Source organism: Psychrobacillus sp. (genome assembly GCF_032154225.1).
In the GTDB taxonomy this organism is placed as follows: Bacteria; Bacillota; Bacilli; order Bacillales_A; family Planococcaceae; genus Psychrobacillus.
On sequence record NZ_JALDYF010000003.1, the window covers coordinates 115,343 to 173,013 of the forward strand.

Annotated in this window: 63 protein-coding genes (1 of these 63 cut by a window edge); 22 read left to right on the top strand and 41 right to left on the bottom strand. The window is 36.7% G+C overall.

The window, feature by feature from the left end:
- The 3 genes in view from RUH95_RS06255 to RUH95_RS06265 are tightly spaced (at most 24 nt apart) and all read left to right on the top strand, a layout consistent with a single transcriptional unit that may run on beyond the window.
- Positions 1–343 carry the end of an MBL fold metallo-hydrolase gene (locus RUH95_RS06255; protein ID WP_313891981.1) on the top strand. 785 nt of this gene lie to the left of the window's left edge, so 343 of the gene's 1,128 nt are visible here — the last part of the coding sequence; its start codon lies off the left edge, out of view; the stop codon is at positions 341–343.
- Positions 344–367: 24 nt separating this feature from the next.
- Positions 368–595 carry a sulfurtransferase TusA family protein gene (locus tag RUH95_RS06260; RefSeq protein WP_313891982.1) on the top strand — a complete coding sequence of 76 codons (228 nt, stop codon included), beginning with the start codon at positions 368–370 and terminating at the stop codon, positions 593–595.
- 21 nt (positions 596–616) lie between these two features.
- A complete protein-coding gene (locus RUH95_RS06265; protein WP_313891983.1) occupies positions 617–1,393 on the top strand; it encodes a sulfite exporter TauE/SafE family protein in 777 nt (258 codons plus the stop codon).
- Between the two features lie 50 nt (positions 1,394–1,443).
- Here RUH95_RS06265 and RUH95_RS06270 read toward each other — a convergent pair whose 3' ends face one another.
- From RUH95_RS06270 to RUH95_RS06300, 7 genes are all read right to left on the bottom strand, one after another.
- Complete coding sequence (locus RUH95_RS06270) at positions 1,444–2,475, bottom strand: beta-carotene 15,15'-monooxygenase (protein WP_313891984.1); 1,032 nt, start codon at positions 2,473–2,475, stop codon at positions 1,444–1,446.
- Between the two features lie 201 nt (positions 2,476–2,676).
- Positions 2,677–3,843: an MFS transporter gene (locus tag RUH95_RS06275; protein WP_313891985.1), complete on the bottom strand. Its 1,167-nt coding sequence runs from the start codon at positions 3,841–3,843 to the stop codon at positions 2,677–2,679.
- 119 nt (positions 3,844–3,962) lie between these two features.
- Positions 3,963–4,340, bottom strand: a complete 378-nt coding sequence (locus RUH95_RS06280) for a YobA family protein (protein WP_313891986.1) — start codon at positions 4,338–4,340, stop codon at positions 3,963–3,965.
- 12 nt (positions 4,341–4,352) lie between these two features.
- Complete coding sequence (locus tag RUH95_RS06285) at positions 4,353–4,826, bottom strand: hypothetical protein (RefSeq protein WP_313891987.1); 474 nt, start codon at positions 4,824–4,826, stop codon at positions 4,353–4,355.
- A gap of 140 nt (positions 4,827–4,966) precedes the next feature.
- Entirely contained in the window at positions 4,967–5,920 is a 954-nt protein-coding gene (locus tag RUH95_RS06290) for a dipeptidase (protein ID WP_313891988.1), read from the bottom strand.
- Between the two features lie 58 nt (positions 5,921–5,978).
- The gene (locus tag RUH95_RS06295; protein ID WP_313891989.1) at positions 5,979–6,962 is read right to left on the bottom strand and encodes a diaminopimelate dehydrogenase; all 984 of its coding nucleotides are present in this window, start codon (positions 6,960–6,962) and stop codon (positions 5,979–5,981) included.
- Positions 6,963–7,093: 131 nt separating this feature from the next.
- Positions 7,094–7,594, bottom strand: a complete 501-nt coding sequence (locus RUH95_RS06300; RefSeq protein WP_313891990.1) for a DinB family protein — start codon at positions 7,592–7,594, stop codon at positions 7,094–7,096.
- 137 nt (positions 7,595–7,731) lie between these two features.
- Between RUH95_RS06300 and RUH95_RS06305 the strand changes: the two genes are divergently transcribed.
- Positions 7,732–8,106 carry a nucleotide excision repair endonuclease gene (locus RUH95_RS06305; protein WP_313891991.1) on the top strand — a complete coding sequence of 125 codons (375 nt, stop codon included), beginning with the start codon at positions 7,732–7,734 and terminating at the stop codon, positions 8,104–8,106.
- A gap of 49 nt (positions 8,107–8,155) precedes the next feature.
- Here RUH95_RS06305 and RUH95_RS06310 read toward each other — a convergent pair whose 3' ends face one another.
- From RUH95_RS06310 to RUH95_RS06325, 4 genes are all read right to left on the bottom strand, one after another.
- The gene (locus RUH95_RS06310; protein ID WP_313891992.1) at positions 8,156–9,148 is read right to left on the bottom strand and encodes an NAD(P)/FAD-dependent oxidoreductase; all 993 of its coding nucleotides are present in this window, start codon (positions 9,146–9,148) and stop codon (positions 8,156–8,158) included.
- Between the two features lie 75 nt (positions 9,149–9,223).
- Positions 9,224–9,613 (bottom strand): thiol-disulfide oxidoreductase DCC family protein, encoded by a 390-nt coding sequence (locus RUH95_RS06315; protein ID WP_313891993.1) that lies wholly within the window; start codon positions 9,611–9,613, stop codon positions 9,224–9,226.
- A gap of 40 nt (positions 9,614–9,653) precedes the next feature.
- The gene (locus RUH95_RS06320; protein WP_313891994.1) at positions 9,654–10,139 is read right to left on the bottom strand and encodes a TraR/DksA C4-type zinc finger protein; all 486 of its coding nucleotides are present in this window, start codon (positions 10,137–10,139) and stop codon (positions 9,654–9,656) included.
- A 38-nt stretch (positions 10,140–10,177) separates the two neighbouring features.
- On the bottom strand, positions 10,178–10,636 hold the full coding sequence (locus RUH95_RS06325; protein WP_313891995.1) for a DinB family protein: 459 nt from the start codon (positions 10,634–10,636) through the stop codon (positions 10,178–10,180).
- 98 nt (positions 10,637–10,734) lie between these two features.
- On the opposite strand from RUH95_RS06325, the gene RUH95_RS06330 reads away from it, so the two are divergent.
- The 3 genes from RUH95_RS06330 to RUH95_RS06340 all read left to right on the top strand — a co-directional run bounded on the left by RUH95_RS06330 (position 10,735) and on the right by RUH95_RS06340 (position 12,739).
- Positions 10,735–11,316, top strand: coding sequence for a histidine phosphatase family protein (locus RUH95_RS06330; protein WP_313891996.1), 582 nt, complete (start codon positions 10,735–10,737; stop codon positions 11,314–11,316).
- A 51-nt stretch (positions 11,317–11,367) separates the two neighbouring features.
- A complete protein-coding gene (locus RUH95_RS06335; RefSeq protein ID WP_313891997.1) occupies positions 11,368–11,994 on the top strand; it encodes a YfbR-like 5'-deoxynucleotidase in 627 nt (208 codons plus the stop codon).
- Between the two features lie 100 nt (positions 11,995–12,094).
- Positions 12,095–12,739, top strand: coding sequence for a GntR family transcriptional regulator (locus RUH95_RS06340; protein ID WP_313891998.1), 645 nt, complete (start codon positions 12,095–12,097; stop codon positions 12,737–12,739).
- Between the two features lie 465 nt (positions 12,740–13,204).
- Here RUH95_RS06340 and RUH95_RS06345 read toward each other — a convergent pair whose 3' ends face one another.
- From RUH95_RS06345 to RUH95_RS06385, 9 genes are all read right to left on the bottom strand, one after another.
- Positions 13,205–13,351 carry a hypothetical protein gene (locus RUH95_RS06345; protein ID WP_313891999.1) on the bottom strand — a complete coding sequence of 49 codons (147 nt, stop codon included), beginning with the start codon at positions 13,349–13,351 and terminating at the stop codon, positions 13,205–13,207.
- Positions 13,352–13,473: 122 nt separating this feature from the next.
- Positions 13,474–14,814 carry a branched-chain amino acid transport system II carrier protein gene (brnQ, locus tag RUH95_RS06350; RefSeq protein ID WP_313892000.1) on the bottom strand — a complete coding sequence of 447 codons (1,341 nt, stop codon included), beginning with the start codon at positions 14,812–14,814 and terminating at the stop codon, positions 13,474–13,476.
- Between the two features lie 300 nt (positions 14,815–15,114).
- On the bottom strand, positions 15,115–15,474 hold the full coding sequence (locus tag RUH95_RS06355; RefSeq protein ID WP_313892001.1) for a Na+/H+ antiporter subunit G: 360 nt from the start codon (positions 15,472–15,474) through the stop codon (positions 15,115–15,117).
- Positions 15,452–15,736 (bottom strand): Na(+)/H(+) antiporter subunit F1, encoded by a 285-nt coding sequence (locus tag RUH95_RS06360; protein ID WP_313892002.1) that lies wholly within the window; start codon positions 15,734–15,736, stop codon positions 15,452–15,454. Before RUH95_RS06360 ends, RUH95_RS06355 begins: the two co-directional genes overlap by 23 nt.
- On the bottom strand, positions 15,736–16,218 hold the full coding sequence (locus RUH95_RS06365; RefSeq protein ID WP_313892003.1) for a Na+/H+ antiporter subunit E: 483 nt from the start codon (positions 16,216–16,218) through the stop codon (positions 15,736–15,738). Before RUH95_RS06365 ends, RUH95_RS06360 begins: the two co-directional genes overlap by 1 nt.
- An 18-nt stretch (positions 16,219–16,236) precedes the next feature.
- Positions 16,237–17,721, bottom strand: a complete 1,485-nt coding sequence (locus tag RUH95_RS06370) for a Na+/H+ antiporter subunit D (protein WP_313892202.1) — start codon at positions 17,719–17,721, stop codon at positions 16,237–16,239.
- Positions 17,714–18,052 carry a Na(+)/H(+) antiporter subunit C gene (locus tag RUH95_RS06375; protein ID WP_313892004.1) on the bottom strand — a complete coding sequence of 113 codons (339 nt, stop codon included), beginning with the start codon at positions 18,050–18,052 and terminating at the stop codon, positions 17,714–17,716. Before RUH95_RS06375 ends, RUH95_RS06370 begins: the two co-directional genes overlap by 8 nt.
- A gap of 3 nt (positions 18,053–18,055) precedes the next feature.
- The gene (locus RUH95_RS06380) at positions 18,056–18,478 is read right to left on the bottom strand and encodes a Na(+)/H(+) antiporter subunit B (RefSeq protein ID WP_313892005.1); all 423 of its coding nucleotides are present in this window, start codon (positions 18,476–18,478) and stop codon (positions 18,056–18,058) included.
- Entirely contained in the window at positions 18,465–20,876 is a 2,412-nt protein-coding gene (locus RUH95_RS06385; RefSeq protein ID WP_313892006.1) for a Na+/H+ antiporter subunit A, read from the bottom strand. Before RUH95_RS06385 ends, RUH95_RS06380 begins: the two co-directional genes overlap by 14 nt.
- A 369-nt stretch (positions 20,877–21,245) precedes the next feature.
- Here RUH95_RS06385 and RUH95_RS06390 point away from each other — a divergent pair, with 369 nt between their 5' ends.
- Positions 21,246–21,926, top strand: a complete 681-nt coding sequence (locus RUH95_RS06390; RefSeq protein ID WP_313892007.1) for a universal stress protein — start codon at positions 21,246–21,248, stop codon at positions 21,924–21,926.
- A gap of 54 nt (positions 21,927–21,980) precedes the next feature.
- On the opposite strand, the gene RUH95_RS06395 is transcribed toward RUH95_RS06390, so the two are convergent.
- Positions 21,981–23,195: an MFS transporter gene (locus RUH95_RS06395; protein WP_313892008.1), complete on the bottom strand. Its 1,215-nt coding sequence runs from the start codon at positions 23,193–23,195 to the stop codon at positions 21,981–21,983.
- A gap of 150 nt (positions 23,196–23,345) precedes the next feature.
- On the opposite strand from RUH95_RS06395, the gene RUH95_RS06400 reads away from it, so the two are divergent.
- Entirely contained in the window at positions 23,346–24,053 is a 708-nt protein-coding gene (locus RUH95_RS06400; protein ID WP_397469482.1) for a YetF domain-containing protein, read from the top strand.
- A gap of 32 nt (positions 24,054–24,085) precedes the next feature.
- Here the strand turns inward: RUH95_RS06400 and RUH95_RS06405 are convergent, their stop codons facing one another.
- Positions 24,086–24,832: an alpha/beta fold hydrolase gene (locus RUH95_RS06405; RefSeq protein ID WP_313892009.1), complete on the bottom strand. Its 747-nt coding sequence runs from the start codon at positions 24,830–24,832 to the stop codon at positions 24,086–24,088.
- Between the two features lie 12 nt (positions 24,833–24,844).
- Positions 24,845–26,494, bottom strand: coding sequence for a beta-N-acetylhexosaminidase (nagZ, locus tag RUH95_RS06410; RefSeq protein WP_313892010.1), 1,650 nt, complete (start codon positions 26,492–26,494; stop codon positions 24,845–24,847).
- Positions 26,495–26,637: 143 nt separating this feature from the next.
- On the opposite strand from nagZ, the gene RUH95_RS06415 reads away from it, so the two are divergent.
- Positions 26,638–27,561 carry a DsbA family protein gene (locus tag RUH95_RS06415; protein WP_397469485.1) on the top strand — a complete coding sequence of 308 codons (924 nt, stop codon included), beginning with the start codon at positions 26,638–26,640 and terminating at the stop codon, positions 27,559–27,561.
- A 45-nt stretch (positions 27,562–27,606) separates the two neighbouring features.
- On the opposite strand, the gene RUH95_RS06420 is transcribed toward RUH95_RS06415, so the two are convergent.
- Together RUH95_RS06420 and RUH95_RS06425 are read right to left on the bottom strand one after the other, a co-directional pair.
- Entirely contained in the window at positions 27,607–28,107 is a 501-nt protein-coding gene (locus RUH95_RS06420; RefSeq protein WP_313892012.1) for a cupin domain-containing protein, read from the bottom strand.
- An 11-nt stretch (positions 28,108–28,118) separates the two neighbouring features.
- Positions 28,119–28,694, bottom strand: a complete 576-nt coding sequence (locus RUH95_RS06425; protein ID WP_313892013.1) for a histidine phosphatase family protein — start codon at positions 28,692–28,694, stop codon at positions 28,119–28,121.
- A 121-nt stretch (positions 28,695–28,815) separates the two neighbouring features.
- Between RUH95_RS06425 and RUH95_RS06430 the strand changes: the two genes are divergently transcribed.
- Positions 28,816–29,574, top strand: coding sequence for a MerR family transcriptional regulator (locus tag RUH95_RS06430; RefSeq protein WP_313892014.1), 759 nt, complete (start codon positions 28,816–28,818; stop codon positions 29,572–29,574).
- Between the two features lie 35 nt (positions 29,575–29,609).
- Here RUH95_RS06430 and RUH95_RS06435 read toward each other — a convergent pair whose 3' ends face one another.
- From RUH95_RS06435 to RUH95_RS06445, 3 genes are all read right to left on the bottom strand, one after another.
- Complete coding sequence (locus tag RUH95_RS06435; RefSeq protein WP_313892015.1) at positions 29,610–31,277, bottom strand: MutS-related protein; 1,668 nt, start codon at positions 31,275–31,277, stop codon at positions 29,610–29,612.
- A gap of 119 nt (positions 31,278–31,396) precedes the next feature.
- Positions 31,397–31,807, bottom strand: coding sequence for an NUDIX hydrolase (locus RUH95_RS06440; RefSeq protein ID WP_313892016.1), 411 nt, complete (start codon positions 31,805–31,807; stop codon positions 31,397–31,399).
- Between the two features lie 181 nt (positions 31,808–31,988).
- Positions 31,989–32,318 carry an MGMT family protein gene (locus tag RUH95_RS06445; protein WP_313892017.1) on the bottom strand — a complete coding sequence of 110 codons (330 nt, stop codon included), beginning with the start codon at positions 32,316–32,318 and terminating at the stop codon, positions 31,989–31,991.
- A 138-nt stretch (positions 32,319–32,456) separates the two neighbouring features.
- Here RUH95_RS06445 and RUH95_RS06450 point away from each other — a divergent pair, with 138 nt between their 5' ends.
- Together RUH95_RS06450 and RUH95_RS06455 are read left to right on the top strand one after the other, a co-directional pair.
- Positions 32,457–32,780, top strand: a complete 324-nt coding sequence (locus RUH95_RS06450; RefSeq protein WP_313892018.1) for a PadR family transcriptional regulator — start codon at positions 32,457–32,459, stop codon at positions 32,778–32,780.
- The gene (locus RUH95_RS06455; protein WP_313892019.1) at positions 32,773–33,819 is read left to right on the top strand and encodes a DUF4097 family beta strand repeat-containing protein; all 1,047 of its coding nucleotides are present in this window, start codon (positions 32,773–32,775) and stop codon (positions 33,817–33,819) included. The genes RUH95_RS06450 and RUH95_RS06455 overlap by 8 nt, the downstream gene beginning before the upstream one ends.
- 106 nt (positions 33,820–33,925) lie before the next feature.
- On the opposite strand, the gene RUH95_RS06460 is transcribed toward RUH95_RS06455, so the two are convergent.
- The 3 genes from RUH95_RS06460 to RUH95_RS06470 form a co-directional block, all read right to left on the bottom strand.
- Positions 33,926–34,699 (bottom strand): DUF2935 domain-containing protein, encoded by a 774-nt coding sequence (locus RUH95_RS06460; RefSeq protein WP_313892020.1) that lies wholly within the window; start codon positions 34,697–34,699, stop codon positions 33,926–33,928.
- A 116-nt stretch (positions 34,700–34,815) separates the two neighbouring features.
- Complete coding sequence (dnaN, locus tag RUH95_RS06465; RefSeq protein ID WP_313892021.1) at positions 34,816–35,952, bottom strand: DNA polymerase III subunit beta; 1,137 nt, start codon at positions 35,950–35,952, stop codon at positions 34,816–34,818.
- A gap of 180 nt (positions 35,953–36,132) precedes the next feature.
- Complete coding sequence (locus tag RUH95_RS06470; protein ID WP_313892022.1) at positions 36,133–36,984, bottom strand: GNAT family N-acetyltransferase; 852 nt, start codon at positions 36,982–36,984, stop codon at positions 36,133–36,135.
- 69 nt (positions 36,985–37,053) lie between these two features.
- Here RUH95_RS06470 and aroD point away from each other — a divergent pair, with 69 nt between their 5' ends.
- On the top strand, positions 37,054–37,806 hold the full coding sequence (gene aroD, locus RUH95_RS06475; RefSeq protein WP_313892023.1) for a type I 3-dehydroquinate dehydratase: 753 nt from the start codon (positions 37,054–37,056) through the stop codon (positions 37,804–37,806).
- Between the two features lie 95 nt (positions 37,807–37,901).
- Here aroD and RUH95_RS06480 read toward each other — a convergent pair whose 3' ends face one another.
- Positions 37,902–38,348, bottom strand: coding sequence for a GNAT family N-acetyltransferase (locus RUH95_RS06480; RefSeq protein ID WP_313892024.1), 447 nt, complete (start codon positions 38,346–38,348; stop codon positions 37,902–37,904).
- 61 nt (positions 38,349–38,409) lie between these two features.
- Between RUH95_RS06480 and RUH95_RS06485 the strand changes: the two genes are divergently transcribed.
- Entirely contained in the window at positions 38,410–39,324 is a 915-nt protein-coding gene (locus RUH95_RS06485) for a DNA-3-methyladenine glycosylase family protein (RefSeq protein ID WP_313892025.1), read from the top strand.
- 87 nt (positions 39,325–39,411) lie between these two features.
- Here the strand turns inward: RUH95_RS06485 and RUH95_RS06490 are convergent, their stop codons facing one another.
- From RUH95_RS06490 to RUH95_RS06500, 3 genes are all read right to left on the bottom strand, one after another.
- Positions 39,412–40,437 (bottom strand): DUF4179 domain-containing protein, encoded by a 1,026-nt coding sequence (locus RUH95_RS06490; protein WP_313892026.1) that lies wholly within the window; start codon positions 40,435–40,437, stop codon positions 39,412–39,414.
- Positions 40,434–40,964, bottom strand: coding sequence for a sigma-70 family RNA polymerase sigma factor (locus RUH95_RS06495; protein ID WP_313892027.1), 531 nt, complete (start codon positions 40,962–40,964; stop codon positions 40,434–40,436). The genes RUH95_RS06490 and RUH95_RS06495 overlap by 4 nt, the downstream gene beginning before the upstream one ends.
- Positions 40,965–41,322: 358 nt before the next feature.
- Complete coding sequence (locus tag RUH95_RS06500; protein ID WP_313892028.1) at positions 41,323–42,732, bottom strand: stalk domain-containing protein; 1,410 nt, start codon at positions 42,730–42,732, stop codon at positions 41,323–41,325.
- 138 nt (positions 42,733–42,870) lie between these two features.
- Between RUH95_RS06500 and RUH95_RS06505 the strand changes: the two genes are divergently transcribed.
- The 7 genes from RUH95_RS06505 (at position 42,871) to abc-f (ending at position 54,011) form a co-directional block, all read left to right on the top strand.
- Entirely contained in the window at positions 42,871–43,770 is a 900-nt protein-coding gene (locus RUH95_RS06505; RefSeq protein WP_313892029.1) for an ABC transporter ATP-binding protein, read from the top strand.
- Positions 43,763–45,001, top strand: a complete 1,239-nt coding sequence (locus RUH95_RS06510) for an ABC transporter permease (protein WP_313892030.1) — start codon at positions 43,763–43,765, stop codon at positions 44,999–45,001. The genes RUH95_RS06505 and RUH95_RS06510 overlap by 8 nt, the downstream gene beginning before the upstream one ends.
- Before the next feature lie 157 nt (positions 45,002–45,158).
- Positions 45,159–46,844 (top strand): methyl-accepting chemotaxis protein, encoded by a 1,686-nt coding sequence (locus tag RUH95_RS06515; RefSeq protein WP_313892031.1) that lies wholly within the window; start codon positions 45,159–45,161, stop codon positions 46,842–46,844.
- A gap of 258 nt (positions 46,845–47,102) precedes the next feature.
- Positions 47,103–48,101, top strand: a complete 999-nt coding sequence (locus tag RUH95_RS06520) for a TAXI family TRAP transporter solute-binding subunit (protein WP_313892032.1) — start codon at positions 47,103–47,105, stop codon at positions 48,099–48,101.
- 28 nt (positions 48,102–48,129) lie between these two features.
- On the top strand, positions 48,130–50,100 hold the full coding sequence (locus RUH95_RS06525; protein WP_313892033.1) for a TRAP transporter permease: 1,971 nt from the start codon (positions 48,130–48,132) through the stop codon (positions 50,098–50,100).
- A 141-nt stretch (positions 50,101–50,241) separates the two neighbouring features.
- Positions 50,242–52,086, top strand: coding sequence for an asparagine synthase (glutamine-hydrolyzing) (gene asnB / locus RUH95_RS06530; protein WP_313892034.1), 1,845 nt, complete (start codon positions 50,242–50,244; stop codon positions 52,084–52,086).
- Positions 52,087–52,355: 269 nt separating this feature from the next.
- Entirely contained in the window at positions 52,356–54,011 is a 1,656-nt protein-coding gene (gene abc-f / locus RUH95_RS06535) for a ribosomal protection-like ABC-F family protein (RefSeq protein WP_313892035.1), read from the top strand.
- A 339-nt stretch (positions 54,012–54,350) separates the two neighbouring features.
- Here abc-f and RUH95_RS06540 read toward each other — a convergent pair whose 3' ends face one another.
- From RUH95_RS06540 to RUH95_RS06565, 6 genes are all read right to left on the bottom strand, one after another.
- Positions 54,351–54,626 (bottom strand): histidine kinase, encoded by a 276-nt coding sequence (locus tag RUH95_RS06540; protein WP_313892036.1) that lies wholly within the window; start codon positions 54,624–54,626, stop codon positions 54,351–54,353.
- A gap of 137 nt (positions 54,627–54,763) precedes the next feature.
- Positions 54,764–55,159 carry a hypothetical protein gene (locus RUH95_RS06545; RefSeq protein ID WP_313892037.1) on the bottom strand — a complete coding sequence of 132 codons (396 nt, stop codon included), beginning with the start codon at positions 55,157–55,159 and terminating at the stop codon, positions 54,764–54,766.
- Positions 55,160–55,175: 16 nt separating this feature from the next.
- On the bottom strand, positions 55,176–55,916 hold the full coding sequence (locus RUH95_RS06550) for a hypothetical protein (protein ID WP_313892038.1): 741 nt from the start codon (positions 55,914–55,916) through the stop codon (positions 55,176–55,178).
- A gap of 5 nt (positions 55,917–55,921) precedes the next feature.
- Entirely contained in the window at positions 55,922–56,380 is a 459-nt protein-coding gene (locus RUH95_RS06555) for an NUDIX hydrolase (RefSeq protein WP_313892039.1), read from the bottom strand.
- 1 nt (position 56,381) lies between these two features.
- Positions 56,382–56,822, bottom strand: coding sequence for a hypothetical protein (locus tag RUH95_RS06560; protein ID WP_313892204.1), 441 nt, complete (start codon positions 56,820–56,822; stop codon positions 56,382–56,384).
- Positions 56,823–56,948: 126 nt separating this feature from the next.
- Entirely contained in the window at positions 56,949–57,668 is a 720-nt protein-coding gene (locus RUH95_RS06565; RefSeq protein ID WP_313892040.1) for a YebC/PmpR family DNA-binding transcriptional regulator, read from the bottom strand.
- Between the last annotated feature and the right edge of the window lie 3 nt (positions 57,669–57,671).

The following is a 57,671-nucleotide window of genomic DNA, read 5'->3' on the forward strand; positions in this document are numbered from 1 at the left end:
AGCTGGTCTTGCGGATGATTGGGTTGCTGATTTACGCGAAACGCTTTATAAACGCTATCGAGAACTATCGACAGACTTAATCGTACTACCTGCACATTTCATGATGATGGAAGAATTAAATGATGACGGAAGTGTTTCTAAAAAACTTGGTACATTATTTGCTGAAAATCACGGATTAAATATTGCTGATGAAATGGAATTTAGAAATATAGTTACAAAAGAACTTCCTCCACAACCAAATGCATATCAACAAATTCGAGAAACAAATATGGGGAAAATTACTGTAGATATAGAACAACAACGTGAGATGGAAATTGGACCAAACCGTTGTGCCGTACGATAAAAAATAGATTAGGAGAGATGAAACATGAACGCAAACAAAGTATTAGATGCAAAGGGACTTGCTTGCCCAATGCCTATTGTTAAAACGAAAAAAGCTATTAATGAACTACAATCAAATGAAGTACTAGAAATACATGCAACAGATAAAGGGTCTAACGCAGATTTAACTGCATGGGCAAATTCTACTGGGCATGAGTTATTAGATGCAAAAGAGGAAAATGGTGTATTCAAGTTTTGGATTCGCAAATCGTAACTCGTTAAGGGAGCTTTCAACATGGATATCACATTTATCATTACAATTTTCCTAATTGGGTTTATCGGATCTTATATTTCAGGAATGCTTGGAATTGGCGGGTCCATTATAAAATATCCGATGCTCCTATATATTCCGCCTTTAGTTGGTTTAACAGCGTTCACTGCACATGAAGTTTCTGGGATTAGTGCAATCCAAGTTTTCTTTGCAACGATCGGCGGTGTTTGGGCTTATCGAAAAGGTGGTTACTTAAATAAATCATTAATAGCATATATGGGAATTAGCATTTTAATCGGTAGTTTTATAGGAGGATTTAGTTCTAAGCTCATGTCCGAAAACGGGATAAATATTGTATATGGGTCACTTGCCTTAATCGCCGCGATTATGATGTTTGTACCGAAAAAAGGAATCGATGATATTCGGCTAGATCAAGTGACATTTAATAAGAGCTTAGCAGCATTCCTCTCCTTAATCGTTGGGATCGGCTCTGGTATTGTAGGAGCGGCAGGTGCATTTTTATTAGTTCCAATTATGCTTGTCGTATTAAAGATTCCAACAAGGATGACGATTGCTTCTTCCTTAGCAATTACTTTTCTTTCATCCATTGGAGCGACTATCGGGAAAATTTCAACGGGGCAAATAAGTTATTATCCCGCTATCATTATGATTATTGCCAGCCTAATTGCAGCGCCTCTTGGAGCAGCAGCTGGAAAAAAGATGAACACAAAAGTGTTACAAATTATTTTAGCTGTCATTATTTCTATAACAGCGATTAAAATTTGGTTAGAAATTTTATAAACCAAAACTCCCTGTGAAAATTCGCAGGGAGTTTTGTATATGTTTACATCCTAGTTAGTATTCATTACATCTTCTAAAAGAGTTCTTAATTTCTCTGGCTCATCTACACGAATTGCAATTTCGGTTACTTTCTTTTTCATTCCCATGAACATCGTTACTTCAACTGGTTCGTGTAAATGAATGATTGCTTGTGGTTCTAATTCTTCAAAATCACGATAGATAAATTTGACTGTGTCTTTGCTAGGAAGAGCTCCTCCCCACTCAATTTCTTTCATGAGTGAGAGTGGTACGATTATTCTAGCGGTTAACCCTTGTGTAATGTATAATTTTTTATCCCTTATTTCCAATGGATGCAAGCGTGTAATTTGAATATCTGCTAAAAAGTAAAATATGGAGTATATATTTAGAATAAGTAAAATGATAGACAGCACAAGTGATTTCTCATGTAGCCACCAGTGGATCCCGATTGTTTCAATTACAATTGCATGAATGAGCATAATATTAAATGCCACTGCACTTGTCTTTTCATGCATTGTCACAACTCCAGCATGACTTGGCTTTTTCTTTCTCCAAGTAAAAAATGCATAATAAATCATCAGAAACTCTGACATAACTACTCGTATAAAAAATTTTTTCGTTACGACGTTCTCAACAGCTGGTAGAAGGCTATATATAGCACCTTCATTCATTTCAATCATTTGTTTTCGTATTTTTGGTACTTTCCAAATGACTGCAAACAATAACGCAAGCTCTGCAAGTAAAAGTACGGCTTCCACTGCGATTCCAGCGTAAAGTGCTCCTCTATACGGCGTATACAGTTCTGCTGGCACAAGGAATCTTGCTAACACAAGTCCGAATACCATTAGTCCTAGCGTCTGCTTTTTAGTAATTTTAAATGCTCCAAAAGCCAATAAAGGTACAACAATAGCTAAATCAATAAGTGACCCTACAGCAACTCCACTAGTCAACGACAGAGATAAAAATTCTTGAACACCCGATTGATACAATAAAATATTCGATGTAAGTACTAAAAGAAGAAAAGCCATTGCTAAATGAGCCTTACGAGTTCTACGATAAACCATACAAACTCCTCCTTACTACTATTCTTTCTTTCATTATATCTTTCCTGTTTTCCAAAACACCAGTATTACTTGCCCCTGCTGTTGTGACTTTCCCTGTGACGCAAATAATTTAGACACAATTCAAAATTTTCTGCGTCATAGGACATTAATTCACACAAATTAAAAAAGCTGCACCGTAATTTTACGGTGCAGCTTTTCCTATTATATTTTACGTACCTTCCACATCATCGATCCGACCATCGTAGCAAGCAGGACGATTAATCCTAAAATAAACGGATAAACAATATGCACATCATATAAAAGACCAGCAAGCAACGGCCCTAAAATATTTCCTATACTCATATATGCGTTATTCATACCCATTGCGAAGCCTTGCTCTTTTCCAGCTAACTTAGATATTAATGTCGTAAGCACTGGTCGCAAAATAGATGTAGCAAGGAAAATGATCATAGTTACTCCAAAGAAAAATGCATAGCTAGATGCAATAATCGAAAGTAAGAATCCAAATGCTGCTAATCCTAAAAACATTCTTAGCACTTTCACTTCCCCAAAACGTTTAACAACCCATTCCACAGCAAACAACTGAACAATTACACTTACGATTCCCGTCGCTGTTATCATTAAAGCAATATCTTGTGGAGACGCTCCAAATTCTTTGTCTACAAATAGTCCAAGAACCGACTCATACGCCATTAAACCGAAGCTCATAACGAGGGTAATAACAAGAGGGATAAAATAAGGCTTTTTAGTAGATTGGATAATCTCTTTGACCATAGATTCTTGCTTTGCATCAGACACATCACTATTTTCAGGCTTACTTTCCTTCAACACAAATGTCGAGAAGATTACAGCTAAAACTCCAACAACAGCTGAAATAAGCAATGGCATTTTTAAGCCGAAATCTGCTAAAAACCCACCAATACCAGGACCAACAACAATCCCAAGTGACATTGCAGCAGAGATAAAACTATTCCCTTTAGCACGCTGATCCATCGTTGTAATATCCGCTACATAAGCAAAAATAGCCGGTATTAATAATGCAGCACCTACTCCACCAATAACACGTGATATATATAAAACAGTTACAGAATCAGACAAATAAAATACGAACATAGATAAAGCTAAACCACTAAGACCGGCAATAATCATTATTCTTCTTCCATATTTATCTGCCCATCTCCCAGCAATCGGAGACATTAAAAGCTGCGCACCTGCAAATATGGCAATCATTAAACCTGCCGCTGTTCCACCTTCACCAATTGACTTTAAATATGCTGGTAGAATGGGAATAATAATCCCAAAACTTGCCACTGCTATAAACATATTCACCATTAGAACAAATAATTTCTTTCTTTGATCCTTAGACATCTATTTCCTACTTTCATTAATTGAGATTTGCAACAGAGTACCATGCTTTTCGACACAATACAAGAAAGCTACTCAACCTCAATATAAATTGAAGTTAAATAGCTCTATTTTGACATCATTTATTCCGTTATTTTTTCCAGCGTTTTTGCTGAACCTTGCATTGGATAAGATTCTTGAAGACCAGTGTATCCAATCTTCACCTTATCATATACTTCTAGCTTATTTCGCTGATCCATCGTTACCGTGAACCAAGTAGCATCTTTTCCTGCATCAATAGCTTCTTGAACAGAAAGCTTTTTCGCTTCATCCACTGGCAGATCCGCTATAACTAAAATACTTCCATTATCATTTATCTCCATAATAATTCCAGTCATATAGCTAGCTGGCTGCGGCTGCGTTGGATTGTTTTCGAAAAACTGCATGACAAAGTAAAAAGTAGCTCCAATCGCGACAAATAAAACGGCAATAATAAAGAAAACCGTATATTTCCCTTTCATTTGAAACCCTCCTTACCTTGTACCGACTTTTCGAAAGCCTTCTTCAAGTAAATAGGCTTTTGCTTCATCGTATGAACCAAAGCTTTCTTCTAAATTATATCCATGATAAATATTCCATAACGTGTCTTCTTGTAATAAAGTTAACTTCGAGTCTTCTTTATTTTTCCATTCTTCTTCTACTTCATCATCATCAACCTCTTCTTCCGCTGTTGCTAAATAAGCGATGGAAACTTTGATCAATTTTCTTAATTCATCAGCAGAAGCTTCACGGATATTCAAATGGCCTTTATCATTGGCTTCCTCATATTCAGGAATATCTCCAACATAAACAAATCCGTTTCCATTCGGATGCAGATGATAAATTACAGTGGTTTTCTCATATAAACTATCTTCATAATGGTAATTAACTCGTTTCATCGATACTTCTTTTCGAGTCAACTCCGGAAATTCTTGTATAATTAATTCTTTTTCTTCAAATGTAAGCATATGGCGCCTCTTTCTTTAATTATTTCAACTCATATTATAGCATACATATCGTTAATTCCTTCGCGTCCACCATTCCGAAATGATAATAAAACAAATAACTACGGCTATAGCAACTGCAAAAAACCACCCTGGCAGATTACTCATTTCCGTTTTTCCACCTCACTAATTTGCTTCACATATCGAATTAAATTTTGAGAAGTAAAACCTCCGACCTCTTCTTTCGAATACTTCGTCAATAAATGACTTACTAAATTTTGCACTTTCGAAGCATCCTCTAAACCTACTATAAACTGGTCGATTCCATCAAAGTCTGAACCTAATCCGATTACATGCTTTCCACCTAGAGAAACAATATGATCGATATGTTTTGTTAAATCTACTAATTCGACCGGCTTTTTCTCTGCGTTAATAAACAGTGGATAGTAAACAACATGAATAGGTGACTCTCTTGCAATTAACGCCTTTATTTGATCGTCTGTTAAGTTTCTTGGTGAGTTACAAATCGTTCGCGCATTCGAATGACTCGCCATTAGCCACTTCGCTTTAGGTAGCACATCCCAAAACGATTTATCACTTAAATGCGACACATCAATAATAATATTTCGTTCGTTCAATAAAGCAACGACTTCTTCTCCAAGCATAGAAAGTCCTCTTTCTGTTTGTTCAGATGCACCGTCCGCTACTGCATTCGCACCATTCCATGTAAGACCTACTAATTTAACTCCATGAGAAAGTAAAAGCTTCAGCTTTTCTATATCTCCATCAATCATAGACAAACCTTCCAGCGATAATACCGCTCCAATTTGTCCTTCCTTCAGCGTTTCTAGCTGCTCCCATTCATAAATCGCAACAACATCCTCATGCTTCCCAACAACTTCTGTATGGAAAAACTCGATTTGTCTTATCGCTTCTATGAATTGTTGTTCTTTTGGAAGTTCTTCTGATACAAACACAGCAAATACTTGAAGTGCCACTTCTCCAGCCTTCAACGCTTCTTTATTCGCCTGAAGCAACGGAGAATCTGCGAAATTAACCGGCTGCTCTGTCCCTGCAAGTTTATATAGTACATCACAATGTAAATCATATACTTTCATTTTGACATCCCCCTATTAGAAAACCGGTACCCTAATTATAGAGGCACCGGTTTATTTTTTATAACAATTCTGCTCGTAATTGTTCGGCAGTTTTTGGTGACAACAGTCCAAATGGAATATCATATACTGTTTTCGCTCCAAATTGACCTGATAATCCAAGACGATAAGCAGCTCTTGCATAAGCAACTAAAACGCTAGAAGTAAAGTTCGGATTACTTTCTAATTTCAATGAAAACTCCATCAGCTGTTGATCATTCGCACCACTCACTCCACTGCGAATAACAAATCCACCATGTGGCATACCACTATGATTCGTTTCTAGCTCTTCTTCAGAAATAAAGTGAACAGTCGTGTCATAATCAGCAAAATAATTCGGCATCGTTTTAATTTGCTCTTCGATTCCAGCTTGCTCTACGCCTTCCTCTAATACAACAAAACATTCTCTCGTATGCTTTTCTCTTGTAGAAAGTGACGGAAGCTTTCCACTACGAACACGCTCCACTGCATCCTTTACCGGAAGTGTGTATTGAACTGCATTTTTTATGCCTTCAATACGTCTTAATGCGTCTGAGTGTCCTTGGCTTAACCCATCTCCCCAAAACGTGTACGTATTTCCTTGAGGAAGAACAACTTCTCCAAGCAATCTATTTAATGAAAATAAACCTGGGTCCCAGCCAACAGAAATAACACTTACTTTCTCCGATACTTTCGCTACTTCATCTACTTTATTAAAAAACTCTGGTATTAATGCATGTGTATCGAAGCTATCAATCGTATGGAACCATTGTGCAATTTGAGGTGTTTGCTCAGGCAAGTCAGTCGCCGAACCTCCACATAAAATCATCACATCTATTTTATCTTGAAAATCTTTTATATCTTCAACTAAATAAACTCCTACTGCTGCATCATTTACTTGAATTGTGGAAGGATCACGTCGTGTGAATACTCCTACTAACTCCATATCTGGGTTTTGCTTTACTGCCAGCTGCACTCCACGCCCTAAATTACCGTACCCTACAATACCAATTCGAATTTTGCTCATGTTATTTTTCCTCCATTACGTTCGTTAATAATAATCAAATTCGCCTTGGTCCATTTGTCCAATAAAATCTGTCATCCACCAAAAGCTTTCAGTTAAAAATAACTGCATAGTCTTTAACAGTCAATGAATAATTATTCAGGTGCTTGTCCTGAGAATGCTAGCCATTCTTCTTTTGATGGTCCATACATCCCTGGAACAACGAGACCCGCTTGACGCATAAGTACTGTCATTTGTCCGCGATGATGCGTTTGATGGGAGATTAATATTTGCAATATCGTTGCAATCGTCCATTGCTCTCCGTACATATCTGTTTTCTCGAATAGACTTTCATCTGTCCACTGTTCTTGAATCGCTTGCACCATAGCGTCACTTGATTTTTTATATGCCTCTGCAAATTCTTTTGCGTGTGTTGGAATTGGTGCATCGTGAGGAGTAGCAGTAAATTGCAAGCCCGTTTGACTAACCATTTCATCCACAGTAATCACTATATGCCAAGCAAGTCGCCCTAATGTTCTGCCTTCATCATATACTTTTTGAGTTAGTGACTCATCTGTTAATGAGTTCAAAACTTTCAGCGTAGAGTTACTTTCATGTTTCCAATTTGTTAAAAAATCGTCTATTTTACGAATCAATTAAATCCCTCCACATAATTTTTCATCTTTTTTATAGTTCTACATCTCATTGTTAGATTCCTTCTTTTGTTCTCAAAATAGATATTATTACCCGATTATGTTATAGTGAAGAATAGACAATAAGAGGACGTGAGTGAATGATTAAAGTAGAATTACCAAAACCAAACGTAGTAATTACACAACGCGAGCAAGTACTTAAAGAAGGCGAAGTCGAAATTCCTTCAATCTATGGATTTATCGACTTCCACCAACTGCCCCGTGATGTAGGCGGAATTTTCATGTTTTACAACAAAGAAAATGAGCTTTTATTCGTTGGTAAAGCACGTAAGATTAGACAACGTATTAAAAAACATTTTGAAGACAATTCTTCAGAAATGATTAACCACCGCAACGAAGTTTACAAAATTAGCGTGTGTATCGTTGCAGAAGCATTGGATAGAGATATTTACGAATCGTATGCGATTAATACACTTAGATCAAAATACAATATCGATAAAGCATTCTTTAGATGATAAGAAATAACCCCTAGACACATTCAAATATGTGACTAGGGGTATTTTTTTACTTCACCGTTTCAAAAATACTCGTACTATGCATTGGTTGCACGCGTGATTTCGGATCGATGAATGCCTTTATATGACTAATTGCATTTGGAACTTCCCCAAATCCAACGGCAATCAACTTCACTTTCCCACCATGTGTACAAACATCACCTGCTGCATAAATACCTTCTATATTCGTTTCCATCTTTTCATTGACTACGATAGAATTTTTTTGCATTTCTAGTCCCCATTGTTTTAAAGGTCCTAAAGAAGCTATATTTCCATAGTTAACAATTACATGATCAACTGGAATTCTTTCTTCTTCCTTATCTTTCCCGACAATAACAACTTCACGAATAGTTTCTCCATCCCCAACTAATTCCTTAATGCCATAAGGTGTTTTTATATGCACTTTAGAATTTTGAAGCTGCTGAACAGTCATTTCATGCGCTGTAAACTGCTCTTTTCGGTGACAAATCGTCACTTTAGATGCAACATCCTCTAGCATTAATGACCAATCTAGCGCCGAATCTCCGCCACCTAGCACAAATACATTAGAGTCTTTGAAGTCTTGAATGTTTTTCACTTTATAATGGAGACTTTTCCCTTCATAAGCTGCTGCTCCTGGTACATTTAACTTTCTAGGTTGGAAAGCACCAACACCAGAAGTAAGCAAAATCGTTTTAGAATAATGAACCGTTTTATCTGTAGTTAGTACGAAAAAATCTCCACGCTTCTCTACTTCCATTGCGGTTTCTTCCAAACAAATTGTCGGATTGCTATATCTCGCTTGTTCTTCCAAGTTCGCTACTAAGTCTTTCGCTAGTATTTTTGGAATACCACCAATATCGTATATATATTTATCTGGATAAAGCTCCATTAACTGTCCACCAAGTTGTGGCAAGCTATCAATTATTTTCACTTTTAAATCTCGTAACCCTGCATAAAAAGAAGCAAATAAACCTGTTGGGCCTCCGCCAATTATTATTACATCATATACTTCCTCTTCCATACTTGCTTTCACCTCACTGCTTTTTCGAGAATGAAAATGATTCTCAAGTATAGCGTATCATAAAATATGTGTATATTACAGAAATCGATTTCTAATGTCGGGAGATGGGATTGTACAACTATCTTTTTTCCCAAACCATCTATATCTATTCCTAGCAATCAGTTTGTACACGCTATCTCGAAGTGATTTCGGAAGAAACTTAAACAGATAAAATCCTTTCCACATTCCATTTAAATGTTTACATACTAGAAGTGCCGCGTCTGAGGAATCGTATACTATATCATTTTCCATTACTAAAAAACTATCCAATTCCTCTGATATTCGATATTTCATTTTAAGCTCTAACCCGATTTCACTTTGCAAAGCTACAAATTGAAAGTACCCATTCGGATCTCGAGCAATTATAAATTGAACACTGGCGTCGCAAAAATTACATTCCCCATCAAAAAAAACAATAGCAGTCATACGATTACCTCCTTTCCTCTATCTTACTACAGTACTTACCTTATTGCTTATCCGATGGTGTATCAGAAGAGCCGACTTCTTCTAAATCATCAAAGCTGTTTTCATAATCCCGAATCCTAGAGTCTTCATTATCCACAGGTTGATCAGTCGTCGCATTCAAAAGAGATTCTTCTACAGGACGAATTGACTCGTCCACTGCTTGTGGTGCATGTTCCACACAAGTAGTAGCGGTCGGAACTGCCTCTAATCTTTCGTATGGAATTTCAGCAGAGCATTCACTGCATACGCCATATGTCCCTCCATCAATTGCTTTTAGAGCTATGTGTATATCCTCTAATTCTTCCTTGTAATGCTTTCGAAGTGCTAAACGAGTATGTTTATCGGTCAAGTCCGTCGCATTATCCGCAGGATGATTATCAATATTGGATAGCTCCGTAGTTTCAAACTCCTCATCACTTTCCATACTTTTTTCAAGTTCACCTAACCGTTTATTTAATGTATTTTTTAATTGATCATATTTCGCCATTTGAATTCCTCCTTCAATAATAGAAGGATTCCCAGAACTCAGCGAAATAAAACAACTTGTACATCTTTGCCTAAGAATAACAAATAATTATATAGCTGTGCACGATGATGAGTTAAATGATTCAAAGTTTGTATAAACCATTCTGCACTACTATATTCACTTCCCCAATACGTAGAAAATTTATATGCCAATTCTGCGTCTGTTTGTTCTTCAAAATAGGAAATAAACTCTTGAATCCCAGCTGTAAATTGATCTTTTGCATACACAATACTAGTTGGCATATTGGTTTCATAATAGTGTGCCATTTGTTGTTGTGTGTTGCCTTTTTGAATAAGTAAATCAGCTTTAGGAATTTGTGCTAAATGCACACATACTTCCCAAACACTCATTTTATTCGCAATCGGACGTTTCTGTAGTACCTCGTCTTCTACATGCTCCAACAATTGCACAATCGTGCCTGAAATGAATCCTAATTGACTAATCGCGTCATTAATCATTTATTATCCTCTTCTTTCTTTTTTCATCATATATATCTGATTGTATGATAACATTAATCCAATTCACAGCTAGACTTTCTTAATTGGGAGGCAAAAATTTGGCAACAATTGGATTAATACGACATGGAATAACAGAATGGAATGAACTTGGAAAAGCGCAAGGAATATCAGATATCCCATTAAACACAACAGGAAAACAACAAGCACATGCACTAGCAAATCGACTGGTTACTGAAGAAAAATGGGATATGATTGTTTCTAGTGACTTGTCGCGAGCTATTGAAACAGCACAAATAATTGCTGCAAAATTAGACCTGCCAATAAGCATTTATGATACAAGAATACGTGAAATTGATTGTGGCAAAATAGAAGGAACTACTCTTGATGAAAGACTTAACAAATGGGGACAAAATTGGCGAGAAATAGATCTCGGAATGGAGAAATTTGAAGACGTATCTAAAAGAGGTGCTGAATTCTTAGACGAAGTTGCATTGAATTTTAAAGGAAAACGAGTATTACTAGTTAGTCACGGAGCTTTAATAGGTCTTACCTTGCAACGGTTATTACCTGCAATATTTCCCAAAACAAACATTCAAAATACTTCCCTCACTATTCTTCATAACTTCGAAAATAAGTGGGAATGCTCTTTGTATAACTGTACAAATCATTTAATTGATTAAACTCTCTTCATTCATGAGCCAAACTAAGGAAAATTCAAAGGAGTGTTTCTAATGGGTATCCATCAATTTTTTATGAGTATGAACGATCTCGAAAGAATTATCCGCTGTCCAGGCCGCTTCAAATTTGAAGAGCATAATGTTGCCGCGCATTCTTGGAAAGTTTCCCAATATGCAATGTTCTTTGCAACAATTGAGGAAAACAATGGAGCAACGATCAACTGGAAGTCGCTATATGAAAAAACGATCAATCATGACTTTGCCGAAATTTTTATCGGCGACATCAAAACTCCAGTGAAACACGCATCTCCAGAGCTTAAACAAATGCTTTCTCATGTGGAAGAAAAGATGATGGAAAAGTTCATATTAGATGAGATTCCAACAGAATTTCAACCTATTTTCTTTGATCGAATGAAAGAAGGAAAAGATGAGACAATTGAAGGAAAACTATTAGAACTTGCAGATAAACTAGACCAAGTGTATGAATCGTTTGCAGAACTTAAACGTGGTAATACTGATCCAGAGTTCATCCATATGTACGAAATTGCTTTAACTAAAATTCTGCATCTTCCACTTGAAAAAAGTATTCATTATTTTAGAGAAGTTATGCTAAAAGATATTATGGAGGAAGACTCATCCATTGATGTAAAAGCAATTACATTAAAAATCCTTGCACAATAATTCTGCTTTTATATCACAAACGCAATATACTGTATAATAGAGTTTATGCTATTATTATACTATTGCTTAATAACTACGATAATTACAAGGGGTGATTTTCATGCCAATACCAATTAATCATGCAAAACCCATTCGTACGACAGCTAAATTAAGTGCCTTCAATCAATTACAGCAATGGATTATTGACGGTACACTGCAACCTGAAGAAAAGTTAAATGACCTAGAACTTGCCCAAGCACTCGGCGTCAGCAGAACACCTATTCGTGAGTCATTACAACTACTTGAGTCTCAAGGGTTTGTAACAACGAAGCCTGGAAAAGCCACGCAAGTAACGGCTGTTGAAAAAGATGATATTAATAATCTTTTACCACCACTTGCAGCATTACAATCGCTTGCCGCGGAGCTTGCTATTGCTAATTTAGATGAGCAAGCCCTACAGCTACTTGAAGAGAAAAATAAACTCTTTGCAGATGCTCTTTATGAAAACAGATTTTCGGATGCTATAAAAGTAGATGAAGAGTTTCATCAGCTCATTGTGGACAGTGCAAATAACCCATACATACTTTCTGTAGTAGAAATGCTTCAAGCACATGTGCGTAGATTGTTTTATCATGAAGAAATAGTATTAAAAGAAAATTCTATTGCACAGCATGCCGAAATTATTCGTTTATTAAGAGCAAAAGATACAGCACAAGTCGCTGCGATTATGCGCGCAAACTGGCTGTATACAATTGAAGAATTCTAATAAAAACATCTTAGCGACTCAGTTTCTGGCTCATCTCAGGCTTCACATTGGACCATACGATGAACGTTAAAATTTAAAAAGCTTATTGGAAGTGGCTGCACCGCTTCCAACAAGCTTTTTCGTCGGTCATCGTATGGCAAATGTTCGCCTTCTACTCGCCAGTAACTTCCGTGCCAAGTAATTAAATATTTTTGGAAATAGGATAAGCAATTCTCTTTCTTTGTTCTTTGACGGCCGCCAAAGATGCAATTTTGGCGGCTAATTGCCGGTTTTTACAAAGTGACACTTCTGTATTTGGACAGATAAGTGGAGAAGTAGATGCCAAATTTACTTCATACGAAAATTGTTGGTCTATTTCTAACTAGAAGTATTGATGAGCTTTTTCTCTTCCTGTTGCATGAAAGAACTGAAGTAGAAGGAATATAACTCCACTCTCATAGGCAGGGTGGATGTAGTGAAAAGCGGCTACTCCAGCGGGAACAGCGGATTTTTTCTGCGACGAGTAACCGCAGGAGCACCGAGCTGAAAGCCCGGCAGAAGCGTTTTTGCAGCGACGAGGAGATTGAAGCCGTGCCCCCCGAAAGCGCCCGGTTTGTAACGAAATCCACCCATCCATTCCTGTACCCCCTTCCTCACTATGTGTCCCCTAAACCCTATGTTCATGGAACATTTTTATATACTTTCTTAAAAAAATCCTCGACAGGAAGATTAAACTTCTTCCGTCGAGGATTTTTTTACTTTTTCATCATCATTGCAATAATACCTGTTACGAACGTGACAACTACAAATGGCACTAACCATCCTAGTCCCAATTCATAGAAAGGTAAATATTTTTCGTAAAATGATACGATCGGTTTCAACCAAGCATAATATTCGATATCTAGAGACTTGCATAACGCTACTAAACCATCCACACTGCTTATTAAAAACGTCACGAAAACAACGCTAACATAAACAAGTCTTGCATGATTAAACAATGGCGACAGGAACGTTAGAAGAATTAGCACAATAGCCAATGGATACAATAACATTAACACTGGAATTGAATACGTAATAATGTTTGATAAACCAAAGTTTGCAATAAAGCATGTAAATACGCTGAAGAAAATAACGAATCCTTTATAGCTAATTTTTGGGAATAATGTGTGGAAATACTCACCACAAGCAGTTGTTAAACCAATACTAGTAGTCAAACAAGCCAAGAAAATAATAATCGATAAAAGAATTGCCCCAAAAGATCCAAAATAATGCTCAGATGCACTACTTAAAACTGGCCCTCCATTGGGTAACAAACCATAAAGCTCTGTACTTGTTGCGCCTAAATAGGCAATACCGGTATATATAATACCCAAAAAGAAAATAGCGATACCGCCAGATTTTGCAGTGGCAGCAATAATTCCCTTTGTTGACGTAACACCCATGGAACGGATCGCAGTAATTACGATAATACCGAATACTAATGACGCCAATGCATCCATCGTATTATACCCTTCAGTAAAACCAGTCATGAACGGCTTGTCTATATAATTTCCTTGAGGTGCTTCAAATCCACCCATTGGATTAATAACAACAAATAATAATAAAACAAAAAGCCCGACGATTATTCCTGGCGATAAAAACTTCCCAACATTATCCACCATTTTAGATGGATTTAGCGAGAATAATAAAGTAACCCCAAAGAATACTATCGTAAAAATTAGTAAGCCAATCTGTGCATACTCTGCATTTAAGAACGGCAAAACTCCTACTTCAAACGAAACAGCACCAGTTCGCGGTAATGCAAAAAATGGCCCAATTGTTAAATACAACATAGATGTAAATATAACAGCAAAGATAGGATGTACTCTGCTCGAAAGATCCTGTAAGTTTTTACTTCCTGAAAACCCCATAGCAAGTGTTCCTAAAAACGGTAGCCCAATTCCGGTAACCAAAAATCCCAAGATAGCAATCCAAACATTCACTCCCGCATTTTGCCCTAAACTTGCAGGAAAGATTAAATTTCCAGCCCCGAAAAACAATGCAAATAGCATTACTCCAATGACAAGGTGATTGGAAAATGACAATTTGTTACTCATAAAACCTGCCTCCTGCGATTTAAGAAATAATCATTTCTTGTATTCTATAGTATTTCCTCAAAGATGAATGCTGTACAAATGACTTTTCTTATCACTTCCGTATGCAATATATCAGAACTGATATTACTATTTATTTTCGTAGAATGCAATATATTAGACGAAATTTAGCGAAAATTAGTTTTATTGGGTAGCAGAACGGACATAACTTATTCACAGAATTGGCAGAATCATTTTTCTATTCACGAATTACTCGTCGCAAAAAAAATCGCTCCCACCAAAATATAGCGGAAGCAATCTTTTTTATTTATCATCCGGAAATAATATTGCTTTTAACGCATCGTCGGACGAATTATCCGTCAATTTCACTTTAGAACGATACGCAGCACGAGTGATTAAATGCCCCGCAACAGGAGCCGTTAAAAAAACAAACACAATTCCAAGCAACAACCTTACACTGATAAAACCTTCACTAACCCAAAAATACACAAACGCACCTGAAAGAGTTAACAATACTGCCAATGTAGAGCTTTTCGTTGCAGCATGCGAGCGCGTATAAACGTCAGGAAGTCGAATAATCCCTAATGCACTAATGACAGCCATAATGCTTCCGAAAAGGATTAAAATAGCTGCGCCCAATTCAATTATCTGACTTACGTTCAATAATAACGCCCCTTTCAATATACTTAGAAATTGCGATTGTACTTATGAAAGCAAGTATTCCCAATATAAGAATTGCCTCTAAAAAAGCCCTCGTTTTCAACACAATTGAAATGATAGCAATGGCAGAAATTAGATTAACGCCAATCATATCCAAAGCAACCGCTCGATCTGGCATCGAAGGTCCTTTAATAATCCGATACAAAGCTATTAAAATGGACAAAGCAAGCAAGGCAAGCGAAACGAAAAGAATTTTTTCCACCATTAGCGTGTCACCTCCATAATCGCTTTTTCAAACTTCCCAATCGATCGCAAAACATCCTCTTTCGATTTCTCAATATCCATGGCATGAATATAAAACATATCTCCCTCTGGATTTACTTCCATTACAACAGATCCTGGAGTTAATGTTAGCAGCATCGCAAGCGTCGTGATTTCCCAATCTCCTCGAAGTGCTGTTTTATATGTAAAAATGCCTGGCCTTATTTTTATCTTAGGACTTAAAATTTGTTTAAGAATTAATACACTTGAAAGAGTTAATTCCGAAATGAAAATAAAGAAAAGCTTAATTATCGAAACGAGTCTTCTTAAGTAAAACTGCGTTCCAAAAAATCGATGCATTAAAAAAATAATCCCAATACCTACTAAAAAACCCGCAATGAAAGTTGTAATTCTCAGTTCGTCTTCATCCTGCAGTAGCATCCAAAGGAACGCAATAAACAAATTAAATAAAAACTGTGCTGGCATTATTCATCACCTCTTCCATTACTTATTCTCACTTAATACCGCATCAATATAAACGGAAGGATTCGATAACGTATTTGCTGCGTCGCTAACATAACTAGCTAGCGCTTCAGTACCTAATCCAAGTGCAATTGTTCCAATACCAAGAAATACAATCGGAACAAGCAGTCCTTTTTTCAGCGGCATTTCATCTTCCTTACTAATAATAGTTTCACCGAAGATGGAATGTAGGAAAATGCGAAGTAGAGAATATAACACAACAACACTTGAGAAAAATCCAAGCGCAACTAGCACATACGAACCTGTTTCAACTGCCCCTTGTCCCACTAATACTTTCCCAACAAATCCACTTAACGGAGGAATTCCAGCAAGTGAACAAGTTACTATAAAAAACATCCAACTAAACAAAGGATAATTTCGAATAAGCCCACTCATTTGATCGAACTTTGTAGCACCTGTAAGTGTAATCATCGTGCCCGCAAGTAAAAATAACATCGCTTTTGCAATCATGTCATGAATAATATAATAAATAGACCCTTCTAGCGAAGTTTGCGTAGCAACCGCTAATCCAATTAAGATGAAGCCAACAGCAATTACGACATTATAAGAGACGATTTGTCGTAAATCTTTATATGCTAGAGCACCGATGCACCCAGCGATTACCGTGATACCTGCCATTATTCCTATTAAATTATGCGTAATAGCTGGTTCATGATAAAAGATTAATGTAAACATACGGAATAACGCATAGATGCCTACTTTCGTCAAAAGAGCACCAAATAGAGCAGCTACTACTGTTGGAGGTACGCTGTATGATCCTGGTAACCAGAAAAACAATAGTAAGCCTGCCTTTAAACTAAACACGATTAAAAAGAGAATACTAATAGTTGTTAGCAATGGTCCTTGTCCTGCCTCTGCAACTCTTTCCGAAATTTGTGCCATATTCAAAGTACCCAATGTACCATATAAATACGCAAGTGCTACTAAGAAAAACCAGGAAGCAAGTACATTAATGACGACATATTTTAGTGCCTCTCTTAATTGTCGTTTTTCTCCACCTAATGTTAATAGCACATATGAAGCCAATAGCATTACTTCAAAACAAACAAACAAGTTGAACAAATCTCCCGTTAGAAAAGATCCATTCACCCCTGCTACTAAAAACAAAACAAACGGATAGAAATACATTTTTTCATGTCTTTCTCCAATAGATGAAAATGCGTAAATCAAACAAATTGCAGTGACAATACTCGCAGTTAACACAAGCAACACCGCAAAAGAATCCGCCACAAACAAAATTCCAAACGGCGGCTTCCATCCTCCAAAATCTAATCGTAAAATACCTTCTGCTTGAATTCTATTTAATGTATATAAGCTTATGAAAGCTATTCCAATCATCGTTAGCAAACTTATAACACGCTGCACACGAATATATGGACGAAGAAACACAAGAAGAATCCCTACTAGAATAGGAATAATTAGTGGTAAAACAAGTATATTATTCATCATTTGTTCCTCTCAATGCTTGAAGATCATCCGTACCAATATCTTGATACGCTCTGTACGCTAACACAAGAAGAAATGCTGTCACTGCAAAACTAATAACAATTGCAGTTAAGATTAACGCCTGTGGTAGTGCATCTGTATAAGGAGCATCTGCTTCTGTCAATAAAGGAACATTCCCCTTCTTTAATCCACCCATTGTTAAAATAAGCAAATGGACTGCATGAGAAAAAACTGCTGTTCCTAAAATTACTCGTATAATATTTCGTGAGAGGACTAAATATGTCGCAACAGACGTTAAAATTCCTATTAAAATAATCATCAATGTTTCCATCGGCTATTCACCCTCACTTATACTTAAAATAATTGTAACAACCACGCCTACAACAGCTAAAGCCACTCCAGCCTCGAAAATAGTAACAGTCGTAAGCTCTGTTTTACCGAAAATAGGTAGATCAAAATAGGCAAATGTTTGAGATAAAAACGGCACATCAAATAATAAGGAACCAACCCCTGTCGATGTAGCAAGTAAGACACCAAACGCTGCAACTAGTTTAAAATCGAGTGGAAGACTCTTTTGAACAGACTCGATGTCACTAGAAAGATACATAAGCACAAAAGCAGATGCTAATACTAATCCGCCGATAAATCCTCCACCAGGGGTGTTATGTCCTGATAAAAACAAGTACACACCAAAAGTTAATATGATAAATACAACGATTTTCGTCACTGTACGCAAAATAACATCATTGATCTTCAATATCAGCATCCCCCTTTTTCGGTCTAAGCTTAATCATCGTGTATACACCTAAGCCCGCTATAAAGAGAACGACAACCTCTAACATTGTATCAAAAGCACGGAAGTCCCCTAATATTGCATTGACAATATTAGCCCCGCCTGCCAACTCATATGCATTTTCAAAATAAGAAGCAATCGTATCAAACTTGTCGTAATTTAATACTGAAAACGCTACAAGCATTACAATAGCTCCAACACCTATCGAAATAACTGCATTCGAAAACTTTGTCTTGGAAGATGAAGTTTCCTTCTTCCATTCTGGCAAATGATAAAAACAAAGAAGAAATAGCACAGTTGTCACTGTTTCAACTACTAACTGGGTTAAAGCTAAATCTGGCGCACGAAATATAACAAAAAAGATCGAAATAGAATAACCTAAAACTCCGTTTAATAATGTTGCAGTCACTCGCGTTTTTGCAAATAGCATTGTAATTGCTGCTATAGCCATCACACAAACTAAAATAACTTCATACGCACGAATTTCCGCATTCGTTGATGCATCAAAAGAAAATGCCCCCGAATAAAACAGAAAACCGCCAACCGTTACGATAAAAAACATAAAAATATAAGCTAAGTAATGACGTAAAAAACCAGTCATATAACTCTTCGTTACAGTAGTAGAACCCTTTTCAAAAAACGCTAAAGTATTCATATATAGCGTATTAAACGAAAACTTTTGAGGTAATAATTTGTAGACTGGCTTCCAATTTTTCAAGCGATTATACAAAATCGAACCAATGACAAAGACCCCTATTGTCATCCATAGCTCTGTATTAAACCCATGCCATGCAGAAATGGTTGGAGTAAGACTTCCAGCCGCCTCAAACGTTGGATAAATACTCGCCATAGCTGGCTGAAGTATATACTCCCCAAGAGCATTAGGGAAAAAGAAAATACCAATTATAAACGCACCTAATATAAATGGCGGGATAAGCATTCCAATTGGTGCTTCATGAATCGGCTTGTCCAGCTTTTCAGGCTGAGCGTTACCAAGGAATGTTTTAATGATGAAAATCATGCAATAAACAAACGTGAAAATACTCGCTATCCACGCAATAACAGGAAAAATAATGCCGAAAGTTTGCAGTGAAAATACATCTGCATTGCCTATATTAACTGTCGCTGCAAAAAACATTTCTTTACTTAAAAAACCATTAAACAACGGCACGCCAGCCATTGATAAACTTCCAATTACAGCAATCGTAAATGTAAATGGCATAAGTGCCATTAACCCACCAAGTCTTCTCACATCACGAGTGCCAAGCTCATGATCGACAATTCCTACGACCATGAATAATGCACCTTTGAATGTAGAATGATTAATCAAATGGAATAGTGCCGCAAATATTGCTTGTGTATAAATAACAGAATCAGCTGAATAACCAAAATGGAGAGCAATCGACCCTAAACCAAATAAACTCATGATTAAACCTAACTGACTGACCGTTGAATAAGCTAGCAAAGCCTTTAAATCTGTTTGACGGACTGCATTAAACGAACCCCAAAACAGCGTAATAATCCCTACTCCACTAACTGCCCAAAACCAAACTTGATCTCCTCCAAATACAGGAGTAAAACGGGCAACTAAGTAGATACCTGCTTTTACCATTGTCGCCGAATGTAAATAAGCACTTACTGGAGTTGGAGCTTCCATTGCATCAGGTAACCAAATATGAAACGGAAACTGGGCTGATTTTGTAAAAGCTCCTAATAGTATTAATACCATTGCTGGGACAAACAACGCATGATCCGTAAAACTACTAATATTAGCAATAATCTCTCGAATGCTAAATGAACCCGTCATCGTGTGTACCATTAAGAATCCGACTAACATAGCAACCCCGCCACTTACAGTAATGAGCATTGCCTTTTGAGCCCCTTGTCTCGACGCTTTTCGATGATGCCAAAAAGCAATCAATAAGAAAGAAGAGACACTTGTTAATTCCCAAAATACATATAAAACCATTAAGTTATCCGAAAAAACAACACCTAGCATAGCGCCCATAAATAATAGTAAATAACAATAAAAATGCTGCAATGATTCTTTGAAAGAAAGATAAAAAATAGAATAGAGAATGACTAAGCTACCTACACCAGTTATAAGTAAAGCAAATATCATACTTAAACCATCTAAATTTGTAGTGAAGTTAATACCAAGTGAGGGAATCCAATTATATGTATGGACATATGTTTTTCCACTAGCTATCGAGGGAATAAGCCTAGCAAGCAGGATAAACAAGGTAACAGGCACAAGCATGACGAACCAACCAATATGGACAAATTTGAGTCGCCTATATAAAAATGGCACAAGTGCTGCGATGATAAAAGGAATAATAATAGCAAGATTAGCAGTAAACAAAATTTGGCCTCCTTTTTCAAAAAAGATTTATATAAATCTTCAGTTTAAATAGAATTTTTTTTTAAGAATTAGAAGCTTGACTATACGAATAACTAGTAGCATAATAGGAATCCATATGGAGTCATTTTGGACTCCAAGAGAATATGAGGTGTTTAACATTGCGAGATTAAACGGAAAGTATTAGAAAAGTGCTTTTCTTAATCGGATAATGAAATGCTGTACCTTTTAATGCAGTATTAAAAGATATGTAAATATACTTTGTAAATTATACACTAAAGTAGGCTATTCTGCACTTGTAGTGCTTATTCGATATAAAATGACTCAATAGATAAATACGTAATACTAATGAAAAAAGAGGTGTAGACTGCCGTGAAACATGCTAAAGGTCGTATGGATGAAAGTATACTTGTCTGCGTATATTTTGGACCGAATGGGGAACGTCTTATTAGAAGAGGACATAAAATGGCTTCTATGTTAGATTGCCCGCTTTATATTTTAACTGTGGATTCTCAACCTTATGATGAATTCGATGCTGAAAAGTCTGGATATGTAGAATCTTGGAAAGATTTAGCAGAAGAATTAGAAGTAGAAGAGTTTATCATTCGCGATAACGATAAACGACCTTCTCCAAAGGTAATTAAAGAAGTTGCACATCAACTAAACATTACCCAAATCATTATTGGACAAACTGCCCAAAGCAGATGGGAAGAAATCACGAAAGGTTCTTTCATGAATGTGTTATTAAAAGAAATTCCTTTTGTCGACTTCCATGTTGTCTCTGTTGAACGGTCCATTAAAGCAGAAGAAGATGGAATGTTTGAAAAAGGTGTTCGTGCTTATTTAGTTTTAGAAGACGACACGTACAAAGTTTCCTTTGCTTGTTCCAAAAACATGTGTCAAGAAGGAATTTTCTTCAAAGAGGTTGGAACAGATTTCGATAATGGAATCTTTAAATTTATGCATAACAATAAAATGCATCAAGTGCATATTCAAGAAAATTTAGTACCAGACCCATCTGAAGTACCAGAAGGATGCAGCGTAAATTCATAACAAAAAATAATAGGCAACTTCTTGTTTAATACAAACAGGAAGTTGCCTATTTTATTAGCCTTGAGCTGTAACTTTTCGATCTTTCGGAAGTCCTAATGCTACTAATCCGATAATCGGCAAAACAGAAACAACCATCATCGTCGTATAAATACCAACATGGTCCATCAGAATGCCAATTAACACCGCTCCAATTGCTCCCATACCAAACGCCAACCCGACCGTTAATCCTGCCATCGTACCAATTTTACTCGGCACAAGCTCCTGCGCATAAACGACCGTCACCGAAAAACTCAACATGATAAAAAATCCGATTAACACAAGCAAAATAACGACTGCCCATAATGGAACATAAGGCAGCATTAAACAAAACGGAATCGGCGCAATAACCGATAGTAAAATAACATTTTTCCTACCCATCCGATCTGCCATAGGTCCGCCAAAAAACGTCCCAACTGCCCCTAACGCTAAAAATATAAAAACAAACGCCTGACCTTTTTGAATAGTTAGCCCGTAATTTTCCATGAGATGAAAAATATAAAAGTTCGTCATATTCGTCACATAAAAAGAACGTGCAAAAATAACGATAAGCAATAAAGTTAAAGCAATACCAACTTGTTTTTTCGTAAGAGCTGGCAGGGAAGATAGCAGCGTCCTTTTCTTTTTAGATAAACTTTCTTGCTCCAACTGCTTTTTATACCAAAGCGATATTTTCGATAAAATGACGATTCCAATCCCAGCAACGATTAAAAAAAATGCTGCTCCTATTTGGCCAAGAGGAACTAAAATGAATGCACTAATTAGTGGTGCAAGTGCTTGTCCAGAGTTTCCTCCAACTTGATAAATTGATTGTGATAATCCTCGTTTAGACCCTGCTGCCATAAATGACACACGCGAGCCTTCTGGATGAAATACAGCTGATCCCAGTCCTAAAAAAATCACGGACACAAGAATCATCCAATATTGCGGCGCAACTGCCAGCCCAGCTATTCCGACAAACGAGCTTACCATTCCTAGAGGCAAAGCATAAGGCATGGGCTTTTTATCGCTAATAAATCCAACGACTGGCTGCAATAAAGAAGCAACGATATTTAATGCAAATGAAATGAATCCTAATTGAGTAAATGTTAATCCCATTTCCTTTTCTAAAACAGGGAATATAGCTGGAATGACAGCTTGAAGTGAATCGTTAAATAAATGGCATAATCCAATTGCAAACATAATTGGGTACACCGGATTTCCTATTTTTTTCGTACCTGTTGTTGTCGACATTTGACGTCACACTCTTTCCACACTCGAAATAAAATGAATAAACTCATTATAGCGCAAATTTCGAAAAATTTTTGAACTAAAAAAGGAATAGTTACAGTCTTCTAGGAAACACTAGAAGGAATCTATTTGTTAAAGAGGAGTTTGAATCGAGTGAGTGATTTTTTCGAAATGAACTTTTGGGAAATGATTATACGAACGACGATTTCATTTGCTGTATTACTTTTTTTAGCACGGCTTTTAGGAAAAAAACAGCTAAGCCAACTTACATTTTTCCACTACATTACAGGAATTACGATTGGGTCCACTGCGGCAGAAATTGCCTCACAAAAGGAAACACCTTTTATAGATGGTCTCATTTCTCTCGTTTGGTGGTCTCTCCTTACTTTATTGATGAGCTATCTTTCTTTAAAATCTACTAAAGTGCGCATTTTAGTTGATGATGAACCAACGATTATCGTTAAAGACGGAGAGCTATCTGTAAAATCATTAAAATCTGCCCGTTTACATATGGATGATTTACTGATGATGTTAAGAGAACAATCCATCTTTTCTATTCAGGACGTACATTATGCAGTACTTGAAACAAACGGTGAGTTAAGTGTCTTTAAAAAAACAGCTCAACAGGAAGCAACAAAAATCGATGTAAAAGCAGATGTATCACTACCAGTTTTTATGCCTTCTGAAATTATTTCTGACGGTAAAATTGTACAAAAAAATTTACTAGAACTCGATTTGGATGAAGAATGGGTTATGCGCAAGCTAAGGAAAAAAGGAATTGAATCCGTTGGAGAAGTATTCTATGCTCAGCTACAAACGAATGGATCTCTGTACATTAGTATGCGAGATAATGGAATTTAAAAGGACTTCCCAAAGTATGGAAGTCCCTTTTCCTATTTCATAAATTCCACAAGAGAACGAACCAGTTCCTCTGGCTTTTCATACATGCTCATATGCCCTACGCCACTTACTAGAACTTGTTTTATATTCACCCCTTTTGAAGTGAACGTTTTCTCCGGTGGAATTAATTGATCATCTTCCCCCGCCACTAATAAAACTGGTAAAGTGGTATTTTCTAATATATAGCGACGATCCTTTCTTGTCTTCATTGCATGCAACGCTCTTTTCGCACCTTCTGAGGAAGTAATATTTCCTATTTCTTTTACATCTACTTGTAGGCTTTCTAAACTACTCGGTGAAAATAATTTTAGCACAAGCCCATCTATAAAAGCTTCCATTCCTTCCTTATCTATTTTCTCTGCAGAAGCTTCTCTCCCTTTTTGTGCTTCTTCAGAATCTGGAAGTGCTGTGGAGTGAACTAATGAAAATCCGTTTAATCGACTGCCATACATTTCTGCAAATGCGAGCGTAATATAGCCACCAAGCGAATGTCCAAACATCGTTACCCTATCTATATGTAACGCCTCTAAAAAATCTTTTATACAAGTCGCATAATCTTCTATTCCACTCAGAGCTGGTTGATCCGCTGAATCTCCATGCCCTGGTAAATCAATTGCAATCACCCGATACACACTCGCTAAGGAAGGAATCACTTCATTCCAATATTCCGAGCTGCCACAAAATCCGTGAATAAGCAAAATCACTTCTCCTTGCCCCTCGTCCTTATAAGTAATATTCATTTTCATCTCTCCTTATTTACTTAGTACTTGCTTAATCGAGTCGTTCAGTTGTTGTACGTTTACTTCTTTTATTTCTTCGTTGTTTAACTTATATTTTTCCTTTAATAATAAAAGACGATTCACACTTTCATTAATTCTTTCCTCTGGAATTTCTCCATTTTTCACTGCTTGAACAATCGCATCTATAGCTATTACTACATTCGTATATTCATGCGCTACTAACACAATATCATTTCCTGCTCGCACTGCCCCAACTGCCGCTTGTTCTATCGTATAATTACCTAATATCGCGTTCATCGTCATATCATCTGTTATGACGACGCCTTCGAACTGTAACTGCTCCCTCAAAATTCCCGTAATAACTTCATGCGACATAGATGAAGGAAAGTTTGGGTCAATCTTCGGAAGTAGTATATGAGCAATCATTACAACATCAGCACCATCTTCCATTGCATTTTTAAATGGAATTAGCTCCAAATTACTCAAATCCTCTAAACTCTTCGAAATGACAGGTAGCTCTAAATGAGAGTCTACATCTGTATCGCCATGCCCCGGAAAATGCTTTACGACAGATATAATATTTTCACTTTGAATTCCTTTCATCGTTTGAATGCCTAGCGAACTCACGATCTCTGAACTATTTCCAAAAGAGCGATTGCCAATAACCGGATTTTTAGGATTGCTATTCACATCTAATACGGGAGCAAAATCAAGATTAAACCCAAATGCCTTGAGTTCTTTTCCTAATAGTGTGCCGATATTATAAGCTAGAGCTGGATCATTTTGCTGCCCTATTTTTCCGCTTGTCGGAAGCTTTTGCAATTCTGGCAGTCTTGAAATTCTGCCACCTTCCTGATCAACTCCTATAAAAAGTGGAAACTTCTCTTGTTTACTCACTTCCTTCATTGAATTTACTAACGCAACAGCTTGTTTTGCATTATCCAAATTATCTTGGTAGAGAATAATTCCTCCTACCTTTTGCGTTGAAATGATTTCCTTCGTTTCATTAGATACAATCGTCCCTTCTATTCCCGCAAAAATCATTTGACCAACTTTCTCTTCTAAAGTCATCTCTGAAATCATTGGATGCTCTTCGGCGACTACATCCGTCACAATCGATATATGGTCAACTGATGGATTTTCTTCATCTTCCGTTGGCTTAGGTAAAATCCACTTTAACTGAATCGTTGGTGTCACGTTATATACTAAAATTGTTTGACTAACTTGGGCGTCCTGGTAGGAACGAATTTCATCTGGTTTCCCTTTTAGTTGTTCAATATCCATCAAGCGAATTTGTTCCAGAGTAGAATCATTCGATCGAATATCGAAAACTTGTTTAAAGCGAAAGCCAATAGTAGCAGTTCTAGAAGTATAGGTTGCATATACTGCATCTATCATTTCACTAGTATCCTCTGCGCTCCCCCATAACTCTTGCACTTCTTTCATATCTGTTTGCCCTGCAACAAAAGGTATACCCAACATTTTTCCTTGTTCTGCTAACTCAAAAATCTGTTTAACGAGTGATTCTACTGCCGAAGGTTTCTCTTTGTCCACAGGAATTACATTCTCCTTTATATCCACATCTTTGTTTCTTTCCATCAACATTCCAACAACTGCAATCAATAAAAAGAGAAGTAGGAATACCATAACCTTTTTATACATTAAGAAAACCTCCAATCAAAAGCTCTTTTCTAGTATTTCAAGATATATATCTTGATTCCCTTTATTTCAGTCAGTATACTTTCAGATAAAACGAAATACTCTATAAATAGAACAATAGTAAACTAAAGAAAAGAGGAAACATGATTAATAAAAATCCAATGATGTGCGACTTAGAAACAGGAATTTGCGGCCCGGCTGAAGAAGACAATACTGGATTAGAGTTAATCGATTTATCTGCACCAAGAAAAAAAATGAATCTTTATTATGCAACAGATCCTATTTGTTCACACTGTTGGGCTCTAGAACCTGTGCTACGTCGCTTTACTGAACAGTATGGACATTATTTCAACATGCATACTCTAATGGGTGGATTAGTAGAAAAATGGGACGACTTTGATGATACTAGTGGAATTTCTAAACCTTCAGACGTTGCGAAACATTGGAAAGAAATTGGGTTACACTCTCGTATGCCGATAAATGGAGATCTTTGGTTTGATAATCACGTTACTTCATCCTATATTCCTTCCCGTGTATATAAGGTAATTCAACAAAAAGATGCTAAGTTAGCAGTGGTTTTCTTACGTAAAGCAAGAGAAGCTGTCCTTCCTTTTAATAAAAATATTGGAAGTGACCATATATTAATTGACCTAGTCAATAAAATTGGTCTCAATGGAGAAGAAATTGTGAAAGAATCATATCTTCCCGCTGCTCAAGAACTTTTGCAAGAGGACTTCACAACGCTTAGTCACTTAGATGTCCGTGGTTTCCCAACACTTGTTTTCATAAATGAAGAGCAAAAAGGTGTGAAAGTTGTAGGAGTTAAATCATTTGAAAGTTATATAGAAGCATTACAGCAGCTACTTCCCGATGAAAAAATTCAACCAGCAAACTCTCCAAATTTGCAAAGCCTTCTTCAAAAGGAAGAGCTATTATTCTCAAAGGAAATAGAAGAAATGTATCGTGTGGAAGAAAAAAATGTAGAAGCATTCATACAAAAGGAATTAGCTGGGCATAGTTATGCAGTGGAAGAAATCCTTGGTGAGAAATACATTAAAGCTCTTATATAAAGAAAAAATGCCCTTTAGCGCAACCATAGCTTGAGGGCATTTTCATTATTCAGGTAGTATTTCATACGCCATTTTACGTATAATTCGTTCGTGCTGTGGATACAACGCTAACAGTTCTTTTTTTGAAAAAAGCTCAAAGTCTTCAAAATCAAAGCCTGGTGAAACCATACAACCAACTAGTGAAAATTCACCATTCTCTATAACAGACGATCCAAAGATTGAATTCTTAGGAACAAGTACTTGAGGTGATTCTCCGTTCTCAATATCCAGTCCTAGTTTATGTTCAGTGTAATTTCCAGTCTCATCAATAACATGAACAATTAATGGACTTCCTCCGTGAAAATACCATAACTCATCTGACTTTAATCGATGGAAATGCGACACATCATCTGCTCCAAGTAAAAAGTAAATACTTGTGAATAGCTTCCGACTAGTCTCAAACGTATCAATTGCTTCATCAGATGTATAAGAACTTTTATAATAGCCACCTTCTGGATGACGTTCTAAATCTAGATGTTTTATGTAATAGCTTGCGTCTTTTTGCATCTTACTTCCTCCTATCCTAAATGCTTCGTACAATTAAATAGATGGCATAAATTTTCATCATCTTGCAGCTCTACTACTGTCAGTGATGTGTTTTTTAAGCCTTTTGCAAATTCACCATGAGGGATAAGTGTTTTTATTAACCTGCCGATAAACCCTCCATGACTAACTACTAATATTCGTTTTCCAGCATGAGCTTGCTTCACATCTTCGATAAAAGATAAGCCACGTGATTTGATTGCCTCGTCTGTTTCATAGCCCAATTCCATCTCACGCCAAGCTGCTCCCCATTTAGCTAATCGCTCTGCTTCTGTTGTTCCTTCAACAATACCTCCACCAATTTCACCTAATCGTTTGTCCACATAAAAATCAATGGTCGGCTGTTTTTCTCCAATAATCTCCGCTGTTTTTTTCGCGCGCAATAATGGGCTTGTGTAAATAACATCCCATTCCTCCGTTTCGATTCTTTCAGCAACTCTTTCTGCCATTTGGATACCTTCTTCATCCAACGGAACATCTGTATTCCCTTGCGCTCTACCTTCTTTATTCCAAGCAGTCACACCATGTCGAACAAAACCAATCGTCGTCATCTAAACCCCTCCCTCTTATTTCTTCATTATAATGAAAAGAAATTAATTGAACAATTTATTATTTACGCTTGACCTTGACGTTACGTAAAGGTTTAAACTGAAATTACTAGGAGGTGATTTCGTGGAATATACGGTGCAAAAGCTTGGTCAGTTAGCAGGAATAAGTACGCGAACACTTCGGTACTATGATGATATTGGTTTACTGAAACCAGCGCGAATCAATTCATCCGGCTACCGCATTTATAGTTCAGCAGAAGTAGATCGGCTGCAACAAATTTTGTTTTACCGTGAGCTTGGGCTGAATTTGGAGAGCATTAAAGAAATAATGACTTCGGAGACATTTGACGGAACAGCTGCACTAAAAGAACATCGGGAAAAACTGCTCGATAAAAGAGCCCAATTGGATTTATTAATCGAAAATGTGAATAAGTCCATTCAACTAACAGAAAGGAAGATTACAATGACGGATAAAGAGAAATTTGAAGGCTTCAAACAACAACTTGTGGATAACAATGAGGATAAATACGGAAAAGAAATTCGAAAAAAATATGGCGAGGATGCTGTGAATAAGTCCAATGCAAAAGTAAAAGGTATGACCGAAGCGCAATATGAGGAAGTGACAAACTTAGAGCAACAAGTGCTAGATAATTTGAAAGCAGCAATGGAAACTAGTGATCCAGCAAGTGAGCTTGCACAAAAAACTGCCGATTTGCACCGCCAATGGCTAAGCTTTTATTGGACGCAATATACAAAAGAAGCACATGCAGGTGTTGCTCAAATGTATGTGGATGATGAACGATTTACTGCTTACTACGACAAAATCCAGCCTGGTGCAGCAGAATTTTTAAGAGATGCAGTTCATGTTTACACAAAAAACTAGAAGGATTGGTCCTTCTAGTTTTTTTGTATGGGTAATTAATGTCCAATTTCTCCCCATTCACGCGATTTTGTGAATTGTTCAGCTAGCTTATTCGCTTGTTGTGTAATAAGTTGTGGATAATCAAGTACTTCAAGAAGTTTAATAGCATTCCTCGTATTGGATGGTCCCGCATGAATTGTATAATCAAAGCGGACTTCGCCATTTTCAATTATTTCTCTGAAATGATAATTCGTATACACAGCACCTGCTATTTCCGTTAATTCTATATCATGTGAAGCAACAATATTCATCCCTTGATGTTCCGAAAGCCACTCCATCATGGATGCCGATGCCGCAATTCGTTCAACCGTATTCGTTCCTTTTAGGATTTCATCAACGAATGATAAACATGGCTTCCCTTCCTCAATTAGTTTAACAATGCGTTTAAGTGATTTAATCTCTGCAATAAAGTAGCTATCACCGTCCAATACGCTATCTTGGATCGCCATTGATGTAGTAATATAACTTGGTTTCATCATCCACTTTTCTGCTAAAGCAGTATTAATCGTTTGTGCTAGAATCGCATTAATAGCGATAGCTTTAATATAAGTGGATTTCCCTGAAGCATTCGACCCTGTTACAAGCGTACTCTTCCCAAGGCTAGATGTATTGGTCACTGGACCTGCAATAAGTGGATGTGCCATCTCCTCAAACAGAAGCTCCTCTTTATCAATAAAATGAGGTGTGCAGTATTTATCAATCGACTTACGGTAATGTGCAACTGCAATAGCAGCATCAAGTTTACCTATAAATCGCCATACTTCACGATATTCCTCTTGGTGATTTGAAATCGTTTTTACAATCTTATTGTAAGAAATAAAATCCAACAAGAATAAAATACGAATATATTCAAAAACAGTATCAAATTCTCCTCCACCTTTATGACCCAGTGAAGAAATATTGCTAAGAAACAAAATCTTTTTTATCGGTTTCATATTTTTCAGAAGCTTGTTTTCATACGAAGTAAATTCTGGTTGATTAACGGATAGAAATCGTTTTCCCGCGTTAATAATGGAAGCAATATATGTAATGGATAATAAATCATATTCCAACATATTTTTATTTCGGTAGTAAATGATTGTATTTATTAAAAATGAGCCAAGTAAACAAAAAATTCCCCATTTTAAATTGAAGAGTAGCAAGGCGATGGATGAAATAGATAAAAGGGCTAGTAGATTGTAGACCAATGCATTTTTGGCTTTTTTACTACTTATGTCATAAAAAAAAGATGTAGAATTCGTATAATTTCGTTTTCCAAGTCCAGAAAGTATAAGGAGGATTTTTTCTCTTAACTTCTGATTATTTGCAAGCAATGCATACAGTTCTTCATCATCTTGTATATGTTCAAGAGATAGATTAATTTCACGAAGCTGATTGAATAAGTATTCCGAGCCAACAGTCGTTTGGGTATAATTTAACTTTTGGAAAATTTTATCCATCGATAAATCATCCCAAGTCAATTGATCGATCCCATCATAATCGTGCATGCTATTTCTTTTATTTGACCAGTAGGATGAAATAGATTCCATATCTTCGCTTTGTCTGATGAACTTCCCCGTTTCCCATTCTTCACGAAACTTTTTAAGTTTTTTCTTCTCTCTCGTTAAGAAGTAGTAAACCAAGAAAAATACTACTGCTATTATAATAATTAGTAGTTTTGACACTTAATCACCTCACTAAGATTAGTCAATTATGTAACTATCCATATATACGGTTATAAGTACCAATTAGTTTCAATTTGACAAAAAATTCAAATTTCACTCATGCATTAGTATACTAAACATTATCTTTTTAACACTTGTTCAAGCATGTGGATATCCTCTGGATAAGCCAAAGGTAACTCCGCTATTTCTTCTAACGATTTCCACGCAATTTCATGAATAAATTCATCTGGATCCTGAATTGTTATTTCGCCACTTATTATTTCTACTAAAAAGTAGTCCACATTATAAGTAATTTTGTGATCACTAATAACACCGCTCTTATTATGTATTTTCTCTCCTGTTCGAACAGTCAAGCCTGTTTCTTCCCAAAATTCTCTTACACAGCACTCTTCAAATGTCTCTCCATCTTCTAAAGTCCCCGATGGAACAGTCCATTGCTTTTCTTCTTCTTCTGGAGCTGCTTGTAGAACCATTAGCACCTCATTCTTTTCATTTATACAAATACCTGCTGCGCCTTGCCATTTAAACATTTTCTTTTCCTCCACTCTTAATCAAATTCGCCTTGGCGTATTTGCGTCCAGATTTTGAATTGTGCTTGTGGCCCACAGGACGCGGAGAGCTTACGTTGCCTTCCTTTTTCACATTTCAAAATCTGTGACATCCGCCGGAGGCTCTAACTTTATTCAGCTTGCATTTAGAAGCTGAATAAAGTTAGATTATATCGACATCATTAATTTCAGGTACATATCTTGATTTCTTTAAATCCACAATCCTATTTGAGCGAAAACATACCCCTTCCGCTTCAAGCATTGTTCTTTGAGAGTAAGCAGACTCTTCATCAGGAATAACTATTTCTCCTTTTATATTAATAACTCGATGCCAAGGCAATGAATGCTTGGCACTCATCGTATGAAGTATGCGCACGACTTGTCTTGCACCTCTCGGACTGCCTGCAACTTTTGCAATTTGTCCATATGTCATCACTTTCCCAACAGGAATGGATTTTATTATTTCAATCACTTTTTCGGTAAAAGGGTTCATCACACTTCATCCTTTCATTACTTCGATTATAACTTATTTAGAATATTTTATTCAGTACCTTGCATAGAATAATAGCGTATGATATATTACTATCAAAGGTACTAATCATTGATTAGTAGTGAAAGGAGTGAAAGGGAAATGAATATTCAATTTAAAAAGGGCGTGTTGAATCTTTGTGTGCTTGTTTTATTGGATAAACAAGATCGTTATGGCTACGAGCTTGTACAAAAAATATCCGATCAAATCGCTATTTCCGAAGGTTCTGTCTATCCTTTATTGAGGCGCTTAACGAAGGAAGGATACTTCACAACCTATTTACAGGAATCAACAGAAGGTCCGCCACGTAAATATTACAAGCTGACGGAATTGGGGAGAACTTATTTACACGAGCAATTAAATGAATGGCAGAGCTTCACTAACGGGGTCAATAAACTAATTGAAGAGGGTGTAAAAAATGACTGAACAACAATTTGTAAATGAACTGGAACTTGCATTAGCTAGACTTTCGTCCGATGAACGAAATGATATTATTTCCGATATAAGAGAGTATTTCACTATTGGTCGAGAAGATGGGAAATCAGATAGTGACATCGCAGCTTCTCTAGGTTCTCCAAAAGCAATTGCAGAGGAGTTACTTGAAAATCATATACCAGTACCTGAGAAAATCGACACAGATAATAAAGTTATCCGTATTCCCGATGCTACCTTCTCGAACGTTATGATGGATATCGACTTCGGTGCTTTAAGCGTCTTTCCTTCTGATACAGACGAAACGATTGTAGAACTAATAGGAGAGCACGATAAGCTCGAGCTAACTGCTAAAGTAGTACACGATACTTTGTCTATTCAATTAAAATCGAAGAAGTTCAAGTTGTTCAGTTTTATCTTCCTTCTCAAAGAACTGAAAGTAAATGTAGCACTTCCTAAAAAGCTGTATACAACGATCATTATGAAAACAGACAATGGCCGCATTCGCGCAGAAAAAATACTTGGTAAGTCCATTAAAGCAACTTCCGATAATGGGAGCATTGGCTTGAGAGAATTTGCTGCAAATGTTTTAGAAGTAGAAACAGATAACGGACGAATCGAAGTGGATAAAGTCCAAGCAGATAAGCTTTCTACGAAAACTGATAATGGCAGAATTGAACTGCGTAACATAGATGCCGAAAAAATTGTTTCTGAAACAGACAATGGACGAATCCTGATGGAATACGTTAATGGAGATATTATCGGGAAAACAGATAACGGTAGAATTTCACTACTGACGTCCAGTCTAGATCGCATGATCCAGTTAGACACAGATAATGGAAGTATCCAAGTCGAAACAGAAAATAATCCCACGGATGTAACGATTCATACGAAAACAGATCACGGTAGAATTAGTGTGTTCGGTGAAAAAAATTCACGCACTGTATTTGGTAGCGGTACGAACACAGTCAAACTTTCTTCTGATAACGGCAAAATCACCGTTATGAAGACTAATGCCAGCGTGTTTAACTAATAAATTGAGGATCTCGGAACGTGATTGACCGATTATCGCGTCTTATTGTCCAATTACAAAAAGACTGGCCTAAAGTCGATGATAGATCGACTTTGAGCCAGTCTTTTTAAAATACTACTTTCTCCTCCAGGTTTCTCCACAAATGATGTGCTTCTCTAGCAATATGCTCCAGCAAATTAGGTGGAGCTGTTGTAACAGCGGCACAAGCTTTAATTAGTTCACTTAACTCCAATTTAAACGCTTCTAATGCCTTCGCTTCCTTGATGACCATTTGGTTAAACGTATTTAAAATTGGTGATATTTCGTTACGTGGATGTCGGATTATTGTTCGAAGTGCATTTGCTTGAAGAAAGAGGTTTTCAAACTTCTTTGTCTTTGCTCTTACCTCATCATGCAACTCATAGTTAGATGCATCTACATAATGACTTATAAAGATAAGATGATCTAGCATTTGTCTTAACCAAAAATAGTTTTCATGGATAGTTGCGTCTGCAGGTGTAACAGTAGCACCCGTTTCTATTAATTTGAATACTTGTTGTGCTTCTTCTGCTTCTCGGATCATATGGTCCAACAGCGATACAGGTGTAGAAATAATAACCTCACAGCGTAATGCTTTATCCATCGTATGGAGGAGTAAATCCTTAAATTCATGCGTTGAACTTTTAGCTTCATTCAGCAAATGAACGATATCTCCTGATTTGGATTCCGCTTGTCGAAATATTCCTCCCATTCTTTGGACCATCTGATGATTTGCACGAGCAAGTTCCATTTCATGGTGGCTTATTTCCCTGTCAAAAAACTCCCCATGCTCAAAGTTGTTGCGCACCCAAAAGTCGATTATTCCAAACGTGTCTCTATCATAATTATCCGTATAAGGCAAAACTCCACCTCTTTCTAAGTGATACCAGCCTAGTATCCTATGATGGGCATTTGCCTTATGTTCCTACAAAATTAATTCTTTAGCTTCAAATGCACAGAGTTGTTCAGTACTTATTACTAATACGTGCGGACCGGCACAATTAATTGCAAAACTGCATCATCGTGGATGGAATTAATTATAAACGGACGCATCGCACCTGCCAATTGAATGGTTACATCCTGTCCATCCAATGCTCTTAATGCATCCATCATATATTTTGCACTAAATGATATTTTTATCTCTTCTCCTACGAATGTCGTTGATTGAATTTCTTCTTCCACTTCTCCAATTTCAGGAGAGCTAGACGATATTTCCACAATATTACCTTCTAATGAAGATAATCGAACAATATTATTGCGTTCTTCACGCGCTAATAAAGAAGCACGGTCTATAGCATGGAATAATGCCTTGCCGTTCATAGTAACCGTTGTTTTGTATTCAGTCGGAATTAAGCGAGATGTATCTGGATAATTCCCTTCTAGTAAACGGGAGTAGAACAACACATTCGCCGTTTTAAATAACACTTGCTGGCTCGTCATGGCAATATGAACAGGATGAGAAGAATCTCCGATGATTTTGCTTAAATCATTTAAACTCTTCCCAGGAATAACAACACTATATTCTCCTTCTGGTAGTTGCTCTAATGTCACTTTACGACGAGCAAGACGATGACTATCTGTAGCAACACAAACAAGCTCCCCATTCTTCACCTGCCAGTGAACACCTGTTAATACAGGTCGACTTTCAGAGGAAGATACAGCAAATACTGTCTCACGAACAATTGATTTTAATAAATCAGCTGGAATAATGAACTGACGATCATCTTGAATTTCAGGGAGCAATGGATATTCAGAAGGCTCTTGCCCAATTATATGAAACTCTGACTTCCCAGAGCGAATATACGTATGACAATTTTCTTTCACTTCAATCTCTACATCACTTGTTGGTAGCTTACGTATGATTTCATTAAACATACGTGCTTGTACAACAATCGAGCCTTCTTCAATAACGCGAATCACTTGATCCCCATTTTCTTCGGCTTTAATAAACGTTTGAATCGTTATATCGGAATCACTACCTGTAAGGCGTAACCCAACTTCCGTAACTTCTAGTTTTATTCCAGTCAAAATCGGGATGGTTGTTTTCGAACTAACCGCTTTCATTACATCATTTAATCCATCCAATAAATGTTGACGCATAATTTCAAATTTCATCCTCTTACCCCACTTTTATACTTAATATGTTACAGATTTTTCACCTTGCTAATTACCCCATCAAAGTTAATGTAACATTATGAAAATTCATTTGCACTACGTTTTTCTAAAATAAAAAGCCCTACCATTAAAAAACTGTGATAGAGCCCCAATGTTCGTTTACTATTAAGTTGATATGAATTATTTTTCAAGCTTCAAATGAACAGAGTCAATAATTTTTTGATATCCAATTTCTTGATAAATTTTATTGGACGTCGGATTCAGCATATCCGTGTAGAGCACGCAAAATTGAAATTCTTCAAGTAATTCTTTACTTCCTGCGGCTACCATTGTTCGAGCATATCCCTTTTTACGCTGTTCTTTCGGTGTAAATACAAGTGAAACAGTTACTCCGTGTTCTGTTGGTCGTGCTTTTTTCATCATCGATACAGTTTCCCCATTATGTTCCCAAAGGAAGACTTCTTGATTGTCGACCATTTGTTTTACATGCGTTTGTACTTCTGCATGATTCTTACTAGGAGGAAGACCAGTATCTTGTACGAATAAGTGATACCATGCTTCTACTAAAACGCGATCTTGTTCATTCGCATAGCGCCATGCACCAGGGCTCATTTCAATCGAATCGTCTACTTGATCTAAACGATATAATCCTTGATCCATCAAAATCGAAGCACTTTGCCCTGTTTGTTCCTGCCATTTTTCTGCAAATGAGTATGCCCATTCCTTTCCACTAATGATAGATTCAACAGGAATAGACTGCTTGATTAACTCGGAAATAACTAGATCAATGCATACTTCCATTCGCTCTTCGTTTACAAAAATAATATTGAGTGGGTGTGGGGGAGTCATTTGAAAAAGAGCGAGCAATTCACCTTCTTCTTCAATCGATGCCATGAAAGGATTTTCATAATTTCCTTGTCGAATTCCTTGAAGCACCCCTAAAAACAAACTAAACTTATCTTCGTTTTTTTCTAAAAAAGGCATTGCCACTTGTGCAAAATCATCTGCGCTGTCATATTGCTGAAAATTCATAATTATATCCCCCTCTTTATCGTTGTATGTTAATATAACCTAAAATACAATTTGATGGGAGTCCTTTTTATGAAAATTGTTTCTATTCGTGATATTCATATTGGAGAAGGCATTCCAAAAATTTTCATCCCACTTATGGGAAAGACAGAGGAACAACTTCTTTTAGAAATTAAAATAATTCAGCAACAAAGTCCCGATATAGTAGAGTGGCGAGTCGATGTTTTGGACGACGTTGAAGATATACATACTGTAATACAGACTCTTTCTTCGATCCGCAAGGTGTTATATCCTACTCCAATACTTTTTACGTTTAGAAGTCATCGCGAAGGTGGAAATAACAAAATCGAAGACGCTTACTATAAACAACTTTTGAAAACGGTTATACAAACAAAAGAAGTTGATTTGATAGATGTGGAAATGTTTTCTGCCGACGTAGAAGACATTGTGCAAACCGCAAATGACCATGAAGTATATATTGTCATGTCCAATCATGATTTTGAAAAAACACCTGTAAAAGAAGAAATCATTTGGAGATTAAGAAGAATGCAGGAGCTTGGGGCGCATATACCTAAAATTGCAGTAATGCCTAAAAATCCCGCTGATGTGTTAACGCTTTTAGATGCTACATACACGATGAAATCGTTATATGCGGACCGACCAATCATTACGATGTCCATGGCTGCTACAGGAGCTATTAGCCGAGTAGCAGGACAAGTTTTTGGCTCCGCTGCCACGTTCGGCTCTGGGGTGGAAGCATCTGCTCCCGGTCAAATACCAGTGAGCGAGCTTAGAAAAATGCTACAGATTTTTCAATTGAACTAAAAGTACTCAAAAATCTCTCCTACTGGAGAGATTTTTTATGATTGTCCGGTTTTATGGCCTTATTGTCCAGTTCTGCACATTGATTGTCCAATCCTTTATAATTGTTGAGATAACCGAATCATGTCCACACAAGCAATACCGTCTTCTACAATTTCTTCTGCATAATTGATTGTGAAGAAGTCTTTGTCGATTCCAGTAATTCGAAATCCACATTTCTGGTAGAGAGCAAGTTGGCCAATGCTTGAGTTGCCCGTTCCTACTTCGATTGTGTCGTAGCCTTGTTGTCTTGCCTTTTTTATTGCATCCATGACAAGTAATTTTCCTATTCCTTTTCCTTGATGCTGCTCGGCTACTGCAATATTGATCAGTTCCACCGTACCTGATTTTGTTGGTAGTAGCACGAATACGCCGACTATTTCCTCGTCCTGCTCAGCAACATAGCATTCCCCTTGCTCCAAGTATTGCTTAACTAACAACTCAGACGGATCTGCCTCTAGCAATAAATCCAGTGGATATGCTTCTTTTATTAATTTTATAATCATTTCATATCCCCCCTACTTCTCTATTTTAACTTATAATGAACCAAAAAGGAGTTGTCCATATATGCTTTGGAAAGAACAAGATGAGCGAATTATTTTATCCGTACCAACCGAATTTAGTTTCCAAAAAAACCTTCAATATTTGGCGAGATCCACAAACGAATGCTTGTTTTATGTGCATGACAATAAAATCAGAAAAGCTATTCCGATAGATACATACACATTTCTTATTGAAATTAGCGAAAGAGATGACCATACACTACTTATCGAATTTTTATCTAATACAAGACCCACAGACAAAAACGTTCGTGAACAAGTTGTTGCATATATTTTGGACTGGTTCGATATGCAAACGAAATTACAAGCATTTTATAAAATGGCGAAAACAGATCCGATATTGCAGCAAGCAATTGAGAAATTTCACGGATTACGAATTATGGGGATTCCAGATTTATTTGAAGCAATGGCTTGGGGTATACTTGGCCAACAAATCAACCTAACATATGCGTACACATTAAAAAGAAGATTAGTTGAAAAGTTTGGACGTTCTATTCCATTTGAAGATCAATTATATTGGGTATTCCCTACTCCTAGTGATATTGCGAAGCTAACTGTGGAGGATTTAGTGGACTTAAAAATGACCGTAAAAAAATGTGAATATTTAATAGAAGTTGCTCAATTAATAGACAAAGGTTTACTCACAAAAGACATGCTAATAGAAACAAATGATTTGAAAAAAGCAGAGAAAATACTAACAAACATTCGAGGAATCGGCCCTTGGACAGCCAATTATGTATTAATGCGTTGCGCGAGATTTCCTTCTGCATTCCCAATCGATGACGTAGGACTGCATAATGCACTTAAACTAGTGACAAATTCCGAACAAAAACCATCAAAGGATGAAATCTTAAAAATGTCCTTTCCATGGAAAGGCTGGGAAGCGTATGCTACGTTTTATTTGTGGAGGTTTTTATATTAAGCATTAATCACAAAGAAAAAGCCAAATTCCATAACTATGTATGGAATTTGGCTTGACATTAAATTCGCTTGCAAAATATAAACGAAACTATTGTTTATTTTTTAGAGGCATAACCAATTCTAATTCTTTTATTTCTACTAAATAGCCTTGACTATCTCTACGACCTGGCTTGAGTGTAAATGATTCAGGTATCGTATCCATTGGGGGCAATGTTAGGATCACATGATGCCCATAATTCCCAGGCATAAAACCATATTGAAATGTCAGTCCTTCATAGACTTTTCCATCACTATCCATCATATAAAGTTCAAACGCTGGCCATTTATCGTTCGCATCCATTTCAACAGGATAATCCACCTTTAGATCTATTCTTGTTGCTAGTGGGGTAAATGTCACTTTATCAGCTGTTATCGTATACACTTTATCTAGTGTAGTTGCTGACACCTGCGGGAAGAATTCGAAAATTTCGCCCTCTACTTTTTCAAGAGGGAATACTACCTCCCACTCGCCCTCATAGCCAAATAAGTTTTCTCCATGGACACCAACTTCAATTTTATCACCGTACTCATCGAAATTAGCAAATGACATTGAATGATGCTCAATAATTGTCTTTGAGTTTATATCATCTTGTCCCCCACCACCACTCGCTACCTTAACAGGCTGTCCATTAATTGTCACATTAGAAAAACTAACATCCGCCTCTCCCCAAGAAAGTGCTTTTTCACCAGTGTAAGCTACCGATACCATTAAACGGCTACCATCATACGCTGCTTCTTTTACAGTCATTGTTAAGCCATTTTGATTATCTTGTTTATCAATTATTGTTGCTAGTTGATTGCTTTCAATTTTATCCGAGGCAATGTCCCTAAAATCCTTATAAATTGGTTTAAGCAATGGAATATTAGACAATGCTTCTGCCATGCCTGTAGAAACAAACCCTGATCCAAGTAGAGATAAACACAACCCACATGCAACTAGAATGGAACGCTTCGTCATGTTTCCTACTCTCCGTTTTTTCTTACCTTGAAATATAGCTTGTTTCTCTCTTTCCAATATCTTTTCAACTGGTACATGTATATTTTTTATAGATTGATCGAATTTTTCTTTATTCATAATAGATAACCCTCCTTTAATATAGGTCTTAGCTCTTTTTTCGCTCTATTCAAATGTGATTTCACAGTTCCTTCTGGATATTTCATGATCGTGGCTATTTCCTTAATAGACAGATCATGATAATACCTCAACAAAATAATAGTCTTAACTGGAGGATTCAAATATTTAAAGGCTTCCGATAAGTCCAATGAATGTGTTATGAAATCAACATTTTCAGGAACGATTAAATCAGCAAAGATTTCCTCATTATCTGTAGTAAAATGGCGAGACTCTTTCCGAATAAAATCAATTGATTTAAAAACTAGAATTTTGGTAATCCAACTTGAAAAACTTTCAGGTTTATTTAATTTTTTTATAGAAGTATAAGCTATATAAATTGTTTCTTGATAGATATCCAAAGCATCTTGTTCATTTCTAACGTACGCATAAGCTGTTCGATACAACTTTTGTCGAACTGAACTAATCAGTTGTTCAAATGCTTCGTCATCTCCCTTTTTTGCTTTTTGCACTATTTTTTTTATATCCATTTCAACTCTCCTCTCCGTTACATAATAAAGTCGAACGAGAAAGTAAATCGGTTGCAAAATAAATAAGCAACATCACTATCTTACAATGCTTAGCCTTCTAAAGCTTTTACAATAGGAGCAGCAGTACTCCACTCCGTAAAACAATACACATACAGGATATGAACACATTTCAGTAAAATAGATGAATGCAGTGAAAAGCGGCGACTTCTGCGGGAATAGCGTTAGTCGAAGACCCCACAACAAAGCGAGGATGCTTAGGTACCGCCCGCGGAAAGCGTCCACTTGTAACGTAATCCATTCTAAATATGTATATAAAAAAATCCGTCCCTCTCAATCGAGAAGGACGGATTTTTCATTATTATTGATTTAATAATTCTAAAATATCTGCTGAAACGTATAATTTATCATCTTTCCATACAGGTACTTCTGCAAATTGGCGTAGGCTTCGGTTATAGCCGTATGCTTTTTGACCATGTGTAATCGTAATTGAACTGTTTCCTAATGTTGCAAGTGTCGTATTGTTTGCTTGATCTGTCTTCACTTCATAACCCAACTCTTCAGCTACTTCACTAAAAGGAATCATCATCGTTCCGTTTGTCATAAAATGATCGTTTTCAATAATCGTTTGGACTGCATCAAGCTCATCGATCCCAATAATTTTAGTTGGAATCGTTATTGCTGGAATACTTCTTGTTGAAGCTGTATAAAATACAATTAGCTCTTTTTCTTGTAAGTCTTTCAATGAAACCTTTTTACCGTTTTCATCAAGTAAAATTGTATTTTTTCCGATGCTTAATTTTAAACTATTGTCTAAACTTAAAAACTTCTTATTAAACTTACCTACCTTTACATTTCCAAACACTTTTTCATCATGTACGATGACAAATTCAGGTGTAACTCTTGGTGGATAAATTAAAAGCATTGGCTTGTTTTTAGCATAGTAAGCATCGATTTTTTGTCCTTTTTTGAAAGAATCCTTTTTCAATGACTTCGTTGTACCACTGTTAAAAATTTTAGTTTCATCTGCAATAGGTAAAATCATCACTTGTGGTTCTTTGTCTGCTGTTTGTACTGTAAGAGTAACTTGATCTTTTTCAGTTACTACTTCTGTAACTTCCCCAGAAAAATTCATGTAATTCGTAAAGTCATTTTGTTCAACTTGTTCTGTTGAAGTATTAAGAGCAATAACTTTATTTGGTGGTGTTTGTGGTGGAAGGCTCATTGTTGTAATTGTATAAAAAACAACTAATTCTTTTCCACTTAAATCAGCTTGTTCGATCTTCTCGCCTTTTTCATTTACTAAAACTGTTTCTTTTCCAAGATTTAGCTTCAATTCTTGATCTAAACTTAAAAACTCACTATCAAACTTGCCTACTTTTACAGATCCAAACTTTTCTGCATCATTTACAATTACTAGATCTGCAGTAATTTGTGGAGGATAGATTGCAAGCATTGGCTTGTTTTTTCCATAATATGCATCAATTTGTTGACCTTTTTCGAATGATTCTTTTTTCACTGCTTCAGTTGTCCCACTATTGAATAGTAATGCATCGTCCGTTACTGTGAAAAACGTGATTTCTTTTCCTTCAGTTTCTACTGTTAGCGTAACTTTTTCTTTCCCAGTTACAACTTCCGTAATTTTTCCTGAAAGTTTCATATAATCTGTTGTTTCTTTTGGCATACTTTCTGCTTGAACTTGCGGTTGATTGAATAGCATTCCGCCTATTAACAAGACTGCTACCATTGCAAATGCTGTTATTTTTTTCATGTTTTTTTGCTCCTTCGCTTTCGTTTCAAAAGATTAGACGCACAACAATAAAAAACGTTACAAAAAAAATGAAACGTTCCTCAAATTAAACACGTATAGTAGAGAGAAAATAAAATATTCATAGAATGGAGTTTACATATGACGTTATCTATTCAACAAGTAACGAAGAAATACCAAAACTTTGTTGCCGTCGATAATCTATCCTTTACGATTGAAAAAGGAGAAATTTATGGATTAATCGGGCAAAATGGTGCGGGTAAGACAACTACGTTTCGCATGATTTTGGATCTTCAAGAAACAACAGAAGGCACTATTACGTGGAATGGTCAGCATATTAACTCGATTAATCGAGATATTTTAGGATATTTACCTGAGGAAAGAGGCATTTTCCCTTCAATGAAAGTGGAAGACCAGCTTTACTTTTTTGGAGAATTAAGAGGAAAGAAACGCAAAGACTTGATCAAAGAAGTGGATTACTGGATTAATCGCTTTGACTTAGAAGATAAGCGAAAAGCTAAAGCGGAAACTTTGTCAAAAGGAAATAAGCAAAAGGTTCAATTAATCGCAAGCTTCATCCACCAGCCTGAGTTCCTTATTCTAGATGAGCCTTTCAGCGGATTAGACCCTGTAAATATGGATTTATTGAAACATGCCATTTTAGAATTAAGGGATAAAGGGACGACGATTTTATTTTCCAGCCATCAAATGGATAACGTAGAAGAGCTTTGTGATCATCTTTGCTTATTGAAACGTGGCGTCTCTTTGTTTACAGGTAGTTTATTAGATTTGAAAAAGCAATATGGAAAAACAAAATTAACGATTCGTACAGATATATCAGCGGATCTACTCCAAAAGCTTGAAGGGGTAAAAGACGTTCATATTAGTAAAGATCAATACATTTTAACACTCGAAAATGAAGACTACGCACAATCCATTTTCGATTTCGTCTCTAATGGAAAATATATTGAGAAGTTCAGTTTAGATTATTTGTCATTAGAAGAAATTTTCAAAGACAAGGTTGGTGGTACAAATGTCTAAATTTTGGCTTCTCGTCAAGCAATTATATACACAAAAGATTAAGGCAAAATCATTTATTCTTTCCATCGTCATGTATGTTGTCATTATTAGTGCCGCAATGTTTTGGTCTGATATTAAAGAAGCATTATTTAAAGATGAGCCTTTGCAAATAGCGTTAGTAAATGAAACAGATGCAAACATTGAGGAATTATTCAAATCTAGTAGCGATTTGGAGTTTACATTCCCAACTAACGCAACAGCTGAAATTGAAAAACAAGTAGTCGATGGTGATTTTGCTGCAGCCATTTTCATTAAAGACCAAGATAAATCGCTCGTTGCAGAAATAGCAACATTCGAGCCACTAACGTTTAATGATCAGCTTAGCTTATCTTCACAGCTTCAATATGCTGGAAAACTATATGAAGTACAACAGCTTAATCTAACTGCAGAACAAGCAGAGAAAATTCTCCAATCGGAAACAGTCATTTCGATGAAAAACTTAAATGAAGAATCCGTAAACGGAAAAAGCGAAGGAGAAAAAGCAGCTGGTATTGGTGCTTCTATGTTAGTTGGGTTTTTAATCTATTCATTTGTCATGACATTTTTATCGATGATTACGACAGATGTTGCTTCTGAAAAAGGTTCACGTGTGCTAGAAGTATTACTTGCGAGCATTAAACCTTCCACTCATTTTATGGCCAAACTGACGGGAACTTTCTTACTTGCGTTAACTCAAATAGGGTCTTTATTGCTCGTACAAGGTCTATTATTTATGGTAATAGATAATGGTTCAAAATGGGATGCAGTGTTAGAAATAATGAATGAATTATCCTTCACCTTTATCGGATATGCAGTTGCCTTTTTATTGCTAACAATTATGCTCTATTTAATCATTGGAGCATTACTTGGCTCGCTCGTATCTAAAGTAGAAGAATCTAGCCAAGCAATGATGCCTGCTATGATGCTTGGAATACTTGGATTCTACGTATTACTTTCTGGAATGTACAGCCCAGATACAATTCTGATAAAAGTATTCTCGTTCATTCCTTTTACATCTGGAATGGTTATGCCACTTCGAATTGGCGCAACCGATATCTCTTCCTTTGCACCTATGCTATCACTACTTTTACTAATTGGAACAGTAGTCCTTATGTTCTTCGTGAGCCTGTCCTTCTATAAGCGAAGTGTCTTAACATATAGCTCAGGTGGTATTATCCAAAAAATCAAAACAGTTTTAAAAATGACAACTTAATACTACTTTTTTCGACGTGAAAGCCCATGCTTTCACGTTTTTCACTGTTTCCGCCAAAATATTCTTTTTTTCGCAATAAGTTCTTGACCATTACATAGCAAGAACTTATCATGAAAAGATAAAGTTATCATAGATAGAATGGAGGGTATTAATCATTATGAGCATAGGAAAAAAATTGTACACTGGCTTTGGTATTTTAATACTATTTTTACTTATAAGTTCGACAGTCGGTTACACACAGTTGAAAAAGATTGATGACGACTATACTTTTATCTTAGAAGATAGTGTTCAGAAGATAAACCAGGCACGTAATATTTCAGATGCCATTTCTGCACAAGGAGTATATGTTCGTTCATATATATTAGAACCATCTGAAGCGACAATCGAAAATCTGAAAAAACAACAAGCAATCATCGATACTATAACAGTAGATCTTGAAAAAATATTTGTTAATACAGAAATGCTTAATCAGCTTCAAAAAATAAAGGATAGTCAACAGATGTTCAATGCAACTTCCGAAGAAATTTTATCTGTTGTAAAAGCAGGTCAGACAGACGAAGCGGTAAAATTACTTTCTAGTAAAGCACGCCCAGCAAATGAAGGACTTCGATCTGCAGTTTTAGCAATTATCGATTTTCAAACTACTGAAATGGAAACTATAAAAACTGAAGCACAAGAATCAGCACGTTTAAGCACGATATTTATTCTTATTATTGCAATTTTTTCTACTATTCTAGCATTCGCTGTAGCAGTGTTTATCACACGTGCTATTACTGTGCCAGTTAATAAGCTATCAGCAGCAGCGGCAGTTATTGCAAATGGTGACTTAAGTCAAGAAGATGTAACTGTCAAAACAAAAGATGAAATTCGTGACCTATCTGCTTCATTTAATTTAATGAAATCTAATTTACACGCGCTCATTAATAATATAGCTACAAATGTTGAACAGACCACTGCTGCTGCAGAGCAATTATCAGCTAGTACGGATGAAGTTGCACTTTCATCCAACGATGTTGCAAAACGAGTAGAAATAATGGCGGAAGGTGCAGCTCAATCTGCTGCAACAGGAAAAGAAAGTTCTGTTGCAATGGAGGAAACGGCTAACGGCGTACAAAGAATTGCTGAAGCAACACAAATGCTTCACTCAAAAGCAGTCGACACACAAGCAGTTGCGAATGAAGGCGAGAAAACATTAATAACTGCTGAAGAACAAATGCTTGTTATTCAAAAGTCTTCTCATGAAACAAATGAGCGCATTAAAAAATTAAGTGCCCAATCTGCTGAAATCGAAAATATTTCAAAAGTTATTACTGCAATTACTGAACAAACGAATCTTCTTGCACTAAATGCTGCTATCGAAGCTGCACGTGCTGGAGAGCATGGAAAAGGCTTTGCTGTTGTTGCAGATGAAGTGCGTAAACTTGCAGAGGAATCGAAGAACTCTGCAAATCAAATTGTTGGGCTCACAACTTTGATCCAGCAAGATACGAAAGAAGTAGAAAATGCAGTAAGTACTACAGTAAATAATGTAGAAGAAGGCGTTACTTTCATCCAAAATGCACAAACTGCGTTTGGTAGTATTATGGGAGCTATTCAAGATATGGCTTCACAAATAGAAGAAGTTTCTGCATCTTCTGAAGAAATTTCTGCAAGCACAGAACAAGTTGCAGCTTCAGTGAATGAAATGTCCTCTGCTTCGGAAAATTCTTCTGAACAATCCGAAATGATTGCAGCCGCTGTAGAAGAACAAACAGCAACTATGCAAGAAATTAGTGCTGTTGCAAGATCATTAAGTACAGGTGCTATGGACATACAAGAACAAATCAACCAATTTAAAATATAATCTATTACACAAAACAACCATGAAAATTCAAACTTTCATGGTTGTTTTCTTATTTATTTTTGTGCATGGCACCCGTGCAGATTCCAACAATTTCTGTCGAACTGTAGGAAGAAACAGAGAATATATTGTTAATCTAAAGTATAAAAGTATAATAATGTTAACCTTCTATCTGAAGTGCTAACAAATCCATAAGTTATATGTCCCTTATTTTGAAAGCGCTATCAAAAAGGAGAAATACTAATTTTGGAGGAGAGAGAAATGAAGAAGAAATTACTAGGTTTTGTCGCTGTGCTTCTCAGCATGATTTTGTTAATGGGTGGTTGTAGTGAGGGTAAAAAAAATATTGCAATAGGACCCCCTGCAAGTGAGACAAACTCGATTTCCAAACTCATCTTGGACGCATATAGCATTGGAGATGATGAATATACTGGTTTTCAAGAAGGATTTGGCGATGCCGCTGATGGTGTACAAGATGGGAACATCGACATTTCTATTGGAATTTTAGGTCTTCCAGCAGCTAGTATCGAAAGCTTACAAGCATCTGTCGGAGATGTTGTTATGTTAAGCCTCTCGGACGATGCTATTGCAAAAATTGAAGAAAAAAGTGGATATAGACATCACACAATTCCAAAGGAAACCTATGATTTTCTGGAGAACGACGTTCAAACAGTTACTGCATATGCGATTCTCATGGGGAGTACAGATACAATCGACGATGAATTAGGCTATGAACTTGCAAAAGTAATGATAGAAAAAGCGAGCGAGAACACGCACGCTCAGGCGAAACAAATGATTTTAGAAAATGCTCTTCGGGGTTCTGAAGGTCTTCCTATCCATCCTGGTGCTAAGCGCTACTATGAGGAAAAAGGTTTAACAGTAGACAACCCTGTTGCTGAACTTACTGCCGATAATGGTAACCGCAAAAAAGAACTAATTTTAGGTACCGGTAGTCAAGGTGGTACTTATTATCCACTTGGAGGTGAAATGGCAAGTATTTGGAACAAAAATATCAATGGAGTAAATATAACGAACACAGAAACAGGTGCATCCGTTGAAAATCTATCCAGTATCCGTGATGGGAATATGGATCTAGGAATGACCGTTCATGTTCCAGCCCTACAAGCAATAAAAGGAGAAGCCGCTTTTGATGGTCATCAAGTTCCAAACGCCGCTTTTATTGGGCATGTCTATCCAGAAGTTATTCAAATTGTTACACGTAAAAACACCGGCATAAAAAGTTTTGACGATTTGAAATAACATCCTTAAAGGAAAGTGTGGTGAGATAATGAATGAACAGCAAACCGTTGACGCGCAGGAAATATTAGAAAAATACGACAAGGAAAATCAATATCGAACTAACATCGGAAAATGGGCATGGTTTGTCACATTTTTAGGAGTTTCTCTTACTGTATTCCATCTATATACTGCTTATTTCGGTACACTTCCTACCCAAAAGCAAGGCGCAGTCCACTTAGGAACCGCACTCGGGGTTATCTTTCTACTGTATCCTTTAAAAAAAGGTATGCAGAAAATCCATAAGACAGTTCCGTGGTATGATGTTTTGCTAGCCTTTACTGCGATGTATGTAACATATCATAAAATTTTTTACTTTGATTCCATACTGCAGAGTAGAATTTCCGGTTATAGCTTACCGGATATTATCATCTCTGTACTAGGTATTGTTCTAGTACTAGAGGCTACAAGGAGAACGGTAGGCTTACCAATTGTTATTGTGGCACTAGTTGCCATGCTATATGCTATTTTCGGAAATTTTGTCCCTACACAAATTCTTTCACATCCTGGTTTTTCATTTGATCGAACTGCAACGACCCTTTGGTATAAGGAAAGCGGTATTTTTGGAACTCCGATTCAGATTTCTGCAAAGTTTATTTTCCTTTTCCTATTCTTTGGTGTAATACTTGTACAAACGAATATAGGGAAATTCTTCAATGATCTAGCGTTTTCCTTAACTGGTCGCTATACAGGTGGAACAGCGAAAACGGCAGTAATTGCCAGTGCATTACAGGGAACCGTTTCGGGAAGTTCTGTGGGCAACACAGTCGCAACTGGTTCTTTCACAATTCCGATGATGAAAAATGCAGGATTTAAACCTGAATTTGCTGGTGCTACAGAAGCTGCTGCATCAACTGGTGGCCAAATTATGCCGCCAATGATGGGTGCTGCTGCATTCATCATGATGGAATACTTAGGCGTTTCGTATGGGGTCATAATGTTAGCGGCTGTTATTCCAGCAGTTCTTTATTTTACGGGAATTTTTATTGGGACTCATTTTGAGGCTAAAAAGTTAAAGATATTTGGTTTACCAAAATCTCAATTACCTTCTTTCCCAAAACTGATGAAAAGAAACTGGTTCATGCTTCTGCCATTGCTAGTGATTATGGGAACAATTCTGTATGGTTTCACTCCACAACGCGCAGCTCTTTTTGGAATTATTTCCGCATTTTTAGTAAGCCTTGTCCGTAAAGAAACAAGAATGTCATTAAGACAGACGGTTAATCTTCTTGAGCAAGGTACAAGAGTTGCACTCCCTGTCATTGCTGCTGTAGCTACTGCTGGTGTCATCGCGGGAGTTGTTAGTATGACAGGTCTAGGTTCAAAGTTCGCTGCTGGTGTTATCGCTTTATCAAACGGTTATTTAATTCTTGCACTAATTTTCACAATGATTGCCTGCCTTATCTTAGGTATGGGACTTCCAACTACAGCAAACTATGTCGTAACAGCAACTATAGCTGCTCCGGTGCTCATCAATGAATTCGGAGTGGCACCAATAGCTGCCCATATGTTCGTTTTCTACTTCGGCATTGCTGCTGATATTACCCCTCCCGTATGCCTTGCAGCTTATGCTGGGGCTGGAATTGCAGGCGCAAATCCATTTAAAACAGGAATGAATGCAGTTAAATTAGCCATAGCAGCATTTATTGTTCCATTTATCTTCATTTACAATCCGATTTTAGTTATGGTTGACGTCGAGCCAGTTATGTTAATATTTTCCGTAGTCGCTTCCCTAATTGGCATGATGGCCGTAAGTAGCTCCATGATTGGATTTTTTATTCGAAACTCAAGGATTTGGGAACGATTTGTCCTATTTGTAGCGGGTATCATGCTAATAGTACCTGAAATTCTAAGTAGTCTAATTGGCGTGGTCCTGATAGCCGCAATATGGCTTATCCAAAAACAGCGCACAGACGATGAATACGAAACAGAAAGCTCCTCAGTCAATCAAGTCTTGTATTAACATGCCTAACACTTAATACCAAACGAAAATAGAGTATATTACACCTAACAACCATGAAAATTCAAACTTTCATGGTTGTTTTTTTGATTCGTCTGAAAGCTCGTTGCATAAAATAATGCATGAAAGAAAGGATGCCGATATATGTGTGGAATAACTGGATGGATTCATTTTAAAAAAGATTTGCGAAACGAATTAGCTATTGTAACAAAAATGACCGAGACGCTAAAAAAACGTGGCCCAGACGACCATAATATTTGGTCTACTATGCATGCACTCCTTGGCCATCGTCGATTAACAGTCGTCGACCCGATAGGTGGAAAGCAGCCCATGGTCAAGAGCTATCACTCGAGCCGCTATATTCTTTCGTATAATGGAGAATTGTACAATACGGAGGATCTCCGAAAAGAATTGCAAAAACTCGGTCATACTTTTTCTAGCCATTCCGATACCGAGGTTTTATTGACAGCTTATATCGAATGGAAAGAAAAATGCGTCGATTACTTTAACGGCATTTTTGCATTTGCAATTTGGGATGAACTGGAACAAAAAGTTTTCATAGCACGAGATCGCCTTGGCGTTAAACCACTGTTTTACACAGAAAAGAATGGAGGGTTTTTATTCGGTTCCGAGTTAAAAGCACTTCTTGCACACCCAGATGTATCTCCTACAATTAGTCGAGCAGGCTTAGCAGAAATAATCGGGTTAGGTCCTTCCCGAACACCAGGTTCAGGAGTGTATCATGAAATTCGGGAACTACGCCCTGCCCACGCACTAACTTTTTCCCGAAACGGACTCCGTATTTGGCGATATTGGAATGTACAAAGTGCAGTGCATACTGATTCACTCGATGAAACTGCCGAAAAAGTACGATACCTTGTAACAGACGCTGTACAGAGACAGCTCGTGTCAGACGTTCCTCTTTGCACATTCCTTTCAGGCGGCTTGGATTCTAGCATTATTACAGCAATCGCCTCCAATTCATATGATCGCGATGGAAAGGGACCTCTTCATTCTTACTCGATTGATTATGAAAATAATGAAAAACACTTCCAAGGAAACGTATTTCAACCAACCGATGATCGACCTTGGATTCAAAAAGTTTCTAATAAGCTAAATACTACCCATCATTATTCCGTTATTAGCCAAAATCAGTTAGCCGAATATTTAACAGATGCCGTTCACGCTCGAGATTTACCAGGAATGGCGGACATCGACTCTTCCCTCCTTTGGTTTTGCAAAGAAATCAAACAAGATTTTACTGTAGGGTTATCTGGAGAATGTGCGGATGAAATTTTTGGCGGCTATCCTTGGTTCCATCAAGTTGGTAACACCGAAAACGGTTTCCCATGGATTCGCTCGAAAAATGAAAGAAGCTCTCTACTAAATGATAGCTGGCAAAAAAAATTAAATATAGATGATTATGTGCAACATGCATATGACAAAACTATTGCCGAAACACCTCGATTGGACGGAGAGTCAGGGGTAGACGCAAAACGAAGAGAGCTCTTTTATTTAAACATGGTTTGGTTTATGACTACTTTACTTGATCGAAAAGACCGGATGAGCATGGGCGCTAGTCTTGAAGTTCGAGTACCTTTTGCAGACCACCGACTAGTAGAGTACGCATGGAATATCCCGTGGGATTATAAAATGGTTGGCAATCAAGAAAAGGGAATCCTTCGAAAAGCTTTTCAAGGTACACTTCCTGTAGATGTACTTTATCGCAAAAAAAGTCCATATCCTAAAACACATAATCCCCATTACTCTGAAAAAGTGCAAAGCATCCTAAACGATCAGCTAAAAGATAAAAACTCAATCCTCCATGAGCTTTTTCATGCACAACGATTATCGGACTTAATCGATTCAAATGGAGATTCCTTCAAGGTTCCTTGGTTTGGCCAATTAATGTCAGGTCCGCAACTACTTGCCTATTTAGCACAGACACATATTTGGTTTAAGGATTATCAAGTCCAACTTGTAGATTAAATTTACTGAAATATGTTACAATTACCATAACAAGTTTGAAGGGATGATGGGTGGACAATGGATAAATAATCTTATTTCTCAGCAGAAGTAATTAAAAACATTTTGCTAAATCGGAAATAGGATTAGTCTGCCCATTTTTCAACTTAATACGGAATATTCACTGCAAAATTGCTATTTTGTCGTGGATTTTTTCGTATTCATTTATGGCCAGTAATCCTTCCGATTAAAATCGGAGGGATTTTTTATTCCTCCAAAAAGGAGTCGGTTATATGAGAGTACACGGGAAATTACATGAAATATCCATTGCCTTTGGAGAGAAAAATATAATAGAAAAAGCAACTGCAGATATTGTCATCGGGACAACTGTAGGAATTGTCGGAGGAAACGGTGCAGGAAAATCATCTCTTCTTTCCGTTTTATCAGGAGAAGAAGAAACTTCTAGCGGGCAAATAGAATGGTTTGGCAATATTCCATCCATCCTTATTTTTAAGCAAGAAGATGACCAGTTTGTTTTGAACAATCTTGCAAAAAATGAATGGGAATACTTGAGCAAATGGCCAGTTCCAAAAGATCGTGCATATGCCGATTTAAGTGGTGGAGAGAAAATGAAAACTAGATTAACGCAAATATTTGCGGCAAAACCGCAGCTACTTTTATTGGATGAACCAACAAATCATTTAGATCAAGAAAGTTTAGCTTTTTTAAAAGAACAGGTGAATTCTTATTCTGGAACGATTATTTTAGTATCCCATGACCGCTATTTTCTAGATGAAGTCGCCGATACAATTTGGGAAATTGAAAATAAAAAATTAACTGTCTATGCAGGAAATTATTCTGCATACCTCCAGAAAAAAGAAGAATTACATTTAACACAGCAGCGTCTATACAATGCACAGCAATCTAAAATACAACAAGTAGGACAACAAATGGCTCAACTAAGGGATTGGTCAACAAAAGCACATGTGCAATCTACCAAAGAAGAAGGTACGAAAGAATACCACCGGGTCAAGGCAAAAAAAATGGATGTACGAATCCGTTCTAAACAGAAACGTCTGGAACTAGAGCTTTCCAAGCTAACGATTGAAAAACCAGAAGAAGAAAAAGCTGTGTTGTTTTCAATCGATGGAAATAAGAAAAAAGGAAATCGTGTCATTGAGGCAAAAGGTATGAGCAAAAGTTTTGGAACTCAATTATTGTTTCAAAATGCTTCTTTTACTGTACAGTCGCAAGAGAGAATTGCCCTTTTAGGCGCTAATGGAAGTGGAAAGTCGACATTTTTCCGTATGTTGATGGGAGAAGAAACTGTGCAAGGAGAGCTTTGGAAATCTAGTGCGATGAATATTGGCTATTTACGCCAAACTGTATTCGACTTGCCTGAGTCCAAAACACCTTTTGAGTTTTTTGGTCCAACTGACTTTACTGTTCGAGGACAAATTCAGACGCTTATGATGAATCTAGGCTTCTCTAAAGATCAGTGGACTCGGCCTATTTCCACAATGAGTATGGGAGAGCGAGTAAAACTAAAATTAATGGAATTCATATTGGATCAAAAGGATGTATTATTACTAGATGAGCCAACAAATCATCTAGATCTTCCTTCGCGAGAGCAATTAGAAAAAACACTCTTTACTTTTCCAGGAACGATTTTATTGGTCACGCATGATCGTTACTTTTTAGAAAAGTTGACAAATAAACTATTAATCTTTGAACAAAAAACGATTCGCAAAGTAGAAATACCTTATAAGGAATGGACAAATAAAAACAACGAATCTTCACGTGAAAAAGAATTGCTAAAATTAGATACCGAACGACAAGCAGTATTAGGAAAACTAAGCTACTTGCAAAGAAATGATTCTAAATACAACGAATTAGATCAAAAGTTTTTAGAACTTACAAAGCAAATAAATGAATTAAAGGATAAGTAACTTTTCTGAAATAAATCGTTGATTTCCGCTGCGACGGACGCTTTCCCGCAGAAGTCGCCGCCTATGCTCTAATCAACTAGTATGGATTTTATTACAAATTACAACTCTCTAAAAATAAGAGGAAGATTATTTAAATCGGAACTAAACTGATTAAAAATTGGACTGATAACAAGACTAACTCTTTTACTCTTTTACTCTTTTTTCTTTGTTAAATAATATCGTTGATTTTACTTCAAATTTATAAGCGTATCCGAAAAAACTCGATTACGCTTATTTTTTGATTGGCAAAAAGGAAGAATCGTTCCCTAAATATAACTTCTCAGTGCAAAACTACTATGTCTATGTCCCAAAGTTACCAAATAGCATCATACCAATACTGAAAATAGTTAAGACTAACAAAGCGAACATACCGAGTGAAGAAATAAGTACCGTAATTATTTTTAAATACCCTTTCACACTAAATAATGCAGTGAAAAATGAACCTACTAGCAGGAATATTAGTATCAATATATCCCATGAATCAGGTAAGGGACTTAATACTTCTAGGGTAATAAAACCTAAAACGATAAATGTGATTATCAACAACAATGAAAGCATGCTCAAATATTTTCTCACCGAATCAACCTCCCTTACATATAAATCTGCAGTATTATTAGATACTATTTACACAAATATCCCAAAGCATCTTTTGTTGAATGCAGTCACGCTTTGTCAATTTCCCGGGAAATATGAATAAAGGTATTTTTCACACTTCACTTAAGCACTGCTTTTTTAAATATAGTTGCATTTATTTCATCAAGTCTCCCTAACGAATGCTTCTCACGATCAATAAAAATTGTTGTTCCGTTTTCTCCAAACCATAGATAATATTCTTCTAATGATTCCGGCATGTTTTTATCCGTTTCAAAGAATAAAACTACTTTTAAATCTTCTTTTCTCGACATTTCAACCTTAACATTTTCCTCCCATTCTATTTCGGAAAATACTTGTTCTAATGTGGCAACTGTCTCTTTCTCTGCGACAATCGTTTCATCTTGACCCGTTTGAAAAACGTCTACTCTAGTTAACTTTTTTATAGTCTCATCCTCACTACAAGCTGTTAAAAATATAATGAAAAAGATAATCAGAAGTGCTAGCCATTTTTTCACGATTAAACCCTCCTCTTTACTTACCTGTATTCATTGCACTTTCACTTATTATTAAGCAAAGTTTTAGTCTACTAAGCCATTTGTCTGAGTCATTGATTTCCTGATTCAGACCATTTATTTCTTCTTGATAGGCAAGCCCGTCTACTGAGCAATAATTTACTTCTTGATTGGCAATCCTTGATATAATCATTGCCCATTCTGCATCTGTCATTTTCTCTTTAGAATATTTACTAATAAGTTCCGCACTTTCTTTTGAAAATGCACAAGATCCGGCTGTTATATCTGCTTTTTTCCCCAATTCTAATGAAAAGATCTGATTCGTAATTTTTTCAGTTTCAATCCATTCGACTGGATGAGTATTCATAGCTCTTTCTGTTCTTCCAATAACTAAATAGTCATGATTTTGTATATCTGTAACAACAGCTTTTAGTTCAGTTAAATAGGTTTGCCCCCATGTCAAAATCCTGTCGAAGTCACAATAATGATAATGTAAACTTTCACTTGTCAAACCGAACTTTACTACTTCTCTACGTGCATGAGCAACTCCATTCTTTGGAATTACTTTAAGGTTAAATTTACTTTTTTCTATTTCCTTTATCAAATCTATAGATGTTTCTTCACTAACTGTGATAAAAAGCTCTTTATAAATTTGTTCAAACTCTCTCTGCAATTCATTAAAAAGTTTTATATTCCTCCCCTTTGGATCATGCGTAACAGTAAGCAGTGCTGTTTGTGCCAAAATTGTACTATCACTCACTTTCACTATTCCATTCTTCCAAGTAAATTATATGGGCTTACTTCCCATGTTTCATACGGAATGAATGTTTTTGCTTTCATTGCATCCAACGTTCTAGACTTCATATGTGGCCTCGTAATATATTGATCGATATTTGATTCTGTTAGCTCTATGAATCCCGCTTCCTTTATTTCACTTGCCTGAATGCTCAAAGTACCACTGACAAATTCGGCTTTGAAAACGACCGATAAAATATGCTTTGTCACATTATAATAAATACCCGTTATTCCAATTGGACGTACAACAATGCCTGTTTCTTCTAATATCTCTCTACACATTGCTTTATCTAAGGCTTCTCCTACTTCGACCTGTCCCCCTGGTGATTCCCAAGTATCTGAACGCCAATGTGTTTTAACTAATAAAGCCTCCCCTTTTTCATTTGTAACGTAAGCAGAAACTGCAATAATATGTTTTGGTGGTTCCATGTTAAATTCTCCTTTTATTATAAAAATAAAACCCTATAAGAACGAGTAATGCGGACGTTGCTGCAACAAAAGGTGAAAAAATGATATTCCAAAAATCATATTTATTACCAGCATATTCACCATCTTTATTTGCTTTCATATACGTACCATCTTTTCCTTGTATCGCAATTGCTTCGTCTGTACTAACCCCTTCAATAGAAAAATAGGAAGTCCCTTTTGGATACACATTTGAAAAATTGCCGGAGTATGTCCCTTCCCTATCGGAATACTTCGTCACATGACCTATTTCTTTATTAACATTTTCAATGGCTTCATCACTTACGACATACACGTCGCCATTCCAAACGACAAATTCATACGCCCAAGATGCAAGTGACTTCATCGGAAATAATATAAAAGCACACGCCAAAAATATGATTGCAACATACGAGAAATACTTCATCTTCAAGTACTATCTCTCCCTTTAAAAGAACTAGACGTTTCACACTACTTTCAGTTCCACTTTTTTCTAATAAAAAAAGTCGTCCCCAAGTAGAAAAACTACTAATGAGACAACCTATTTTTACTCTTATTCCCCTAAGTCTACATTATGATAAACTTGTTGAACATCTTCTAAATCTTCAATTGCATCAATCATTTTTTCAAACTGCGCTTGTGCATCCGCATCTAGTTCAATGTCATTTTGAGCGAGCATCGTAAGCTCTGCTACTGTAAACTCCGTTACGCCTGCAGCTCTTAGCGCTTCTTGCACCGCGTGGAATTGATCTGGTTCTGCATACACGATTACTGCGTCTTCTTCTTCTAAAATGTCGCGAGCATCTACATCTGCTTCCATTAAAATTTCCAACACTTCATCAGCCGTTTTTCCTTCCAACCCAATAACAGCAGTTGCATCAAACATATAAGCAACTGAGCCACTCACACCCATGTTACCGCCATTTTTACCGAATGCAGCGCGTACATCTGATGCTGTACGGTTTACGTTATTTGTTAATGCATCCACGATTACCATAGAGCCACTTGGACCAAAACCTTCATAACGAAGCTCGTCATAGCTTTCTTCCGATCCACCTTTTGCTTTTTCAATCGCTTTATCAATAATATGCTTTGGCACACTATATGTTTTTGCACGCTCTAGTACTACTTTTAATGCTTGGTTTGAAGTAGGATCTGGTTCACCTTGTCTTGCAGCAACGTATATTTCACGTCCAAATTTCGCATAAATACGACTCGTATTTGCATCTTTGGAAGCTTTCTTTTCCTTAATATTATTCCATTTACGACCCATGAA

Bases quoted from the DNA above. Each gene is read 5' to 3' on its own strand.
- RUH95_RS06260 (WP_313891982.1), top strand. From the start codon at position 368: ATGAACGCAAACAAAGTATTAGATGCAAAGGGACTTGCTTGCCCAATG.
- RUH95_RS06265 (WP_313891983.1), top strand. From the start codon at position 617: ATGGATATCACATTTATCATTACAATTTTCCTAATTGGGTTTATCGGA.
- RUH95_RS06270 (WP_313891984.1), bottom strand. From the start codon at position 2,475: ATGGTTTATCGTAGAACTCGTAAGGCTCATTTAGCAATGGCTTTTCTT.
- RUH95_RS06275 (WP_313891985.1), bottom strand. From the start codon at position 3,843: ATGTCTAAGGATCAAAGAAAGAAATTATTTGTTCTAATGGTGAATATG.
- RUH95_RS06280 (WP_313891986.1), bottom strand. From the start codon at position 4,340: ATGAAAGGGAAATATACGGTTTTCTTTATTATTGCCGTTTTATTTGTC.
- RUH95_RS06285 (WP_313891987.1), bottom strand. From the start codon at position 4,826: ATGCTTACATTTGAAGAAAAAGAATTAATTATACAAGAATTTCCGGAG.
- RUH95_RS06290 (WP_313891988.1), bottom strand. From the start codon at position 5,920: ATGAAAGTATATGATTTACATTGTGATGTACTATATAAACTTGCAGGG.
- RUH95_RS06295 (WP_313891989.1), bottom strand. From the start codon at position 6,962: ATGAGCAAAATTCGAATTGGTATTGTAGGGTACGGTAATTTAGGGCGT.
- RUH95_RS06305 (WP_313891991.1), top strand. From the start codon at position 7,732: ATGATTAAAGTAGAATTACCAAAACCAAACGTAGTAATTACACAACGC.
- RUH95_RS06310 (WP_313891992.1), bottom strand. From the start codon at position 9,148: ATGGAAGAGGAAGTATATGATGTAATAATAATTGGCGGAGGCCCAACA.
- RUH95_RS06315 (WP_313891993.1), bottom strand. From the start codon at position 9,613: ATGACTGCTATTGTTTTTTTTGATGGGGAATGTAATTTTTGCGACGCC.
- RUH95_RS06320 (WP_313891994.1), bottom strand. From the start codon at position 10,139: ATGGCGAAATATGATCAATTAAAAAATACATTAAATAAACGGTTAGGT.
- RUH95_RS06325 (WP_313891995.1), bottom strand. From the start codon at position 10,636: ATGATTAATGACGCGATTAGTCAATTAGGATTCATTTCAGGCACGATT.
- RUH95_RS06335 (WP_313891997.1), top strand. From the start codon at position 11,368: ATGGGTATCCATCAATTTTTTATGAGTATGAACGATCTCGAAAGAATT.
- RUH95_RS06340 (WP_313891998.1), top strand. From the start codon at position 12,095: ATGCCAATACCAATTAATCATGCAAAACCCATTCGTACGACAGCTAAA.
- RUH95_RS06345 (WP_313891999.1), bottom strand. From the start codon at position 13,351: ATGGGTGGATTTCGTTACAAACCGGGCGCTTTCGGGGGGCACGGCTTC.
- brnQ (WP_313892000.1), bottom strand. From the start codon at position 14,814: ATGAGTAACAAATTGTCATTTTCCAATCACCTTGTCATTGGAGTAATG.
- RUH95_RS06360 (WP_313892002.1), bottom strand. From the start codon at position 15,736: ATGGTGGAAAAAATTCTTTTCGTTTCGCTTGCCTTGCTTGCTTTGTCC.
- RUH95_RS06365 (WP_313892003.1), bottom strand. From the start codon at position 16,218: ATGCCAGCACAGTTTTTATTTAATTTGTTTATTGCGTTCCTTTGGATG.
- RUH95_RS06370 (WP_313892202.1), bottom strand. From the start codon at position 17,721: ATGAATAATATACTTGTTTTACCACTAATTATTCCTATTCTAGTAGGG.
- RUH95_RS06375 (WP_313892004.1), bottom strand. From the start codon at position 18,052: ATGGAAACATTGATGATTATTTTAATAGGAATTTTAACGTCTGTTGCG.
- RUH95_RS06395 (WP_313892008.1), bottom strand. From the start codon at position 23,195: ATGTCGACAACAACAGGTACGAAAAAAATAGGAAATCCGGTGTACCCA.
- RUH95_RS06405 (WP_313892009.1), bottom strand. From the start codon at position 24,832: ATGAATATTACTTATAAGGACGAGGGGCAAGGAGAAGTGATTTTGCTT.
- nagZ (WP_313892010.1), bottom strand. From the start codon at position 26,494: ATGTATAAAAAGGTTATGGTATTCCTACTTCTCTTTTTATTGATTGCA.
- RUH95_RS06420 (WP_313892012.1), bottom strand. From the start codon at position 28,107: ATGCAAAAAGACGCAAGCTATTACATAAAACATCTAGATTTAGAACGT.
- RUH95_RS06425 (WP_313892013.1), bottom strand. From the start codon at position 28,694: ATGACGACGATTGGTTTTGTTCGACATGGTGTGACTGCTTGGAATAAA.
- RUH95_RS06440 (WP_313892016.1), bottom strand. From the start codon at position 31,807: ATGTTTAAATGGCAAGGCGCAGCAGGTATTTGTATAAATGAAAAGAAT.
- RUH95_RS06445 (WP_313892017.1), bottom strand. From the start codon at position 32,318: ATGAACCCTTTTACCGAAAAAGTGATTGAAATAATAAAATCCATTCCT.
- RUH95_RS06450 (WP_313892018.1), top strand. From the start codon at position 32,457: ATGAATATTCAATTTAAAAAGGGCGTGTTGAATCTTTGTGTGCTTGTT.
- RUH95_RS06455 (WP_313892019.1), top strand. From the start codon at position 32,773: ATGACTGAACAACAATTTGTAAATGAACTGGAACTTGCATTAGCTAGA.
- dnaN (WP_313892021.1), bottom strand. From the start codon at position 35,952: ATGAAATTTGAAATTATGCGTCAACATTTATTGGATGGATTAAATGAT.
- RUH95_RS06470 (WP_313892022.1), bottom strand. From the start codon at position 36,984: ATGAATTTTCAGCAATATGACAGCGCAGATGATTTTGCACAAGTGGCA.
- aroD (WP_313892023.1), top strand. From the start codon at position 37,054: ATGAAAATTGTTTCTATTCGTGATATTCATATTGGAGAAGGCATTCCA.
- RUH95_RS06480 (WP_313892024.1), bottom strand. From the start codon at position 38,348: ATGATTATAAAATTAATAAAAGAAGCATATCCACTGGATTTATTGCTA.
- RUH95_RS06485 (WP_313892025.1), top strand. From the start codon at position 38,410: ATGCTTTGGAAAGAACAAGATGAGCGAATTATTTTATCCGTACCAACC.
- RUH95_RS06490 (WP_313892026.1), bottom strand. From the start codon at position 40,437: ATGAATAAAGAAAAATTCGATCAATCTATAAAAAATATACATGTACCA.
- RUH95_RS06495 (WP_313892027.1), bottom strand. From the start codon at position 40,964: ATGGATATAAAAAAAATAGTGCAAAAAGCAAAAAAGGGAGATGACGAA.
- RUH95_RS06500 (WP_313892028.1), bottom strand. From the start codon at position 42,732: ATGAAAAAAATAACAGCATTTGCAATGGTAGCAGTCTTGTTAATAGGC.
- RUH95_RS06505 (WP_313892029.1), top strand. From the start codon at position 42,871: ATGACGTTATCTATTCAACAAGTAACGAAGAAATACCAAAACTTTGTT.
- RUH95_RS06510 (WP_313892030.1), top strand. From the start codon at position 43,763: ATGTCTAAATTTTGGCTTCTCGTCAAGCAATTATATACACAAAAGATT.
- RUH95_RS06515 (WP_313892031.1), top strand. From the start codon at position 45,159: ATGAGCATAGGAAAAAAATTGTACACTGGCTTTGGTATTTTAATACTA.
- RUH95_RS06520 (WP_313892032.1), top strand. From the start codon at position 47,103: ATGAAGAAGAAATTACTAGGTTTTGTCGCTGTGCTTCTCAGCATGATT.
- RUH95_RS06525 (WP_313892033.1), top strand. From the start codon at position 48,130: ATGAATGAACAGCAAACCGTTGACGCGCAGGAAATATTAGAAAAATAC.
- asnB (WP_313892034.1), top strand. From the start codon at position 50,242: ATGTGTGGAATAACTGGATGGATTCATTTTAAAAAAGATTTGCGAAAC.
- abc-f (WP_313892035.1), top strand. From the start codon at position 52,356: ATGAGAGTACACGGGAAATTACATGAAATATCCATTGCCTTTGGAGAG.
- RUH95_RS06555 (WP_313892039.1), bottom strand. From the start codon at position 56,380: ATGGAACCACCAAAACATATTATTGCAGTTTCTGCTTACGTTACAAAT.
- RUH95_RS06560 (WP_313892204.1), bottom strand. From the start codon at position 56,822: ATGAAGTATTTCTCGTATGTTGCAATCATATTTTTGGCGTGTGCTTTT.
- RUH95_RS06565 (WP_313892040.1), bottom strand. From the start codon at position 57,668: ATGGGTCGTAAATGGAATAATATTAAGGAAAAGAAAGCTTCCAAAGAT.